Below are 45,604 nucleotides of genomic sequence, written 5' to 3'. Positions count from 1 at the left end.
TTGGTTAGCACATCTATTTTAACCAAGGAGTCGGGTTCATGTCTCCTTTTTTGTTTGGATGTAAATTTATGTTAGTAAATTTGCTCAACTACAGTTATTTATTTAAGACTTCAAGGGTTTGGATAAAATTCAAGGATTGTAAAAATGAATCCAACTTTGATGGATTCATTTTTATGACATTTTGAATGTAAGTATTGTTTTAAAAAGCCTGAAATTCGAGTTTTGCCTCTTTTAGTTCTCTTAATTTGCGAGCTGATAGTGGGGTCTTCATTAATAAATATGGATTTAAATGAAGCTGAAATTATCTGATAAAGTTGGTTTAGTCGGTTTTGTAAGGAATATGTTTAACAAAGTAATGGAATTAAGCTTAATAAAACAACAATCCCAGAAATCAATATGGATAAGTTTCTAACAGGAAAATAAAAATGTAAAACCCCTGAACGTATTTCAGGGGTCACGGGTTCGCCTTCCGCTCCAATGGAGGCGATATACATGTATAAGCTCCATTTGGTCTCATATCGTCACAGACGATAAGGACTATATAAGTAAAGTATGTTCAATATTAATGATACTGTAACATCATTAATTTGTCAATTGTGGCTTTGTTAAAGACTGTAGCTGCTTTTCCAAATCACTAATCCGCTTTTCTAAAGCTTCAATTTGTTCGTTTTTCAATTTTTTGATATATGGAGTTTGACGACTAAAGAGCATTTCTTCAAGTTCTTCCATCAGTTTGGTTCGTGCAATTGAACCAACAATTTTGGTTATCCGATTTTTTGACACGGCTCGGATCTGGTGAGTCAAAATATAAGAATCTTCTTTAATTTCTGGGTAATCCTTTTTCAAAACAGGGATAATGCATTTCTTAATTTCATCGGAAATGTTATTAAGCCCAGAATCCTTCTTTGAGGTCATCGGTACAACAACTACGATACTTGGATAGTCATCAATTACAATTCCAGTATGAACATATGATAATTCTCGTCCTATATTGCTTACTCCAAAATCAATGCTTAATAATTTGCCTCTGCCATATCGTTTTGAGTAATAATCCTTTTCAACAAGATTACCCTCTTTATCCTTCTCCTTAAAAATTCTTGCTTCTTCACGTTTATCGCCAAAAATTCCATATTGATTCCATAAACCATTCCAGAGAATAAATTTAATGGCTTGCTCGATGGTTAACCCCTTTACTAAATCCTCAGTATCCTTTAAATTCTTGGGTAACTCACTATTTATTTTGGGTTCTGTGTGGGCAAGCGATGTTTTAATTTCATCTCTTCTTGTTTTGTCTTGGATAATCTTCAATAACCCCTTAAAATCAAACAATCTGTTATCCTCCTTTTAATAATTGTGTGAAGAATAACAGATTTCGACAAAAAAAACTATATTCCTGCTTTTTACTCATCTGAAAAATCATCATACTCTGACCACAAAAAGATTAAATGCGAATCTGGGTATCTTTCTATAAACAGATTATCGTTTAAAGCAAACATCAAAGGGTCGTTAACGGATTGTTTCCTTTTCTCTCCAAGTTCCTCAAATAGATTGGTTATTTTTCTTAGTTCCTCAATGTTTTGGGTTGAAAACTGCAAAATTCTTTCAAATTCATAAATTGGTGTATCAATGTTTTGGGGAATATAAGTCCAATCTGAAAATTGAACTGATTGCCCCTTCCCTTCGAAGATATTTATTAGCTTTTCATATACTACATTTTCCTTTATTTCGAAAGTTACTTTATGTAAATACCCTAAAATATCCTCAATTGATTTTGTTCTGCTATTAAACATCATCTGCTGGATTATATTGAATCCCGCACGAATTCGTTGAACTTTAATTAAAATAAATTCAATTGTCATTCCAAAATCATCACTATAAGGTTCCATTTCAACTTTTCCGTTTGCTGTAATAAAGTGCGCCATCAATTAGTTTCTCCTTGAAAATTGAGATTTCTGTATTTTAATAAAGCTGTACAGTTATAACACAACCTGTTGTATATCCATTCTTGTGTCTTGATGTAATCTTTGCTCTTTTCTAAAGCAAAAAAGCTCCGAGTTGAATCTGGTCTTTTTTGTGTTCTAGGATTTCATCAATAAGTACATTTTTTCATACAAAATTATTTGTTTACATACCTTCTATTTTTGCTATAAAAAAGCGTCCTCGACCTTCGGCAAGTATTTACTTATTTCCGTAACCGTAAGGTCGTTTTCTAAGAATTCCTTTGCCGATTTAGAATAAATCACTATTTGGGAACTACTTTTCAACTTCAGAGCTGCTTGAATCTCGCTCTTTACCTTTTCTTCATCTTGTCTTATATCTACAACAATGAGAACACGTTCAGGCTTGTGTTCAAGCGATTGCTTAATCAAATTATTAATATATTCATCGCTGAAACTGTAACCAATAACAATGATAATTTTACTTTCCAAGGTGTATTTCCGAAATTCATAAACATAAAAGAGATATGGGTCAATAGATTGAAGCTTGGTATCCGTTCCAAATATCAAGTCAGGCTCTTCTTCTGGATGAACGGAAGATTTCAATATATGTCCTTGGTCTTTATCTCTTTTCCAAGTAATGGACCCGTGTAACTTATACAGATAAATGCCAGCCTCTATATCTTGATTGTTACTGTCAAAACGGAGGCTATTCCAAGTTCTGTTCTCGTCAAAACCTAATTCAAGTTCAGAACCGTGAGGCTTGGCATATTCGAAACAAAGGTCATAATTCAATGTGAAAACTCGAATGGACTTGCCCACTTCTTTTTGAAATTCATAAAAATGGCGGTAATAATCCGCCGCGCGATAATCCTCCAACTTAATCCAGTTAATCAATTGAGTCGTGATTAACTTTTTTAACTTCCGTATACCTTCAAAGTTTGCACCTGCTAAATCAATGAGTCTATTGTTCCAGTTTGCAATAAAGGGATATACCAAATTCTTTTCCTTTTTCTCAAGTTCCGATAGCACATTCATTATTTTCTCGATACCCACAGTGTTATGAAACTTTCCAAAGATACCGTCAGCATACAAGATAGCGCTTTTGATATAGAAATATAAATCCTGCAGTCCTTTCCACTCATCTTTGTTTTTCAAAAGAGAGTTTTCTATATCTTCAACCATTTTATTTACTGTTGGAATGCCAGCATCAAAACTGCAACCAGCTCCCAATAAAAAAACCACATCGTTTTCTTTTATGCTCATATTCTATCTCCTACTCACAAGAACCAAGGTATATAAAAATTCGTCAAATCAACATCGCCTTCTGGCTGAAACTCTCTAAATTCAGAAATAAAGTTGGCAATGATGTTCGGATAATAAATCGAAATTGGAGATAACTTAGCGTTAAATCCCCTCCAATTCGCCCCAGACAAGTTAATGATGTCCTGCAAATACCTTCTCTTCTTCTCTGGATCCAGTTCATCTATCTGCATAAATTCTATATGCACTGGATTTCCAACTTTCTTTTTAACCAACTCTTTACCGTACTGTAAACCTTCAAACCAGACCAAGAACTCATTTGAAGATAGTTGAATGTATGAACTTTCGTAAGGAACCTTAGAGTTGTTCTCTGCGTATCCAAAAAACTTATTATCCGTGTTGATTTTAATGAATTGGAATTCAATATCGCTATACAAATGGGCTATTTCTTGCACACTACTTTTTATATACCTAATTTCATCGTTCTTAATTTTAAACGGTAAATGGATAACGCATTTCTCAATACTTCCATCAAGATTTTCCGAAATAACGCTTTTAATGTTTTCTCTTAATTGTAGAATATAATCTGTTCTTTCCTTTGCATCACCTAAGACGTTAATTTTGCGATAAATGCCACTGGAGTCCATACAAACAGAATAAGCAAAATATTTATTTATGTTCCCAAGCTCATCCTTTTTGTGCGCACAGCCTAATCCAAAAATAATACATTTATCATTACTCGGCTTTACTTTCCACGGAATCCCACCAAGTTTAGCAAAAATTTGTAGTCCAATATTGCCAACAGACCATTTTAATCCATCTCTAGCTGCGATTCTTTCACATCGAACAGTCTGTAAAGGTATTCGTTTTTCGGTGAAAATATATTTGACATAATGATAAGGTGAAAATCCAGTAATTGAGGAAGGAACTTTTTCGTTCATAACAAATATTCCAATTACTTTTTTATCTTGATGGCTCTCTACAATGGTTTGTAGCTCTTGTTCCACTACTTGTAAGCCTTCTTTAGTAAGCGAGGGAATAATAATATGCTTGACATTTTCTTTTGCTAACTTGATTTTATAGACTGATTCCATTCCAGCAAAAATGTTCGTGTAAGTTTTGCCTAATAGCGAACTATACAATTCAAGAGCTTCATTCCTATCTTGAGATTCAAACATAAACACAAACAATGGTTCTTTATCAAGGTTTGCTAACGGTCCGTAAGTCTTTAAACCCTGAACTTGAGAATTGCTTTCTTTTCCGTTACTAAAAATGTATGTTTTCATTTTTAATGGCTCTTCACCACAAGTTGTACTTGATCATTTAAGGTAGGTGTGCATAGAGGGTACAAAAAATGCGAATTTTCCTGTATGGTAAAGGTGACCAAACCGAACCATGGAGGGAAATTCGCATGTACTCTCAGTTTTCTGTGAAAATAATGAATCCATGAGCGGTTATTTTCATGCTTGGGTGGCGAGTAAAAGCTTACTCATGGATGTTTTTTGTTTTTAATTCAAATAAATATTTGAATAATAAAAGAAATGGGGTATAATATATTCAAACGGAAATTTGAATATGAAAGGGGGATAATGAATGAGTAAGAAAGATACATGTGAAATTTATTGTTATGACGAAGAAAAAGTCAATCGAATACAAGGGGAATTGCAAAAAGAAGATATATCCAGTGTTGTCCTGTTGTTTAAAGCACTGGCAGATGAAAATAGGGCAAAAATTGTCTATTCACTTTGCCAAGATAAAGAGTTATGTGTATGTGATATTGCCAATATCATTGGGGCTTCTGTTGCAACCACTTCCCATCATTTACGGACTCTTTATAAACAAGGGATTGTAAAGTATCGAAAAGAAGGAAAGCTAGCATTTTATTCGCTGGATGATGACCATATTAAGCAGTTAATCATGATTGCGTTAGTACATGAGAAAGAGGTGAAAGTCCGTGTCTGAACAACAAGCAAAATTATCTAAATCAGAAGCGAAAACCTACCGTGTTCAAGGATTTACTTGTGCAAACTGTGCGGCAAAGTTTGAAAATAATGTAAAATCATTGCCAGGTGTTCAAGATGCTAAAGTAAACTTTGGAGCATCTAAAATTACCGTTTGGGGTACAACAACCATCGAAGAATTAGAAAAAGCAGGAGCTTTTGAAAACTTAAAGGTTCGGGAAGATAAAGAAAAATCAGTCAAGCGTGAACCTTTTTGGAAGCAAAAAGAGAACATTAAAGTGTATATTTCCGCCGTTTTGCTTGTGATCAGTTGGTTTTTAGGGAAGCAATACGGAGAAGAGCATATCTTTGCGACAATTGGATATGCTGCAGCAATTTTAATCGGTGGATATTCGTTATTTATAAAAGGTTTCAAAAACCTAGTTCGATTGAATTTTGATATGAATACGCTGATGACAGTGGCGATTTTAGGAGCTGCAGCGATTGGTGAATGGGGAGAAGGTGCAACGGTTGTTATTCTATTCGCCATTAGCGAAGCCTTAGAGCGTTATTCCATGGATAAAGCTCGTCAATCCATTGAATCGTTGATGGATATTGCTCCAAAAGAAGCATTAATTCGTCGCGGAAATGAAGAAATGATGGTCCCTGTTGACGATATTCAAGTCGGAGATATTATGATCGTAAAGCCTGGTCAGAAATTAGCGATGGATGGAATCGTCATCAAGGGTACATCTACGCTAAATCAGGCTGCCATTACGGGAGAAAGTGTTCCAGTAACCAAAACAGTCGGTGATGAAGTCTTTGCAGGAACATTGAATGAAGAAGGGTTATTGGAAGTAAAAGTGACAAAACGAGTGGAAGATACAACTCTTTCGAAAATCATCCATTTAGTGGAAGAAGCTCAAGCAGAACGAGCACCTTCTCAAGCGTTTGTAGATCGTTTTGCCAAATACTATACACCAGCCATTATCATTTTTGCTCTTTTACTAGCCGTTATTCCTCCATTATTTATGGGTGCTGATTGGAGCGAATGGATTTATCGAGGTCTAGCTGTATTAGTGGTTGGTTGTCCGTGTGCGTTGGTTATTTCCACGCCTGTTTCGATTGTAACTGCCATTGGAAATGCAGCGAAAAACGGTGTGTTAATTAAAGGTGGTATTTATTTAGAGGAAGCAGGAAACTTAAAAGTGATTGCTTTTGATAAAACAGGAACATTAACAAAAGGTATTCCTTCCGTCACCGATGTAGTCACTTATAATGGCAATGAAAATGAACTAATGACCATTACAGCAGCCATTGAAAAAGGCTCACAACATCCACTTGCTTCCGCCATTATAAGAAAAGCAGAAGAAGATGGATTGAATTTTAATGATGTATCGGTTGAAGAATTCCAATCCATTACAGGTAAAGGGGTCAAAGCCAAAGTAAATAACGCAATGTATTATGTCGGAAGTCCAGGTCTTTTTGAAGAACTTCTTCCAAATGGCATCCAATCAGAAATAAAAGAACAAATTACAACCCTTCAAATACAAGGGAAAACGGTCATGGTATTAGGGACGGAAAAAGAAATTCTGGCGTTAATTGCCGTGGCAGACGAAATAAGAGAATCATCCAAAGAGGTTATTCGAAAACTTCATCAAGTCGGTATTGAAAAAACGGTGATGCTGACGGGAGATAACCAAAGAACAGCCGAAGCCATCGGAAAACAAGTCGGTGTTTCCGATATTAAAGCCGATTTACTTCCAGAAGATAAACTGAATTTCATCAAAGAGCTTCGCGACAAGTATCGAAGTGTTGCGATGGTTGGAGATGGTGTGAACGATGCACCAGCTCTTGCAGCTTCAACCGTTGGTGTGGCAATGGGTGGTGCTGGAACCGATACAGCCCTAGAAACAGCCGATATTGTCTTAATGTCTGATGATTTAAGCAAATTGCCATATACGATTAAATTGAGCCGCAAAGCTTTAGCGATTATTAAGCAAAACATTACTTTCTCTTTAGGGATTAAGGCATTGTCATTACTGTTAATTGTGCCTGGTTGGTTAACGTTATGGTTAGCGATATTTGCGGATATGGGAGCAACATTAATCGTAACATTAAACAGCATGCGATTGCTAAAAGTTAAAGAATAGGCTCTTCACCACAAGTTGTACTTGATCATTTAAGGTAGGTGTGCATAGAGGGTACAAAAAATGCGAATTTTCCTGTATGGTAAAGGTGACCAAACCGAACCATGGAGGGAAATTCGCATGTACTCTCAGTTTATCAAAGAACTCATCGATTGACCAGATGTTTTGATTCAAAAGGTGCGAAAAGAAGGGGAACGTTGGATTTTCGAACTTTCTCTACCCGAACAATGCCCGTTATGTCCTGTCTGCTTGAAGCGCACGATCAAAATGACAGACAAAAAGAAGCAATGGATGCATGGCTATGCTCAGCGAATCGGAATTTTTTGGATCGAACTTCCTGTCGAGCGCAGACGTTGTAGCACGTGTGGCGTGACGTTCAGCACGTCGTATCCAGCCATCTCTCCTCGAAGTGTGGCGACGGATGCTTTTCAGCGATGGGTCGCGCAATCTTGCATCGGAACATCCATTCAGGCGGTGGCTCGTATGCTCAAGCTTCCTTACACGACCGTTGAACGATGGTTTTATACCCATGCCCCTTCCTTCCTATCGAATGACGTCCAACCAAAGGCGGTTTGTGTCGATGAGTTTGCGTTTCGAAAAGGGCATGACTACGGAGTGGCGATCATGGATGCCGAAACGGGGGAAGTGTATGCCATGGAAGCAGGAAAGAACGAGGAAGCCATTGGGCGTGCATTGGCTCATGTGTCTCGTTCCGTTCAGTATGTCGTGAGTGATTTGGCACCAGCGATGAAAAAAGCGATTCAACGGGTTTGCCCAGAGGCGACATCCATGTCATTCAGCTGTTTACCGATGCGTTAGAACGTTGTCGCAAATATTTGGGCAAAGGAGGCAAGAAACACGGAAATGTTCGTTACGTTTGCCGTTTATTGAGCCAATGCCCAGAGAAATTGACGGAGGAAGAACGTCAAATCATACGAGAATGGTGTAAGGAAAGCGATTACTTAAAGTCTGTTTACCAATCGCTCCGACATGTTCGCTATGTGTTCAAAAGCAAAGATGAGTAACAGGCGAAACGACGCTTGAAGGCTTGGATTCATCGGTATTTGTTTTGTCCTTGTTCCGTTGTTCGTGCCATCGCAAAATCACTCGTCAAGCGAACAGACGAAATGATATCGTGCATTTTATCCCATTATTCGAATGGGAAGATGGAGGGAACGAATAACAAGATCAAGCTGATGAAACGTCGGGGATACGGATACCGAAATATCCAGCGTTTTGCACTGCGGGTTCGGCTGGAAACAGCTAACATACTTTCATGACAGGTGCAAGTACATCTTTTGGTGATGAACCTTTTTAATGGATAAGACCGCATTAAATATAGTTCATTTTCAATGTCATAATCCTCATTGTCTAGAGAAAACGGGAAAAGCCGCTGCTTAAATTTCTGCATAAAGAATTTAATTTTGTCGAGCTTGTCACTGTAATAATCGGCGTTGCTCTTACCATATTTATTTAAGCTTAAACTCAATTGCTGCACTCTTATGGAGTAAGGAACATCTTTAGCTTTTTTAAAAGCAAAATCAACTAGAAAACCAAATTTCTTTTCCGCTTTCAAGTAATATGGCTCAATTTGAATGACTTCATTACCTTCACGATGTCTTCCGATAATAACAGCCACTTTGCGTGAAAAGCCATTTCCATAAAGTATGTATTCATCACTACTTAGTGACTTTTGTACTCTATCCAAAAAACTTTCCCACATGATTCTAACGGTCAGTTTCGGATTAGAACTGCCTAAACAATATACACGTTCAAAACCGTCTTTTGGTTGAGTAGTAACCCAGTATTCAGCGTAAGTGTCTGACGAATCATTTATCGGCAATTTAGTTCTATAGTAACCATCTTGTTTTTTTTGACCATTAAAGTCTTGTCTATATATTCTGAATGAAATATTCTGATTTTTTAGAGCGAAAAAGTTTAAGCGGATTGGTATATTGTTCATTTGTTCCACCTTTAAACCTAAATCAATTTTTTTAAAAATGGGATTATGATTTATTTCGACAAATTATCTTATTATTCCTGCTATTATTTATTATTGATGTTAATTAATCTAAGATTTCGGTTGCTAAAACAAAAGCCTTTGAAGAATCGTAAGATCCGTCAAAGACTTGTTTTAAAGAGCTTGAAATTCGAGTTTTGCCTCTTTTAGTTCTCTCAATAACGCAAATTCAACTTCTTCAACTGAATACTGATAAGGAATATAAGCTATACCATTGATATCTGTAGGTAATTCAACATTCGATTTGTACAAACAACATACATTTGAGCGACCCAACTTACCATAAAAGAACCCAAGCTCAAAAATCACATTTTGTCTTGCTCGAAACTGATAGTTCAAGGATTCCAACGGAACATTCTCATATAATGCTCCAATGTCATCTGGCGTTAAAAGTACAATCGCATACTCGACATCAGAATACCGTTCAAATTTCTCTATTAATGTTAAGCCACTATTCGCCATTCTATTCAATACAACGGGTTCTAACCCAACTCTTCTTAATATTCCTTCTACTTCTAATAATGCTGTTCTGTCTCTACCGTGAACGACAAATACTCTCTTACCTTTTTCAGAACGAACTTTTATATCATTATCCCGTTTTTCAAATATAGAAGGCAACATCTCTTCTAAAACACTAATATGTGTTAATAAAGAATTATACCCCACATCATTGATTGTTTTTCGAGTATTTGAATAATGGAAATCTTCGAAATGAAACTCTGGAAGCCCTAACCTTTTTGAGGATTGATTTAGTATAGAAACTAGCCTTTCAAAAACATCTGAGTATCGCCATTCTTTATTGTAATTTTTAATATCCATAATGGCTTTTTTCAAATGAAATACGATTTCGTTCATTGGTTGTGTCCCCCCCCAACTCTACAAACGATTACCAAATTTATTATAATATACTTACATCTACATTTGAACTTTGTCAAAGTTAGTCGTCCTTTTAATAAGAATTACGCTAATGAGTTGGTATTACCTTTGATAAAACAAGCACACAAAAAAGCTCGAGGAAAATTTGTCCTCAAGCTTTTGTGTATATTGTCACTATTAAGCTAACGCATCACTTTTAACACAGCCTTCAGAAAAAAAGAGTTCAGCCTAAATAGCTAAATTCCTCATTTTGTACTAAAAACTATCAATGATTTATGAAAAAGCCTTGACCCAATTCCTTAGTCAATAGCTTTTTCTTCATTAAATATATTCAATTTTCATTATGGCTTCCTTCGGTATAGTTGTACCGTTGGCATCAAAGCAGGTATTACAATGAATAGAAAGTTCCATATTTTGATGTTTATGATACAAAAAATTCAAGACAATTCCTAAATGTCTTATGTTAGATTCCTGAACTTGAAACTTGATAATACACGGATAAGTTGATTGTTTAAACTTGGTCAACAAGTCGTAATTGTATTTTTCTTCAAACGTAAAACAAATGTCTTCCACAATTTCAGGAGCGTCCAAATAATCGTGATTACCGATTTCTTCAGCGGAAAAAGCAACGTCTTTAATTAACATCGCATAAGGACCCCAATGAAATGAATCTGAAACCTTCATACGATAAAGCCACGCATAATGACCAGACGATTGTTTCTCCACATATTTTTTGAAATTTTGCCATTCTTCTTGTGACAAAAAGCCTTTTTGGAGATGAAACAGAAAATCCCATATAAATTGAATGTTTTTACCCAACGGCAGAATTCCATCTTTAAAGTCATTTCCTTTAAACGTTCTTGTCAAGTGGAACCAAGTTGTACAATCAAATTGTAGATTGGTTCTTGCCATTGCTCTTAATTTGTTGAGAAACAAGTCCTCCGCTGGTTCCCAATAATCAGGGTTATCTTCATAATACTTTTCTAAATCAAACTGATTAAAGAAAGATAGTAGTTCAGCTTTCGTAACGCCTGTAATTTGTTCTAATGAAGCATACATTGTTTCTTGTGTTTCGCAGTCCAATATTTTCATATTTATTGATCCTTTCTAAATGAAAATGGACCCTGTACAGGGTCGTAATGATGGTCTTACATAGCAGCTCTACTCGAACTTGAACGAATATCCTTAAGTTCTCTTATGCTGTATTTCTTATGTTCTGGACGATTGAAGTATGTGATGATTTCACTGATTGGCTTGTTACCCAGTCCAAAAGCAAGATGTTTAAATTCCTCTGTAAACTCATTTAACTTCGCAACCATAACCTTATCGGATTTTCTATCCACAATATCAATTTCATTAAACGCTAAGTAATCATATTTACCTTCAAATCTAAGGCTAATATTGAATCTTGATACTTTTTTGTTAAGTTCACGCAAAATGATAAGTCTGGATTCGTTATCGTAAACACGACTTACATAAAATATATTGTATAAATTCAAAGCTCCTTTTTGTTGCTCTCCAAAGAGCTTCCAACCGAATAAGTCTAAATACTTCTCATATTTCAGGGAAAGCTTTATATCTAGATGTTCGAATGGCTTGATAATAAACGACTTTGTATCTTCATCTGTGCCAATAATGGTTGCATTCATAGGCGAGAGGTGTTCATTTATTTCAGGTAACAACGACTGAATAAAATTTTGTTCGAGAATGTTTGGGGCTAGAGGATATGTGACATAGCCTGTTTCTTTTAACTTTTCAAGAATCGCACTTTGATTCGTTCTGTTCAACCAATTGATAATTTTACGGGTGACAACAAATTTTTTGTTTTTATGGATTTCATTGTATTGTTTCATTTCGCTTAGAAATTGCTGTTGTTTTTGGAGATATTCTGCAAATATTTCAATGGGGATTTCTTTACCGTCTAAATAATCGTTATACATTTTACGAACTTCTTCACCAAATTGAACATACGGCTCTTCCATTGATTTTGGGATTAGCACATCAAATTTATGTAATTCGTCCGTCCAACCATTTATTATATCTCCGATACCTGGATATCGCTGGTTTAGGACACTTAATTTTTGTAATCTAATGGCTTCTTTTTTGATTTGTCCTTTGGTCTTTCCGTTCAGCATTGAATCTATCAAGAAGTAATTGATACAGGTGCTTCCTACATTAAGTTTACGCCCACTTATCTTATTGGTAATATAATAAATTTCCTTGTTGGGTGTATTACAAATGGAGCAGGGGATTCGTTGTTTGCCATCTAAAATTTCTAGTGGATACGGTTTAGTTTCATCACTTTTCCATTCATCTTGACAGGTCTTAAAAATATCAGGCATTAAGTGTTCTATCGTATTAATGTCTTCATCAGACAGTTTTTCTCTCATTAACTCTTCAGTGATATCTTCATTTTCCACGATAAATCGATACAAAGTGGGATAAAGTTTTATTGATTCGCTGTGACATAATAAAGAACGTTTCTTTTTTTCTGTCAGAAATTTCGAATTTTTAATTTTTTCCAATAGACATTTCCCCTTTATTCTTATGAATTTCCAAACACACGTTTGGTTAATTTGATTATATTATTTTCATTATTTTGATGTCAAACGTTTCTAGTTTGGTATAAAAGAAAAAATAACCCACACAAAAAGTATGGGTTCTCCGTTATTTATTTCTCAACTCGAAAATAAAAGGTATTTCCAACCTCCGAAGAACAACCACTTAAACGATACTCCACTCCTTTATCGATATCCTTCTTTTCTATTTTAGAGCAAGTTGTACTTTGTTTTCCTTTATCAGAACCAGCAAAAGCATCTTGTGAATTATCGTATGTGTACTGGATTTTTTCACCGTTATAATCTAAATTACGGAAAATTGGATCTCCTTCGTCTGTGTACATTGTGATACGAATTTTATCCTTTTTTCCGCTTTCAACATTGGCTACAAAACGCTCAAACTTATCTAAGTTGCTAATTTTGCCTTGAAGATTGACCACATCTCCGTTTGTTATTGCCTCCTCAGAACGATAAGGTTTCTTCGGATTATCAGTGGCAGGAGTTGATTCTTTTCCATTAGACTTATTACAAGCTGTTAATGTTAATACCAATAAAGCAACAGATATATATGTAACAAATTTTTTCAAACCTAATCACCTTCCTTAATTTTATTAATTAGACGAGGTGTGAAAAACAAATGTTTCATAAACAATTTGATTTTCATATAAGCAGTAAAGAACTTCTCTAAAAAACAATAAAAAATGACCACACCTTTGATTGATGTAGTCACTAGAAATATAATGCATTAATCCTGAAATAATTTACGAAAGACTAGACCAAAATGATATGGTGGCAATTCAACTTGTTTTTCTAATACGAACCCTGTTTCATTAGCCCAATTAATAATCATTTGTGGAGTTGGTCTAATATCCATAGATGGACCTCTGGGTGTATCTTTATTTATCCAATGGATCACTCCAATGCGTCCATTCTTTCCAAGAATACGATGAACTTTACTTAATAATTGAACAGATTCTTCACAATGAAGAATATTAAATAAAGTCACGTAATCAACCTGACCACCGTAATCCGAAAAAACGGATTGTAAGTCTATATCTAAAACATCGCCTTGTATTACTTGTATATTTGAAATAGCTTCTTCATTTATTTTTTTGTTACAGACTTCAACCATTTTAGGATCAATATCAATGCCAATTACTTTTCCGCTAATCAGTTTGGCAATTGGAAATAAAAATGTTCCATATCCACATCCAACGTCAACTACCGTGTTGATATTCCTATCAATACCTAATTTCTGAACGCATTCAGAAGGGTTAAAGAATGTTTTCCATAAATCTTCTGATGGCATTCCTGATTCTCTGAATTTCATTACAACATCCCCTTTCCATTAGGTAATTCGTATTATTAAGCCATTTTCTTTTTAAAACGTAATAATAAATATCCAGCACGAACAAACAAATCAATTAATATGGATAACCACACCCCTGCTATACCCGTTCCCATTTGTATTCCCAAAATATATACTCCAATTACACGAATAACCCACATACCTACAGCAGTTGAATACATTGGGCTTTTCGTATCGCCAGCTCCTTGTAAGGCTCCTGCTAATACAAGACCGATTGCTAATGCTGGTTGGGCAAAGGCATCGATTCGTAAAGCAGTTGTAACCATATCAATTACATTTTTATCTGTTGTAAACCAAGTTACAAACCAAGGGGAAAAGAAATATAAAATAACCCCAATGAAAGACATAAATAAAACGGCTATTCCAGTTGTAAGCATTCCATAAGAATAAGCTTCTTTCTTTTGATTTGCTCCTAAGTTCTGACCAACCAATGTAGTAGCTGCTACTGCCAACCCGTAACCTGGCATATAAGAAAAGATTTCAATGTTTCCAGCAATCGTATGAGCTGCATAAGTGGCGGTTCCAATATGAACAATAAGTCCAAAATAAAGAACTTGACCCAAACGCATTATTAAACGCTCAGCGGCGGCAGGAGTTGATAATTTTATCAATGAACGGGGGCTATCGTTAAAAGAAAAACCATCAAATAATGAAAAATGAAGTTTGGATTTCACAATGTATCTATAAAGAGCAATAGTTCCAAGAATTCTTGCAATCACTGTTGCCCAAGCTGCTCCTGTAATACCTAACCCTCCAAATTTCCAAAACCCAAAAATAAGCAAATAATCAAACACAATATGTACAATATTTATCCAAACACTTACTTTCATTGGAGTTTTGGTATCTCCCGCCGCTCGTAGAATGCTTCCGAAAACAAACATTAATGAAATGAATACTGAAGGAACGGCAACGATTCGAAAGTAAGTGACTGCAACTTCTAAAACATTCGGCTCTGCCCCCATAATTTTTAGTAATGGTTCTGCAAAAAATAAAGAAATAAGACCAAATAACAATCCGATAAGAATAGCTATCCAGGTCGCTTGTTTTGCAATTGATTTTGCTTTTTCAAAATCCTTTGCTCCAACGCTTCTGGCAATAAGCGCAGAAGTTCCAGTTCCTAAAGCCATAAAAATAGCCATATAAACTGCAAGAATGGCATTTGCTATTCCCACTGCGGTAACTTCCACAAGTCCGATTTTGGATACAAAAAGCGTATCTACAAAGCCAACAACGGTTTGTAATATATTTTCTATCATTGCAGGAACAGCAAGGGCTAAAATGACCCGTATTTTTTGTTTATTCGTTGTATTCTGTTCCGTCATAATGTGAGACCCCATAAAAGCACTTCCTTTATTTTAGATAATGGTCTAATGCTTTATTTAGGTTGGCTAATACTTCTTGCTGATTTCCTTTATGAACTGCATCCACAACACAGCCCTCCAAGTGGTCTTTTAATAAGATTTTTGCTGCGTTATCTAGTGCCTTACGCACAGCGGCGATTTGTAAAAGCACTTCCGAACAATCTCTGCCCTCTTTAGTCATTTCCTTAATAGACCTTACGTGTCCTTCAATTCTTGCCAGTCTATTTACAATTTGCTGTCTATGCTTATGACTGTGGTTATGGAAGTGATTATGATGGTTGTCATTCATAAAATAAAACCTCCTTCACATCAAAATTATATCCCCCTAGGGGGATAAAGCAATAATGATAGTAACTACTTGGAACAGCAAAAGAAACCTCAATATCGTTAGATTGATATTGAGGTTTCTTTTCGATTGTTATTTATTATCCAAAAAAAGTTTGGAACAATAGATATGCATTTAGGCTAATGATTACAATAACTACAATCCACGCAAGAACTTTCAACCATAATGGATTTACGAACTCCCCCATTTTCTTTTTATCGCTTGTGAATTGAATGAGAGGAACCACTGCAAAAGATAGCTGTAAAGAAAGAATCACTTGGCTCAAAATAAGTAATTGAGCCGTTCCGCTTTCGCCATAAAGAGCAGTTACAACAACGGCTGGGACAATGGCAATCAATCGAGTGATAAGCCTTCTTAACCAAGCAGGAAGGCGAATGTTTAGAAAACCTTCCATCACAATCTGACCAGCTAAGGTTCCTGTTAATGTTGAGTTTTGACCAGAAGCCAACAAAGCAACTCCAAATAAAATACTTCCAAGTGTTGTTCCAAGCAGTGGAGAGAGCAAGTGATAAGCATCACCAATCTCCGCAACATCCTTCATTCCTGCTTTATGGAATGTAGCAGAAGAAACAATAAGGATCGCTGCATTAATAAATAAAGCGAAGAAAAGTGCAATGGTTGAATCCCAAGTGGCATATTTGATCGCTTGTCGTTTACCTGAGCTGGTTTGTTCGTATTGACGTGTCTGCACAATGGAAGAATGCAGATAAAGATTATGAGGCATTACGGTTGCACCTAAAATACCGATTGCGATATAGAGCATTGCTGGATTGTTAATAATCTCTGTGCTTGGAACAAACCCCTTCAATATGCCACCTACATCTGGCTTAGAAAGAAAGATTTCAGTTGCAAAGCAAGCGCCAATGGTTAGAATTAAAACGATCACCAACGTTTCAATATAACGAAACCCTTTATTCTGCAATAACAATACGACCAATACATCCAGAGCTGTAATGATAACTCCATATATTAACGGAATTCCAAACAACAAATTCAAAGCGATTGCCGAACCGATTACTTCCGCTAGATCACAAGCTGCGATTGCCAACTCGCATAAAACCCATAAGACCATTGCCACTGGCTTACTATAATGATCTCGACAGGCTTGGGCTAAATCCCTTCCCGTTACAATTCCCAACTTGTCAGCCAATGCTTGAAGCAATATTGCCATTAAATTTGAAAGCAAAATAACGGAAAGTAACGTGTATCCGAACTGGGAACCTCCTGCAATATCAGTCGCCCAGTTGCCTGGGTCCATATAACCCACTGCAACTAAGTATCCTGGTCCAGCAAACGCAAGAAATTTTCTAATCCAAGAGCCAGCTTTTGGTATACGCAAACTTCTATATACTTCGGGTAACGTTGGTTGTGTTCGTTTATTTCTCCAACCTTCTTCAACTGCTAACGGCAGTTTTTTTATATTTTCACTCATTGTGATCACCTCGTTATTGGTTTGTACTAAATATTTTGCATAAAGGAAACTTTTAGGGTAAAAAAAAATTGCTCCTACACTTAGAATTAGATATATGTAAGAGCAAAGAAAATGTTGCCTAAATAAATTGTACCTCCGAAAGAATTTTAGTCAAGGGAAACTTTTATTACTTATTAGTTCTTAGGCTCTCTAAAATATTGAACAAGGTACTGACCTTGTTCAAACCATTTAATAATATTTGAAACTTATGTTTGAATGAATACTCTCCCACTTACGTTAAGCTTAGAAGGGCTATAAAAAATTCTAACCACAACATTGCCATCACCTTCAATAGTTTAAAAATCATTTATCAAATACTCTGCATCGGCACCCACTCCTCCAATAAGAGCGGATCCTCTTCGATACTGCCACGGCAATCCTAAGAAATATAATCCTTGTACAGAATCAACCAGCTCCGAAGAGGATTAGATTCTCATTTCCCCGTGATGGATTTGAGAGGTTTCAATTTGAATGGTTGTATGCTGAATTTTAAAGTGTTCCTCAATAAAATGGATCGCTTCTTGTAAAACCTTTTGGCTGTCTTGATGATCTTCAATCAAAATATGGCAACTTAATGAGTCCAACCCTGAAGTAATTGTCCAAATATGAAGGTCGTGAACGTCAATCACTCCTTCAATACTTTCTAAGGCTTTTTTCACTTCATTTTGGTCAATGGTAATAGGCGTTCCTTCCATCAAAATATGAACCGTATGTTTAATAACTCCCCAAGCACCTTTCAAAATTAATAAAGCAACCAAAACTGAAATAATGGGGTCTGCAATATACCAACCAAAGAGCCACATAACGAGTCCTGCAACAATGGCTCCAACAGAACCTAAAGCATCTCCGATAACGTGAAGATAGGCACTACGAAGATTGACATTATTTTTCACATCACCTTTTCTCATTAACGCCCAGGCGCTTAAAAGGTTGGCAAAAAGTCCAATGAATGCAATCAGCATCATAGAACCGCTAGCTACAGTTGGCGGGTTGTAAAAACGCTGAATAGCTTCCCATACGATAAATCCAGCGATAACAAACAAGGTAACTCCATTAAATAAAGCGGCTAAGATTTCAAAACGATAAAAGCCATACGTTTTATTGGGGGAAGCTGGTTTGGTTGCAAACCAAATTGCAACTAAGCTTAGAATAAGTGAACTGGCATCACTAAGCATATGACCAGAGTCAGAAAGAAGGGCTAGGCTGTTTGTGATTAAACCTCCGAAAAACTCTAACAACATAATTCCAGAGGTGATGAGAAGGGCAATCGTAAGCCCCTTTTTATTACCTTCTCTGCCGAAGTCGTGGTGATGATGTCCGTGACCGTGATGATGGTGATGACCGTGGTGATCGTGAGAATGATGGTGATGATGATTATGCATTGTAAAACGCCTCCTTAATGATGTTCAGAATGGTCAATGGCTTGTTTTAATAATGAAATAACGTGTTCGTCATCGCAGGAGTAAAATAGTGTTTTTCCTTCACGGCGATACTTAACCAGTCTCAGATTTCGTAACATACTAAGTTGGTGGGAAACAGCTGATTGAGACATTTCCAACACTTCTGCAATGTGATTTACATTGCACTCTTCTTGCGATAACAAATAAAGAATTTTGATTCTTGTTGGATCGGCTAATACCTTAAATATTTGCGATACATTTTCAATGGTTTCAGATTTTAAGAAAGAATGGTCTTCGGTTTTCATTATGATTTCCCTCACTTTATTTATTATATATGAGCATATGTTCATATGTATGTAATAATATTTTAAATTCAGTTTTTTGTCAAGTTTAGGAAATGTTTTTTAATGAAAATGGGTGATTTAGCTCATAATGAATGAGAGGAGGCTGATGATATGGGAGACAATCATAATCATTCCCACGTATCAGATAACAAAAAGGGATTAATGATCGCTCTTCTTATTACTTCGGGGATAACGGTTTTGGAGTTCTTTGGTGGACTGTTTACGAATAGCCTAGCATTACTATCGGACGCAGGGCATATGTTAAGCGATATTGGCTCTCTAGCTTTGAGCTTGTTTGCTATGTGGTTCGCCGCAAGACCCCCTTCTCCACGAAAAACATACGGTTTTTACCGATTTGAAATACTGGCAGCTATGTTGAATGGACTTCTCTTATTCGTCATTGCGGGATTTATTTCTTACGAAGCTTATAAACGTTTTTTTGAACCTCCAACAGTCGCAAGTGGTACAATGATGCTCATTGCTACCATTGGATTGTTGGCAAACATCACCAGCGCATTTATTTTGACAAAAAAAAAGTGATACCAAAGAAAATGTAAATGTGCGAAGTGCCTATTTGCATATCATTTCTGATGCATTAGGTGCGATTGGGGCAATTGTGGCAGGGATTGTAATGTACTTTTTCGGCTGGTATGTGGCTGACCCCATCATCAGTGTTGTCGTGTCGCTATTAATCTTGAGAAGCGCTTGGGGTGTGGTAAGCAACTCCTTTCACATTCTTATGGAAGGAACGCCGATTACAATTGATATGGACAAAGTAAAGCAAACTCTTCAATCCATTGAGGGCGTAAAAGATGTTCACGATTTACACATCTGGACAATCACCTCTGGGTTGGATTCGCTCAGTTGCCATTTGCTCATTGATGATACCAAGGATAGTCAGGACATTTTGAAACAGTCCATCCAACGGATTGAAGAAGAATTTCACATCTTGCATACGACAATTCAAGTGGAAAAATCGGACTTACAACATACCGATTTAAGGGTATAAAAAGGACAGCAGTAAGCTGTCCTTTAAAATATAAGCACATCTATTGTAAATTCTTATTCAAATTCCCGTATGACGTTATCCTCAAGTTTTTTACAGAAAAAATAAGTAAAATGAAACCAATACAAAACCAATTATAGCCATTATAACACAGTATATTTTTGTAGATGTGCGTAAAGCTGTTCCAAAAATTTCTTTTCCCGTCACTGAAAGCATTACCCCCATCGCCAATGCGATAATCATTGCTATTAGCCAAGGAACCCCCATTCCATAATTGCTTCCTATGAAGGCTCCAACTCCTACGGGGGCGGAGGCTATGGTTGCCCCAAGTATGATGCTGAGAATTCCAAACCCAGCCATCAACAAGGGAGTAAAAACAGCAATCCCTTCTGGAATATTGTGAAGCATAATCGTAGTCATCATTGGTTTAGTCAATGAAGCGTGAGTATTAGTTCCAAGTGCAATGCCTGTTGGAAAATTGTGCAGGGCAATACTGAATGTTAAAAATAGACCAGAATGTACGAATACGTCTTTTTTAGCGTCATTTGTAATAATGATCACATTATGAGAAACCTTTTCTAGATGCTTGTAAATAAAATAACCAAAAATCAATCCGACAATAACAATAAACCAACCTCCGATTTCTATACTTTCAGGCAAAATTTCCATTGTGACCAATCCAAATATCATTCCACTACATATTGAAAAAATGGTCGGCATTCCTTTTTGTAAACTTTTAAACAACCAAGCAATCACTCCACCAGATAACATTCCAATAGCAGAAGCAGAAAACCCTAAAAGCCCAAGTGAATTCACCCATCGTCCCCCCTTGTACTAGTTGTCTTTACTTTGTATATCTATCAAAACCATAAAATATGCCTTAAGAAAACAAAAAAAATCCTCCGCCGTGGGAGGATTTTAAAGTTGTTATGAGACTTTGACTACGAAAGGAACGGTAATAACCTTGCCTTCGTGTTGGAACTGACCCCAAATTTTATAGATTCCACTCTTAGGGAACTTAGTCATAAATTTGGCGTCTGGTCCTTTTGCCTTTTCGTCCATTGGATGTACGTGTAAATATTCGTCAGTGTTTTCACTAATGATTACAACGTGTCCAACAGCGCCTAAGTATGGCTGTAAATTAGTAATCGGTTGACCTGTCTTTTGGTCTTTAATGTTAAAGTTCAATGTAACATCTGTTCCAGCTTTGAGTTCATCAAAAGATAATGTAATTTCCTTGCCTTCCACAATTTTCGTTAAATTTTCGTCTGGTTTTAGTGGCGTGGTTTGTACTTTTTCTCCCTCAACCGTAACAGTGTGATTTTTTACAACTTTTGATGCCCCTTTTGGAACATAATCCGCATATAATTTATATTCTCCTCCAGCAGGAAAGTTTAAGGCAATCGTAAATAGTCCGTCACCTTTGTATTCAGGGTGTAAATGGTCAAAATAAGATAAATCTTTACTTACCACAATCAGATGCATTAGCTTTTCGTGCTGAATATCAAAGTCTTTAACAGGTTTTCCATCTTTATCGTTAATTTGAATTGTTAAATCAACCATTTCATTGCTTTTTGGAATTTCTTTTGAAAACTTCCAAACAGCCTGAGTAGTAACCTCTTGGGACTGGTTCGTTTCGTGATTCATTTCTTCGTGATTTTCACCTTGTTGCATATTTTCGTGATTCATATGTTGGTTTTTATTGGTGTTTTCGGACTTGCCACATCCACTTGCAATCAATAAAACGGAGATTAGAGTTAATAGCATTATTTTTTTCATATTGATACTTCACCCTTTCTAGATTAAGAATTTGTGACAAAAGATTTGACTTTCTAAACATATTGCAAAAATGAATACATTGATAAATAGAAGAGTTACCGAAACTATAAGAGGCTTTTTCTTAACGATGGGTATAGGAATATGTTTTTTAGGTTCTATGATCTGCATAATTCGATAATTCATCGCCACATCAGCTAAATGCACCGTAACCTCATCAAATGATGTATTTGCTTTCATCTTGGATACCTTCAACAATACTGAACCAAGTGGATTGCTGCTCTTCATCCTTTTGAAGGCATACTGATCAGCGAGCAATTCTCTCCAAATGTTGTAATATTGAACCAGACTCTTTAACATTGGAATATAAGATAATCCTTCGGAGACAATCTTTATAAACATTAGTCTAAATGGGTCTCGATGTATGGAGTGAAATTGTTCGTGAAGCAGTATAGCTCGAAGCTCTTCTTCCGAAAAATGATCCATTACAAAAGTCGATATAACGATTTTTGGTTTTATAAACCCAGTGGTTAAAGCGACAAACTGGTGATTTTCTATGACCAAGATTTGATTTTTAAACTCTGGGTATTGAGCATTTATATACTTAGTTTTGAACACATCTTGGGTAAGCAAAAATTTTGTATACCACTTGTTAGAAAGTTTAAGTTGCTGTATGATCTTCCAAGTTATTCTTACAAATACAAAAATAAAAAATAGGCTAATCGCTATTCCAAGTATAGAATATCCTTCACTCATCGCCATTAAATGTTGAGACATTAACCAATGTTGCAGACTTCTACCGAAGTGGTGGTATAAGAACATCACCATTTCTAAAAGCGTGAATCCCCCAAATAAGAGGATCATTACAAAAACCAATTCAGATTTCATCCTTGAAATCATTGTTCATTCCTTCTTTTCGCTTCATTTAATTTTTCCTCTAGCTTTTTAAGCAAGGAGGGATTCACATCCCGAATGGCATCAACCATATGAGTCACAGCTAATCCTCCAAACTCCTCAATAAGTCCATAGGTTACGGATTTGGTTTGCTCGGATAAAAATTGCTCTTTGGTTTGAACGGCTTTAAAGTAAGCGATTCGTCCTCTCGTTTCTTTGTGTAGATGTCCTTTATCAACAAGTCTATTCATTACAGTCATAACAGCATTAAAAGAAATTGGTTTTTCATTGTTGATATGCTGCTGAACTTCCTTTACGGTGACTTCCCCTGATGACCAGATATAATTCATTATTTTTGCTTCCAAGGCTCCAAAGAAACGATTCAAGCCCTCTTCATTGATTTTGAAGTTACTGATTTTCAACTGCTTCTCATCCTCTTCACACATAACTACACATTGTAGTTTTTACTACATATTGTAGTTTAAAAATAAAAAAAGTCAAATTTGATATTTCTGGAAGTTCAACATAAAGAAAAGTTTGTTAAGTTATAGTGGATAAGTGATTGCGATATGGAGAAAATACTGTGTAATTTAAAAAATTAGAAATTGGTAAGCAATAAATCCATAAAATTAATCAAATAAAAATGCAGACTTAGATGTTCGCACTAAGTCTGCATTTTAAATTCACAGAGGTACTGAATATGGGCTACGGGAGAATTGAGCGGAACAATGATTGCAATAATGGGCTTATGTGTCGGCACTGGTTTAACAATCGGATTTTCTTGGTTGGTAGAACCTTTTTACTTAATTTAGCAATTTATTAGCGTTATTCCACATTCTCTGTTCTTAGAGATTTCACGTACGCCTTTACATTGCCCAAACAACAGGATCCTTGTGGGTTATTAACTTCACAACCACAACGGTTTTCTTTCATATGAGCAGAGATGCTATTTATCACCTTATTGTCATTATCAGTATCAAAAGCCTCATTAAGTTTTCTTCTCGTCCAATCAAAACAATAACATACTGGTGTGTCCAAATTCTTATCTTTTTGGAATACTGGCACTTTTAAATCGTGTTGTTGGAATATTAGTCCATCTTCATTAAAGTAAACCGCATTACAAGAAGGGGTTGAACAAAAATAATAAGTTGTTCCTTCATCTAATTTGACTAGAGCATTTGGTAAAAGCAGACTCTTTAAAGTAATCAAATGTATCCTTTTCCCTTTATGGTTACAAGACGGGCATAACACGTTCTCAAAATGATTTGTAGGTTTGCAACAATCAGACATTTGTATTTCCTCCTACTTTAACCTCAACAGCCTCATACTGTTTAAAATAACCAATAAAGCGGCTCCAGTATCACTCAATACAGCAATCCACAAAGTAAGCCAACCTGGAAAAATCAATGCTAACGCAACAAATTTTATAATTAAGGAAAACCATATATTTTGTTTAATGATTGTAAGGGCTTTTCGGCTTAATTTAATGGTGTAAGGCAGTTTTTCTAAGTTATCTGCCATAAGAACAATATCGGCTGTTTCCATAGCCGTGTCCGTTCCCGCGCCACCCATTGCAATACCCAAATTGGCAGTAGCTAAGGCAGGAGCATCATTAATACCGTCACCAACCATTGCGACCCGTTTCCCTTCGTCTTGTAACTGTTTAATGGCTTTTACCTTGTCTTCTGGCAATAGTTCGGCAAAATAACGATTGACACCCGTTTGAGAAGCCACTTTTTCGGCAGTTCCTTTATTATCACCCGTGAGCATTACTATTTGATCTACACCCACATTTTTAAGCCCCTGTAACGCTTTTACCGTTGTCTCACGGATAGTATCAGCAACAGCGATAATGCCAAGTATCTGCTCTTTTGTCCCAACAATGACAAGCGTATTTCCTTCGTTTTGAAGGGCTTTAATTTGGGACTCATACTCATCAATAGGAGTATTCAGTTCTTGGAACAGTTTCAGGTTTCCTGCAAAGTATTCCATACCTTCAATCGTTGTTTGAACACCCTTACCGACAATGCTCTTAAATAATTCCCCATTTCGAGAAGGAATTTCTTTTTCTTTTGCATAATTAACCACAGCCAATGCAATTGGGTGAGTAGAATATTCCTCTAAAGTACGAGCAATCGATAACAAATCTGTTTCAGTCGTATTGATCGGTATTACTTGTGATACTTTTGGCTTACCTTCGGTTAAAGTACCCGTCTTATCGAACGCAATCGCATTAATGGATCCAGCTGTCTCTAAGAAAGCGCCTCCTTTAATCAGAACACCGTTCTTGGCGGCATTTCCGATTGCTGAAACAATGGCTACAGGTGTAGAGATAACTAATGCACAAGGACAAGCGACAACTAATAGTTCTAACCCTCTATAAAACCAATCTCCCCAAGTTCCAAAGTCAAGTAGAGGAGGAAAAATCATTACCGCTAATGCTAGTGCAAAGACAATAGGTGTATAAATTTGTGCAAATTTATCAACAAATGCTTGTGTTGGTGCTTTCTTTTCTTGTGCTTCTTCCACTAAATGAATGATTTTCGAAATGGTCGTATCTTCAACAAGCTTCGTAACTTTGATTTCTAAGGAGCCGTGTTCGTTAATGGTTCCTGCATAAACCGTATCGCCAATTTGCTTGTCAACTGGTATAGACTCACCTGTAATCGGTGCTTGATTTACGCTTGATTCGCCTTGAACAACTTCACCGTCTAATGGAATTTTGTCACCTGGTTTAACAACAATGATATCTCCAATAGCTACTTCTTCTACAGGTTTTTTAATTAAGTCCTGACCTTGTTTTACCCACGCTTCGGGTGGCGCTAAATCAAGCAAACTGCGAATGGAGTTTCTAGTCTTTTCAATGGATTTAATTTGTAAAGCATTCCCCAATGCGAACAGCCAAACTACGGTAGCCCCTTCAAGCCATTCACCGATTATAGCAGCTCCAATCACCGCAGCGGTCATCAATACGTTCATATCTAAGGAACGACTTTTTATAGCGTAATAAGCACTTTTAGCTGGCTTATATCCACCAATCAATATGGATAAAGCATATAGAACATTCACAACAAAAGGAGACATATCAGTTAGAGAACCAAGAAAACCAAATAATAAAAAGAACCCTGATAATAAAAGAAGATTGTTACTTGATTGTGTTGTTGGCATATCCGTTTTGGCTCGTCTATTTGAAACGAGAGAGGCTTTATAACCAGCTTTCTCAACCTCTTTAATGATTTCTTCAACAGAATTGTCGTGTTCAATCTGCATTTTTCCCGTGGAAAAATTAACGCTGACACTTTTTACAGAAGGATGCTGTTTTAAGTGATTTTCAAGCGTTAAGGCACAGGAACTGCAATCCATTCCTTCAATGGTATAAATTCGTACATTCCCTTTTTGTTCAATGGGTTCCAATGTATAACCAAGCTTCTTAATCTCCGCTGGCAATTTTTCTAACACTGACGAATTTTCAGCTTCAACTTGCATTTTACCCGTGCTGTAATTGACGCTGACGTTCTTAATGTTTTCGAGTTGTCTAATTCTTTTCTCAATGGTTAACGCACAAGCAGGGCAATCCATTCCGTGAACTCGGAACTCAGACTTGTGACCTGTGACTTCGGATAAATTAGATTCGTCACTTTGGAGCTTGGTTTCTGCAGAACAACAATCATCTTGGCAGGACGCTTTTGATGCTGTAGCAGAATTTATTTGAATCAAATTCAATTCTGTATTAAATTTTGGTTTTTGAGATTCTTTGCAGTTATCACCATTACAGCAAGTATTTTTTTGTTCCTTGTCGGACATTATAATCACCTTCTTAATATAAATGGCTATCGCATTGAGCGATTTCCGTTTGCACTTGATTTAATACTTCGTCAAACAGTTCAAGCATTTCCCTAATCTTTTCGTTACGTAAAGAATAATAAATATATTTTCCTTCTTGTCTCCCCACAATAATTCCACAGCCCTTTAAACAAGCCAAGTGTTGTGAAATATTAGACTGATTGCCTTGAAGCTCTTCAACGATTTGGGATACCGTTTTTTCCTCATTCTTAATGCATTCCAATATTTGAAGTCTAGTTTTATCAGAAAAACCACGAATAAATTTAGCTTTTACGTCTAAATAATTTTGTTCCATTTATTTCATCTCCATTTCATATCAGTATTCACTAATATGATTATCTGTGTTCATATTAGCACTTTCTAATACATTGGTCAAATAGGCAAAATGAAAACCTCACCTTTCGTTTTCGGAAAAGTGAGGTTTGTTTATTATAAAGGCATTGGGGTTTTCGTTGGTTTTGCGTAACCTTCTTTGTACTTTTCATCAATGTAATGGCGAATTTCCTTTATAGATTTGCCTTCTTGTTTCATTTTAATGGATTCCGCTGCGATTTGTAAGCAAACGCCGCAACGAGTACCGTGGTCATCCCAGACAACAGAACCATCTTTATTGATTTTTTTGACAAAGCAATTCATATTACTCTTATGTCCCGCACTCTCGGCACAACCGCAATAACAAGGAATCCATTGTAACAACTCTGTTGATTTGCCAGCAGCTTGATATACCAAGCGGACCTCTTCACTTTGACCTTTCAAAAAGGTCGGTAAAACATCAGCAGAAGCAGTTTTTTCTTGCAAATCTCCATTGGAAGAATGCTCTTGATGTGATTGTTCTTTATTGGAACTGCAAGCCGAAATGATCAAAGTGAGTATAAGTAAAACAATAATTCCCTTATATTTCATCCTTATCACCTCTTATAATATTAGATATGACTAATATATCATAAGAGGTAGACATATTTTTAGCGTAATAATAAATTTATTGTCGATTTATAAATTTCAATCAACATATTAGTCAGCTATAATATAACTTGATAAGTTAAAGAAAGGATGGAATGAAATGTTAAAAAGAATCATTTTATTTGCTTGTTTGTTGGTGTTGTTGCCAACAACTGCATTAGCCCACACAGAGCTAAAAAGTTCAATGCCAAGCGATAAAGAAACAGTAACAAAACCTTTAACAGAAATTGTTTTGGAATTTAATACGCCAATTGAAAATCTCAGTACATTTACCCTTTTAGATAAGAAAGGACAAAAGGTAAAGGTCGATAATATATCGGTTGAAGACAAAGTATTAAAAGGAACTTTTAAGAAACCATTACCGAATGGAGAATATACGGTTAACTGGAAAATTGTTGGGGAAGATGGACATATCATAGAACGAAGTTTCATATTTACGGTAAATGCACCTGAAGAAAAGAAACTTACGCCAACTGAAACAACCGAGAAAACCCCAGCCCCAAAAGATAATAAACAAGAAACGAAGCCAAATAAACCTGAGTCTACTAACAATGATAAAAATAATTTTATGATGTACTTGTTCATCGGAGCTTCGTTGGTTGTTCTGCTTATTATTACTACGTTGCTATTGAGGAGAGGAAAATGATTTATCTATCTGAACTTTTACTGTATGTTTGCTTTTGTATTGTGGTTGGAAATCAACTACTAGCGTTTGTTCCAGCCGATAAACGTCCAATGGTTGCTGTTCCTAATTGGTTAATCAATCTTTGTATTATTGGAATAGCTTTATTATCATTTTCGCCAGTATTAACGGTTACACTCACCTTTGCAAAAGAGTATAATGAGGGTTTTTGGACCATTTTTAAAGGCATATTAATGGATTTCAATATTGGACACGCTTGGTTAGTTACTTGGTTTTTATGTCTTATTTTATTGCTTTTGCGCATTTTGAATAAAATAGCGAATGACCCAATCTTTGAATATATGGGAGCCTTTTTGACTTTTACTTTAATATTGGCTTTTGGTTGGGCAAGTCATTGTATGGCAAGCTATGGATTAAAAGGCTTTATCCCTCACGCGATCCATTTTCTATCTGTAACCGTCTGGATTGGGATATTGATTGTTGTTGGGTGGTTTTCAAAAAACAGAGATAATTGGCTGAAATTCTTGAAATGGTTTAGTCCGATTGCTTTTATATGTGTAGTCGCATCCATCAGCGCTGGCTTCTTCTTAATGAATCTCTTAGTGCCTGATTATGTGAATTCTTGGATAGTTCCGTACGGACAAGCCCTGCTTATTAAACATCTGCTTATTATTCCGCTACTGACTTTTGCATTTATAAATGGTGTATTGGTGAGAAGAACGTTAAAAATAAATCCAAATTTTAATCCGATTCCGTGGGCAAGGGCTGAAAGTATGGTTGCTTTGCTTGTTTTTACAGCAATGGCAGTAATGGGACAACAAAGCACTCCTGAAAATATTGCAGCCATTATAAAATTTGAGAAACCGTCCTGGTTATTTGAATCCTTTTATCAAGGAAACGTTGAACTCAATACGTCCATTGCTGTTGGAATAAATGCCACAAGTGTCGCATTAATGATTGCAGCTATAATCTTCTTATTGGGTATGGTTATATTATTCCGTAAAAAAGCAAACAGCGTAGTAGTAACGGTTTGTGGACTTTTATTCGTAGTCGTATCTTATGTCGCAATTATGAAAAGCATATTATAAGTAACGAACCCACGCCTCAAAAGCGTGGGTTTATCATTATTCTTCGGTTATACCTGGAATATTGTGATACTCCAAAATCACATAGTTCCCGTCTTTAAACACCATTGAGTAGGTAGATTTTTTGTCTTGTTCCTGAAAGACAATCGAAAATATGTAATCTTCTTTATCCTTTATAGCTTTCTTTTCAAACTTTACGGTCAATTTGTTTTCCTCTCGGTTATCTGATATTTTTCTCTGGTGATGTTGATAATAGCATTGGTCAATATGTCGCATTCAAATTCGATCTGTATTCGCTTAATTTAAATCCTCATATACAATAGGTATGAATTTCTATAATATAAAAAGTAAATGATTTATTTTTGTATGAATTCATATAGGGAAATTGTGGAAAAGACAGGTGGATAACGTGAGTGATACATTAAAATACATAGGAAACCAAATTAGATTTTTCCGAAACAAAAAAGAGCTAACATTGGAGGAATTATCTAATCAAAGTAATTTGACGAAAACATATCTAGCGCAAATTGAACGTGGCGAAGTCAATGTAAGCATTAGGAAGCTAGAATCGATATGTAATGCGCTACATATTTCACTAGGAGATATTTTTCCTACTAACGATTCCATTCAAACAAAAATAAACTCCTCAATCAATAAGGAGTTTATTATAGAACTTATTGAAATATGCATAGAACTAGATAAGCGTGATTTACAGCTACTTAAATCACTTGGAAACGAAATGAGGAATCTCAAGAAACCTTAAGTTTCCTTCTTTTTATTTCAGAAAGTAATATCTGAATAAAGCCTTTGTTTAATTTTAACTTTACAGCCGTTTTATAACTTTCTATTAATAATTTATCGTTTATATAATGCATCAGTTCTCTCTCCTTAATCCATTATATATTAGGTAATTTTTTTAAAGTTATTTGCAAGTGATTCCATTAATCGAAGTCTATTGATAGAAAGTTGGCTATCTGAATGATAGATATGACTATAAAGAATAAAAAAATACTCAAACACTAACGATGCTCTTTCTTTGAGGTCAAATTTTAAGAAAGTATGTAGGGTCTGCGGTGCAATTTGAAGATAGTCTGTAGCAGGCACGGATGATAAGTAAGTCAAGTTTTTTTCGGAGTATAAATCCAGCAAAGCTTTTGTTTCAAACAAAAAAATACGATAAAAATAATACTGTGCATCAAGAAAGTCTGTCTTCGTATTGAGGGAGAAAAAATCATTTTCTAAAACTATTTTTTTAAGAGCAATTAAGACCTTTACATTGATGATGGCTATGGTTTTATTGCTCATTGATAGAAACATTCTAGGACATTGATGACAGTTGTATAAAAAGTGTAATTTTTCTTTATCGTTCCACCTCATATTCTTAAAAAAGACATTCATTTCATTGATTAAGCTATCATTGTTAAGGCTATCTAGTAGAATAGATGATTTCCTTTCAAAGTAGTTTTTGTAAGCAATCACTTTTCCACTTTTCGTATTGGAATATAAATAAGCAAAAACAATATCAGACCAACCCATTTGCTTGATGAAATGATTAATTAGTTGGTAATCCTCTTCTAACTTATTTTGTTCTTGCAATGATTTGATATCCATTACATCCCTCCTTCAAAAATATATTTGTCATTAAATTTATTTTGTGTAAATATATTTATACTTTACCATATACCTATTTATAGCGCAAGCATAAACCAAAAAATATAATGATTTAAATAAGCCTGAAACAAATAAAAAAGTATCAAGCACCTCTTTATATCGCAAAGGAGGTGTTGATACTTTGACACAAGATGTTGATTCGGAAGTAATGAACTGTCGTTTAGAAAACGATAAATGTCTTAGAAAGGTGAATCATTAAAAACCTTATTAATCACTTCATTCAGCGTATTACAAGAGATTACCTCTATCTTTTTAAATACCGACGGATTACGAAGGGCATTACGAGCCACAAATACCTTTTTAAAGCCCATACGCTCTAATTCTTTAATTCTCATTTCTAAGGTTGGAACCTTCTTTAGTTCGCCTGTCAAACCAATATCAGCTACAAAAACGGTATCATTGGGTATGCCTTTATTTTTGTAGGAAGAAACGATGCTCATCAAGACCGCAAGATTGGAAGATGGCTCTTTTAATTTTATTCCTCCTGTTGTCTTAATTACCACATTCTGATTAAAGAGCGGCAACTCTGCTCTCTGTTCAAGAATAGATATCAAGGTATTTAAATGGTCTCTTTTTAGACACTCACCAATTCTAGACGGATAAGGTGTAAAAGTTGGAGAAACTAAACTCTCTATCTCTACAATGATAGGACGTGTTCCTTCTTTGACGACAGTTAAAGCACTTCCACTTACGATTTCCCCTTCTTTTCTTTGAGTCATAAAATACTCTGAAGGGTTATCTATGGCTCTTAGCCCGTCCTCTTCCATTGAAAAAAATCCAATCTCCCCTGTGCTACCATAGCGATTTTTCGTTGCTGATAATTGCTTCAATTCTTCTCCATTCTCGCCATCTAAAACAAGAACGGTATCTACTAAATGTTCAAGCGCACGTAAACCAGCTAATTCATTCTCTTTAGTCATTTGTCCAACCATAATAACAGCTCTTGGACGTTCAGGGTTTTTTGCCACTTTTAACATTGCCGTAGCACACTCCATTGTTTGGGTTGGGCTGCCTGGTCGTGATGGAAACTCTTCTAACACAAAAGTTTGAATACTGTCAATAATAACGACATCAGGATCAATCTGTTCGATAGCACCTAGTACATTGTTCATACTTGTATCGCTATAAATCCAAATGTTCGAGTCAATGTTAGGTAGAACTCGTTCTGCTCGGTTTTTTATCTGACTTTCACTTTCTTCCCCACTGGCATATAACACTTTAAAGCCTTGTGAGGCAATATCTTGTGATACTTGGAGTAATAAAGTTGATTTCCCAGCTCCTGGTACAGCTGTAATGATTGATAAGGAATCCTTTACAATTCCCCCACCCATTACACGATTAAACTCGCTAATAGAAGTGATGATTCTATCACTTTTGGAGGATGCTGTTTCAGTTAACCGTTTTACTGAAACATTTCTTTTTGTTGCTTGTACTAGGGGTTGTTTTGACTGACTTCCCCCTATTTCTGTTTCTTCAAGGGTACTCCACTCTTGGCAATAATTACATCGTCCTTGCCATTTAGGATGATGATGCCCGCAATTACTACATATATAAACTGTTTTTCTCTTCATTCTAATCACACTTCCTAATCAAAAATATCTTCGAATTGTTCTAGTAATTTTTCTAAGTTCTTACCATTCGTATCATCTAATCGTTCAATATTTTCATTATGTTTCTTGTCTAATGTATCTTCGTTTTCTTTTTGGACTAGATACAATCCAGTTGAGTTTAACGCTTCGATTAACTGACCTTCCTCTTTTATTTCCAATACTTCCTTATAAGCCTTTATTTCTTGTTTCATTAATTCCGATTCCTTTTTAAGTTCCTTATATTTAGCCTTGTAGTCTTCTTTTTGGGAATATACATCAGCAAGCTTCTTCTCTAACTCTCTGACCTTTAACTCGGCATTAACCGTTCTATCATAAAGTTTTTTATGCATTTCTTGTATGTTCATTAAAAGTTTTATAAGCCTATCAGGGTTGTTAATATTGCATTTCACAAACTCTTTTACATTTAGATTGGCGAAATAGCTATTATCCGCTGTGTATTGGACGATATCCTCTTTTAAAGTCTTTTTAAATTCTTTTATTCTGTTATTGATTTCTTTATTACGAGAAAAATGATAGTATTCAATTCCTTGAATATGCAATTCCTCTTTCGCATAACGGGCAATGTTACTAAAACTCACCTTTTTTATGTTCTTATTCTTGTTATCTTGGAAAAACTTATGAAGAATATCATATAACTCTTCCGTGGTAAATTTCTTTTCTTTACTCATTCATATCACCTACTGAAAATACCTACTTAACATTTGTGCGTTTTGAGTGGCTATGGTTTTGATTTTGTTTATTTTCAATCCATACTCTTCCATAAAATTTTGCGCTTTGTCATATTGCTTCACAAGCTCTTTTAAAGCTAGCACCTCAGTTGAAATGTTCTTTTGATTTTCAAGCACTAATGCTTTAATATTCTTTTGCGTATCAGTCTCAGTTGGATGATAGAATTCACATATTTCACATACATTATCAACTTTCTTACAATCTTCAAATCCTTTCTGTTTGGAAGAACACTTTCCACCTTCCACTTCTCTATATTGTTTCCATTCTTCTTCATAGTTTGGGTCGAAAACTTTCTTAAAAGCTAAATCCCACTGATTTGATTTTCTTACATCAATGACATACTCGCTGCCCTTTTCGGCTTGCTTTTTTCTTGCTATTTTTTTCGCCATATTATAGGTGGCGCATTTTACAAATTTATCGATGTGACTGTAATAATGATAGCTACTTTTAATGGAAGAATGCCCTGAAATTTGCTTAATAATTAAAGGTTCTAAATCATTTAAAACCATATTGATAAAAGCAAAATGGCGAGTATCCATTAAATTGACATATTCCAATTGATAAGGGAGTAAATCTACATCTTGGTCCCTCTTTTGAACTAGCTGATACTTAAATAAATCAACGATAACCCTTTTATAGAATTGTTTCAGTAAGTAATTAAGGTTGAATACATTAAAGAATTCAGGAATACTTGAATTCTTGCCTGTTACACCCTTAAATCGCAAATGCTTAAAGTACGCCCTTTGTGAAAATAAATACTTTCTTCTTCCAACGTGCTGATAACCCTCAGAAAAAAAGTTAGGAATCCAATCATACTCATCCACTAAATCCCGATAATCTCCGATAAGGCGGTACAACTTTTCACTAATGCGTACTTTTTGTAAAGTATAATCTTCATCTACCCTGTGTTTCACAATGGCTGTGTTTCCTTTTAACTTGGTTCTTCTTACAGTTAGGTAGTAATATCCATTCTCCTTTGTCAAACAATCATAAGGGGTTAGGACTAACTCAGACACACGAAGGGGAATTGTGGTAGTGATTTCCCACCAAAGTTTAATCGGATAAAATTCTTCTTTTTCGCTTTTACTACAACATTCCCAAAAATCATCTAATGCATCCCCCAATTTAAAGACACTCTCAAAATTACCAATTTCTCTTTGATTGAGTCCTTGATGATCTTCTCTATATTTCGAATATGCTTCGGCTTGATGATAAAGCAAGTTCAAATACTCATCATTATCATTTATAGGAAAATACTCAAGGAATTCAATAAGAGTATGAGTATGCTTAAAATAATTGGTATCTTTCTTTAATTTCTTGGCAACTAGCTCTTTTTTCTTTTCCAGTGCAAAGTAGTCTGTTTCCTCAATGATCTTTTTTAGGAATCTAAGGTCTTCTGAAACAATTTCAATAGGATGTACTTGAATTTTATAAAGTACATAACCTTTCAAGGCATTAATAATATCAACATAAGCAAAGATATCCCTGTTCTTTTTAGCTTTGTTATATTTTATCTCATCCAAATGAAAAAGGACTCTTCTTTTCAACTTTTCGTTATATAAATACCAAATATTCTCCTCAAAGGAATAGGCTTGAATAATTTGTTTTTGTTGAAATTCCTTAAATATCTCTTCCAATTCATTCAAAGGGACAGAAAAATAGTCCTTAAACTGAACAATGGAGATATTGGAATCTTTGACTTTTCGCTCAACTAACATTATTCCTTCACCCAATACTTAATTGATGATTTTTCTGAAGTTCGATTATATCTTGTTTTGAAATTTTTACAAACGCTCTTACTCTTTCCTTACCAAAGTAAATTATAGCCTCTTGTAAGATTGGTAAATAAACATTAAATAAAGTATACGTGTATCGTTGTTTATCAAACTCATATTTGGCGTTGCGGATGTTATTCAACAACTGGGTTAAACGTTGATTAAATTCAATCAGAAAATACATTTCATTCATCGCATACTCACAACCGATACAATGGTCTCGACTAGGATAGATACAAGCAGATCTGTCGATGGTTTTAAGCAAGCATTGAGAATGCTCCATTTTAGAAGGTGTTTCACCCATTGAGATTTTCTGTAAAATTTCTTTCATTTGCCCCTTATGACTTGTGATCAACTCTCTAAATACTTCGGAAATTCGACTTCGATATTCGTTAATACCCTTGACCATAAGTTCTATATGAATAGGTTTTAAACCGAACAACTCTTGTATCTCTTTGTTTTGCTCCGCCATATCGAGAAGGGCATACTGGTTATGATCTTCTTCGTCCTTAATGACCTTTAAGAGAAGGTGAGACATAAAACCAAAACTTCCTCTCTCTGTTAAGGCTTGGGTAATTTTATCAATATCATTGCTTTTATTTATATGCTCCAAATAAACTTGCGTGGTTTTAGCGATACCTTGTTTATCTTTTATATGTCCACGAATGATAGCGCTTAAATCATATCCCATCCCCCATTTTTGTTGTTGGCTTTCCACTTGGGCAAAATTCATATAGGTTTTATTCGCACGATTGTTTAAAAAGGTTTCTTGTCCAAAGATTTCATTGTACTTTTCCCCAAATAACGCAATGTGTGTTTCTCGTTTCGTTACTCTATTTGTTAAAATGGTTGAAGTATTGAACCAACGATTTGATGACTTTTCTATTTTCTTGCGATGAGCTTCACACAACGCGATGAGCATTCCAATGGTATACACATAGGAATCACTCACGACCAACTTTAATCGCTGTTTATTTTTCTTTTTGTTCTTTTTTGGTTGAATATGAAACATTTTTACTTGAAACATCACATTATTGACTACACGTTGCGCCATTTCTAAGGTAAATTGTCTGGATTTGATACACTTCAATACTTCCTCTTCATTCATTCCTAAAACTTCTTCTAAGTTTGGATACGGCATTCTTAATAAGTCATCCGCTCTCCACGCACAAACATAATGCATTGCACAATAAAGCCAAACCATTGCATTGATTCGATTATCAATAGATTTAGCCAACAGCTCTTCGTGTTGTGTAAAGAGAAGTAGGGCGAATTGATACCATCGCTCAAAGGTATAGCCTGACCTTTCATTTAAAGTATTGGTTTCTATTTTGAAACGATCTTTGTATTTGGTTAAATAGCGTTTCTTACAGTATTGAAGGAAAAAGGAGAATTCACGTTTTGCCACTAGTTGGGGTATAGCTTCCATTAACTCAATAAGTTCCTCTGTGTTATAGTTCATAATTTCTTTTTCAAGCTTAGGAATAATGACACTATAGACATTGACTAAGTTTGTATAAACGTATTTAGTTTGATTATCCTTAAAGCGTTGAATAATAAATTTATCGAATGCGTCCAACGTTTTTGGAATCTTGGCAGTAGGTTGAATATGTTTTGTCTCTAACTGGAATCTATCATAGTCAGTAGAGGCATTTTCTAATTGATGGATTTCATTTAAATAATTTTCAATTTTTGGGACATCTTCCTTATAAACAAGCATTGCATTTATGAGTGGATATGTGTTTTTAGGAATATACTTTATCCCAAGTTTCTTCATCAAATTTTTAAGGGATTTGCTGGAAATATTATATTTCTCCATTAATTCCGAATTTGTAATCGTGTTCTCTTGAACATATTTCAGTTCATCTATTTTCTTTTTATCGAAGTACAGTTTATTTTTCACTTTAAACGCATTTGCATATTCGGCAATCCTATCGGTATTCATAATTCCGAACATTTCTTTTACTTCTGTATTTGTGTAATACTGTTCGGGGTCAAAATTTTTTACTTTATCGTAATACGCCTTATACTTCTCAAAATCTGCCTTGGCAATATAAACATTATTAAGACTTCTATTCGTAAACCACTTGACCCCTTGCTCATTACAGACCATCAAAATATGTTGTAATGTGCGTTTGTTATCCCCTAATTGATAAAGAGCATTTCTCTTCGAATAATCCTTCAAAAAGTGAAAATCATAGTAATCATCAATAACATCAGATTCTATATAATTGACTTCTACTATGAATGGTTTAAGCACTTCTTTTAGAACATCTTTTTCACTTCTAGGCTCTTTATAGTTTTTATTTATGAGTTCAATGAGCTTAGGCTTGTCCTTCTTATACAATCGGAAATCTTTGCCGTTTAAAGGGTTTAAGATTAACCCAAAATGCTTCTCTATATAGTTTTTTATGGTAGTTTGGGTTATGTTGTCGTGGTTTGATTCATTTCTAACAATAGCAACGATTTCTTGATAACTGTAAGTGTCCTGTAATAATGCCTGAATGTTATCGACTTCTTCTTTATCAAAAAACGTTTTTCGTTCAATTCTATACGATTTTAAACGTTGTTCCGATGCAAGCTTATATAAGTGCTTCTCAGTGCAACTTAGCTTTTGACTGGCTTCTTCTATGGTATAAAGGTTTAGTGTATTTAATTCTTCACTCAATCCCCTCACCCCCTAAAACACAATCTTATCAAATACCTTTTCTTGTATCTTTTTGATTTTCTCATCTATCACTGGATGTTGTGCGAAATAGGCAATCGCACTATCTAATGACCCATCCCCTCTCCAATACGCTACCTCAATAGGGCTACGAGTCGTCTCTAACTCTGCAATAAACTGGGTAAAAAAGTGGCGTAAGATATGCGTTCCCACTCTACCAGACATTAAAAGCTTTGCTTCACTTGCGCTTTTAAAATCTCCTCTTTTACATAATTTTTCTAGTACTAGGTCAACAATATTTTTGAAAAATGTTTCATAACTGCTATCCAACATTGCTTCTCCATCACGATTAAGAAAAATTGCACCGTAAGGATTATCAATATGTGCAATTAATTTCATATGTTGGTCATAAACCTCTTGGAATAATTTCAAAAATACAGGATGTATAGGTTGAATTCTTCTTTTCTTGATTCCTCCCACGTCCTTGCCATCTGTTCTAAGTTGAACTTTTTCCCTTAAATCGATTGTGAACCACCCTAAATCTTTTCCAAACATACGATAACTTATATTGTTTCGTGATACATTACATACTTCTCCTCTTCTTAACCCACCAAATGCTTGTAGGCATAAAGCCAATTTCAAATGAGGATAATGAATATCACATATGTTCAACATTTCTTGAAAAACATAGGAAGGAATATGTTTCACTCGTTGTGGAGGGGTGTAGTTCGGTGGGATAACAGTAAACAAGGATTCTACACGTTCCACTACCTTTTTTCTTTTCTTCCACTGTCCTCTGTGGTAGTAAGTTGAACTATGCTTTGTGAAGAAATCTTTTTCACTTATATATTTCATATCCTCTAATTCATTAAAAAGATATTTATAAAATCGATTGAGGACTTGTTCTGCCTTTTGTACTGTCATTTCAGTTTTCTTTTTCTTTCCTACATACCCTTGTGCATAATCCCTCAAAAAGTGATTTCCATACTCTATCTTTAACTCAGTAATATCTTTCATTTGATACTCATCATATTTATCGAAAAAAATGTAGTTCAGGAATCGAGTAATGATTTTAGCGTGATACTCCAATGTCTCTAACCTTGCTGAATTAAGTTCTTTTATAAAGTAATTGCTGTATCCTGTCACTTTCATTTTCTTGTTAAATTCATTTCTTAGTACAATGAACATAAAGTCACGCACTAAGCCATCCTCTTCTATAATCGTCAATTTTTGCTTACAGAAACGTAGGTTTCTTGTTCTATGTTTCCAATCGTCATCTTTAACTAATCTTAAATTTGGTTTTTCTGTCGTTTCTGACATCGACTTCTTTGTTGTTCTCACCGTTCTCCCCCTCCAATCGTCTAAAAACTATAAGTATATGTATCTTAGCTTGTTAATTAAACGTTTAATTGTTTAAATTTTATTAAATATTAGACGATTGAATTATATGCGAAAAATCCTTATTTGTCAAAGTTTATAGAATTTTTATATCAATCGACATATCGTTCATTTAATTGTTTAATAACATTTGGTTACTGACTGCCCGTAAAATTCGATACGTATGATGCCGTTCTCCTTCAAAATATAGAACCGTATCCACCATATGCTCTAAAATTCTCGGGCCAGCAATCGCTCCCTCTTTTGTAACATGCCCGACAATGAAAATGGCAATTCCCTTTGTTTTCGCAATTCTCATTAACTCTCCTGTGCATTCTCTCACTTGAGAAACGCTGCCTGGAGCGGAAGCAATCTCCGCACGATAGATCGTTTGAATCGAATCAATGACCACAAAATCAGGCTGCACTTCTTCGATCGCTTGATGAATATATTCTAAATCCGTTTCTGCTAATACGTATAATTCATGAGAAGAGATGTGAAGACGGTCAGCGCGCAACTTTGTTTGCTTCACCGATTCCTCTCCAGAAATATATAGCACCTTATATTGTCTCAATGCTAGTTGAGAAGACACTTGTAAAAGAAGCGTTGATTTGCCGATTCCAGGGTCACCGCCAATTAATACGAGAGAGCCTTTCACGATCCCACTGCCTAACACGCGATTAAACTCCGAAAGATCTGTTACGATTCTCGGTTCTTGTGATGTTGCGATTGTTGTAATCGGTACCGGCTTAGAGATCGTGTTCGAAGAGGAATGAACAAATACTCCCCTAGTTGCGGGTTTTGCTCGTTCCATTTCTTCCACCATAGAGTTCCACGTTTGGCATCCGGGGCATTTCCCCATCCATTTTGCTGATTCATATCCGCATTCTTGGCAAACAAATTTCGTTTTTTTCTTCATACCACTAATTCCTCTCTTTAAAACAAATGCAAAAAGAAGGTATGCGCCAAATGATTGCCGCATACCTTATAACCTCGTTTTACTGAACCGTTTGCTCGGATAAAACAACAAATTCCCCGTCTTTTACATCTACAATGACTTTTTGTCCTTTTCCAATCGTGCCTTTCAGCAATTCCTCGGATAAGCGGTCTTCAATATGTTTTTGCAATGCCCGGCGCAATGGGCGCGCACCGTATTCCGGATCATATCCTTCTTCGGAAATTTTTTCGATCGCTGCTTGTGTCAATTCTAAATCGATATCTTGTTCTTTTAAGCGTTTCACAAGCTGTTCAGCCATTAAATTTACGATTTGCGCTAAATGTTGTTTTTCTAGTGAATGGAATACAATAATTTCGTCAATACGATTTAAAAATTCCGGACGGAATGCTTTTTTCAATTCATCCATCACTTTACTTTTCATATCTTTATATTTCTGATTTTCATCTTGAACGTTAAAGCCTACATATTTATTCCGTTTAAGCGCGTCAGCTCCGACGTTTGAAGTCATAATCACAATCGTATTGCGAAAATCAACCGTTCTTCCTTTCGAATCCGTTAAGCGTCCATCTTCTAATACTTGTAAAAGAATGTTAAATACGTCTGGATGCGCTTTTTCCATCTCATCTAACAAAACAACTGAATACGGTTTGCGGCGCACTTTCTCTGTTAATTGGCCGCCTTCTTCATATCCAACATACCCAGGAGGAGATCCGACAAGGCGAGAAGTAGAATGCTTCTCCATATATTCTGACATATCAATTCGAATTAATGCATCTTCGTCACCAAACATCGCTTCAGCTAATGCCCGTGCCAACTCCGTTTTTCCGACTCCTGTTGGACCTAGGAAAATAAATGAACCAATCGGACGCTTCGGATCTTTCAATCCTGCACGAGCACGACGTACCGCCTTTGCAATCGCTTTGACCGCCTCTTCCTGTCCGATGACGCGCGAATGTAAAATTTCTTCTAACTTCAATAGTCGTTCGGTTTCTGTTTGCGCCAGCTTTGACACTGGAATCCCTGTCCAGCTGGATACAACCATCGCAATATCCTCGACAGTCACCTCGGAATTCTCTTGTCCTTGTTTTTCTTTCCAAGCTCGTTTCGTTTCTTCTAACTGCTCGCGCAATCGTTGTTCTGTATCGCGCAACGAAGCAGCTTTTTCAAACTCTTGACTTTGCACAGCCGCGTCTTTTTCTTTACGAACTTCCTCTAATTTTTGTTCCAATTCTTTTAAATTTGGCGGAGCCGTAAAGGAACGAAGACGAACTTTCGAACAAGCTTCATCAATTAAATCAATCGCTTTATCTGGAAGGAAGCGGTCCGTAATGTAACGGTCTGATAATTTAACGGCTTGAATAATGGCTTCATCGGAAATCGATACGCGATGATGAGCTTCATAACGGTCACGCAATCCTTTTAAAATTTGAATCGATTCTTCGACCGTTGGCTCATCAACATAAATCGGTTGGAAACGGCGTTCTAACGCGGCGTCTTTTTCGATATATTTCCGATATTCATCTAACGTAGTCGCCCCGATACATTGCAACTCCCCACGAGCGAGGGAAGGTTTTAAAATGTTCGACGCATCGATCGCCCCTTCTGCACCGCCTGCTCCAATCAATGTATGAAGTTCGTCAATGAATAAAATGATGTTCCCTGCTTGCCGAATTTCATCCATCACTTTTTTCAAACGATCTTCAAATTCACCGCGATATTTTGTTCCGGCTACCACCGTTCCCATATCAAGCGTCATCACTCGTTTATCGCGGAGCGTCTCCGGAACTTCGTTATTGACGATTTGCTGCGCCAATCCTTCAGCGATCGCTGTTTTCCCGACGCCAGGCTCCCCGATTAAAACCGGGTTGTTTTTCGTGCGCCGGCTTAATACTTCTATGACGCGCTGAATTTCTTTGCTTCTACCGATAACTGGATCTAAACTTCCTTCACGGGCAATCGCCGTTAAATCACGAGCAAGACTATCTAAAGTTGGCGTGCTGACATGAGAAGAACTACCTTGATGTCCCGAAACCGATTCATTACTTCCTAATAATTGCAAAACTTGTTGACGTGCTTTATTAAGGCTCACTCCTAAATTATTGAGAACGCGAGCTGCCACTCCTTCTCCTTCGCGAATCAAACCAAGTAAAATATGCTCTGTACCTACATACGAATGTCCTAGCTTTCTCGCCTCATCCATCGAAAGCTCGATTACTTTTTTCGCACGAGGCGTATAATGGATTGTCTGTGAAGATTCATGACCACGGCCAATTAACGCTTCCACTTCCTTCTGAATTTTCTCCGGACCTAATCCTAGAGCCATTAGCGCTTTCGCAGCAATCCCTTCTCCTTCGCGAATCAAACCAAGTAAAATATGCTCTGTGCCAATATTATTGTGGCCAAGACGCACTGCTTCTTCTTGAGCTAACGCTAACACTTTTTGCGCCCGTTCTGTAAATCTACCGAACATCATCATTCATCACCCTCCATCGCTTTTTTTTCTTCCATCTTTAAACGCTCCCGAATCAGCTTGGCTCGAAGAACATCCCGTTCATTTGGTCTTAATGCTCCGCCAGCATATTGCTGTAAAAAGCCGGGTTGCGTTAAAATCATCAATTCATTTAAAATATTGCGCGAAATATTTTTAATATACCTTAAGTCGATTCCTAACCGAACATCCGATAAACATTGTGCTGCTTCTTTTGATTCGATCACACGGCTATTCGCCAATATCCCATAGGAGCGAAAGACTCTGTCTTCTAATTGTATGTTTAAAGTTTTGACTAATGCCTCTCTTGCCATTCTTTCCTGAGCAATTAATTGCTGCACAACGCTCTTTAAATCTTCTACAATGTCTTCTTCTGACTTACCGAGTGTAATTTGATTTGATATTTGGAATATGTTTCCTAACGCCTCACTTCCTTCTCCGTACGTTCCACGTACTACTAGTCCAAGCTGATTAATGGCAGGAATAATCCGATTCATTTGTTGTGTTAAAACGAGAGCTGGAAGATGCATCATGACAGACGCCCGCAATCCTGTTCCAACATTCGTCGGACAACTTGTTAAATACCCCCTTTTTTCATCGAATGCATAATTGATATGCATCTCAATCCAATCATCTAACTCATTAGCCATCTCTAGAGCTTCTGTTAACTGAAGACCAGGGAATAAACACTGAATGCGAATATGATCTTCTTCGTTGATCATAATGCTTACTTCTTCATTTTCTGAAAGCAAACATGCCCCGAATGGACAATCTTCCGCTAAATGAGGGCTAATGAGATGTTTTTCCACTAATACCCTTTTTTCAATCGATTGAAGTTCGTTCATTTTCAAAAGCTCAAACCGACCGAGCGAACGATATGATTGTTGAGCAAAATGTTGTTCAAATAATTCTACAATTTGTTGCGCTTCTTCATTGCTAAATACAGTCGGAAACTCGTAATCCACAATATTTCTCGCCAGCCTAATTCTACTGCTTAACACAATATCAGAATCCGGACCTTCTTGATTCATCCAAGAGCTCACCGCTGTATTCAAAAATTTTTCGAGAGACATGAGATTAGTCCTCCTCTCTATGTTCGCTTAACTTCGTTTCCAGCAAACGAATTTGGTCGCGAACTTCGGCCGCTTTTTCAAATTCTTCCCTCACAATAAGCTCTTGGAGTTTTTGTTTTAACTGCTCAATTTGTTTGCGAACATGAATCGTTCCACCAATTCGTTTCGGAATTTTTCCAGCATGGGTAGTATTGCCGCTATGAAGCCTTTTCAATATCGGCTGTAACTGTTTTGCAAATGTATGATAGCAATGTGAACACCCGAATCTACCAATTTTTGCGAATTGATGATATGTCATATTACAACGTTCACATTGTAAAAGCTCGATGCCTTGAAATGCATTGGGCTTTGTTTCTTTTATAGGGGATTCAAAGTTCAATAAACCGGACAATAAATTATGAATCGAAAATCCTGCATTTTCAGGAAACATAAAAACATCCCCATGCTCTTGAGCACAATGCTCACAAAGATGAAACTCCGTTTTTTCACCATTGATAATTTTGGTGAAATGCATAGTGGCAGGCTTTTGTTTACATTCTTGACATATCAAGCGATTCACCTCTTCCTCATTTATATTTCAGCGAGGTCAACATGGCTTTCAACATTCGGGCTCTTAGCTCGTCTCGCTGCGGTAAGTCAATATATAAAACAGAACGATCAATTACACTCAACATAATATTGGCTTCACGTTGAGAAATCACTTTTTCTTCAACCAAGCGGTGAATAACCCCTTCCGCATTTGATTGACTAATACGATGGTCAACGAGGGTTAATAGTTGATCAATTAACTGCGCTTCATTTTTGGCTTTTACTTTCATAATTCGAATATATCCGCCACCGCCGCGCTTACTTTCCACAATATATCCTCGTTCTAACGTAAAACGAGTGTTAATCACATAATTAATTTGTGAAGGAACACATTGAAATTTATGAGCGATTTCGCTTCGTTTAATTTCAACAATCTCTTGATCGCTCATATTCAATACTTGCTTCAAGTATTGTTCTATGATATCTGAAATGTTTCGCACCCTACCTCCTCCTTGCATAGGTAGTTGACTTTGACTATATTTGACCTTAATTTTACTATATAGCAAATACGAAAAAAATGCAACAAACTGAACTTTAAAACTAACTATTATCATTGCCTTTTTTCTAAAATTGAAACAAGAAAAGTATGCGTTGATATCCATTTCGACAGCACCGCTGAAAAATCCTTTTATATAAATGCAATTTGGAACTTTAACGTTTTCGCCTTTTATGGAGTAATCGGTATGTTTCGACTGTCGGGTGACCGAACAACACCGCTTCCAGACAAATGCATTTGTCTGTGAAGCGGTTGGTTGTTCGGTCCTCTGTCACGCGAAGGCGTGACGAAGGCAAGTTACAGACTTGCCTCCGACAGTCGAAAAAATAGGGAGTCTACTTTTTCGTCCGCCATAAGTTAAACTTCCCAGTTGTATTTATATAGTTTTATGAGAAATCATTAAGATGAGAGAGTCTGGCATACAATTTTCCAAAAAATTTCAGTTCATTTACTCTAAACAGCATATTCATTTTGTGCATAAGATGAGAAAAGATTTTGCTGCCTTCGCAAGGAATAGAAGCTCGTTTCTTTTTCGAGAGTAAGAAAAGCGGAAAACGCCCCCAATTCGCCTAAAGGCAGCCCGCGTCCTGCGGAGAACGGCGAAATGTCGCGATCCTTGGCTCCACGAAGAGCACACAAGCACCGCCGAAGAGGCTCAGACCAAGCAAAGCTTGGTGTTGCGTAGGTTATTTCAAAGGAGCTAACTCAACGTATCGCCGCCGATAGACAAGGCAAAGCGCATCACACCGATGGCGCATGGAGCTAGACAGCGATCAACATTTTACACTTTCTAACTTATAAAAAAAGCATGCCTCATTATGAGACATGCTTTTTTTATTTGCCTAGCAACGTCCTACTCTTGCAGGGGCGCTGGCCCCAACTACCATCGGCGCTGGAGAGCTTAACTTCCGTGTTCGGGATGGGAACGGGTG

39 protein-coding genes, 1 rRNA gene and 4 pseudogenes are annotated in these 45,604 nt (G+C 36.1%); 7 read left to right on the top strand and 37 right to left on the bottom strand.

Annotated features, from left to right (window positions below):
* Positions 1–582: 582 nt before the first annotated feature.
* The 4 genes from HNQ34_RS14850 to HNQ34_RS14835 form a co-directional block, all read right to left on the bottom strand.
* Entirely contained in the window at positions 583–1,329 is a 747-nt protein-coding gene (locus tag HNQ34_RS14850; protein WP_009361469.1) for a type II toxin-antitoxin system PemK/MazF family toxin, read from the bottom strand.
* A gap of 71 nt (positions 1,330–1,400) precedes the next feature.
* A complete protein-coding gene (locus HNQ34_RS14845) occupies positions 1,401–1,922 on the bottom strand; it encodes a hypothetical protein (RefSeq protein WP_183255951.1) in 522 nt (173 codons plus the stop codon).
* A gap of 222 nt (positions 1,923–2,144) precedes the next feature.
* Positions 2,145–3,203 carry an SIR2 family protein gene (locus HNQ34_RS14840; protein ID WP_009361467.1) on the bottom strand — a complete coding sequence of 353 codons (1,059 nt, stop codon included), beginning with the start codon at positions 3,201–3,203 and terminating at the stop codon, positions 2,145–2,147.
* Positions 3,204–3,217: 14 nt separating this feature from the next.
* Positions 3,218–4,486, bottom strand: coding sequence for a Piwi domain-containing protein (locus HNQ34_RS14835; protein WP_063193540.1), 1,269 nt, complete (start codon positions 4,484–4,486; stop codon positions 3,218–3,220).
* A gap of 307 nt (positions 4,487–4,793) precedes the next feature.
* Between HNQ34_RS14835 and HNQ34_RS14830 the strand changes: the two genes are divergently transcribed.
* The 3 genes and pseudogenes from HNQ34_RS14830 to HNQ34_RS14820 all read left to right on the top strand — a co-directional run bounded on the left by HNQ34_RS14830 (position 4,794) and on the right by HNQ34_RS14820 (position 8,570).
* On the top strand, positions 4,794–5,162 hold the full coding sequence (locus tag HNQ34_RS14830) for an ArsR/SmtB family transcription factor (protein ID WP_011229855.1): 369 nt from the start codon (positions 4,794–4,796) through the stop codon (positions 5,160–5,162).
* Positions 5,155–7,293 carry a heavy metal translocating P-type ATPase gene (locus HNQ34_RS14825; RefSeq protein ID WP_183255949.1) on the top strand — a complete coding sequence of 713 codons (2,139 nt, stop codon included), beginning with the start codon at positions 5,155–5,157 and terminating at the stop codon, positions 7,291–7,293. The genes HNQ34_RS14830 and HNQ34_RS14825 overlap by 8 nt, the downstream gene beginning before the upstream one ends.
* 162 nt (positions 7,294–7,455) lie before the next feature.
* Positions 7,456–8,570: pseudogene (locus HNQ34_RS14820) on the top strand (ISL3 family transposase).
* Positions 8,571–9,424: 854 nt separating this feature from the next.
* On the opposite strand, the gene HNQ34_RS14815 reads toward HNQ34_RS14820, so the two are convergent.
* The 11 genes and pseudogenes from HNQ34_RS14815 to HNQ34_RS14765 form a co-directional block, all read right to left on the bottom strand.
* Positions 9,425–10,165: a TIR domain-containing protein gene (locus tag HNQ34_RS14815; protein ID WP_009361465.1), complete on the bottom strand. Its 741-nt coding sequence runs from the start codon at positions 10,163–10,165 to the stop codon at positions 9,425–9,427.
* A 342-nt stretch (positions 10,166–10,507) separates the two neighbouring features.
* Positions 10,508–11,278, bottom strand: a complete 771-nt coding sequence (locus HNQ34_RS14810; protein ID WP_009361464.1) for a hypothetical protein — start codon at positions 11,276–11,278, stop codon at positions 10,508–10,510.
* A 56-nt stretch (positions 11,279–11,334) separates the two neighbouring features.
* Positions 11,335–12,711, bottom strand: coding sequence for a hypothetical protein (locus HNQ34_RS14805; protein WP_183255947.1), 1,377 nt, complete (start codon positions 12,709–12,711; stop codon positions 11,335–11,337).
* A gap of 146 nt (positions 12,712–12,857) precedes the next feature.
* Positions 12,858–13,331 carry a DUF4362 domain-containing protein gene (locus tag HNQ34_RS14800; protein ID WP_009361462.1) on the bottom strand — a complete coding sequence of 158 codons (474 nt, stop codon included), beginning with the start codon at positions 13,329–13,331 and terminating at the stop codon, positions 12,858–12,860.
* A 158-nt stretch (positions 13,332–13,489) separates the two neighbouring features.
* Positions 13,490–14,074: a class I SAM-dependent methyltransferase gene (locus HNQ34_RS14795; protein ID WP_183255945.1), complete on the bottom strand. Its 585-nt coding sequence runs from the start codon at positions 14,072–14,074 to the stop codon at positions 13,490–13,492.
* A 35-nt stretch (positions 14,075–14,109) separates the two neighbouring features.
* A complete protein-coding gene (locus tag HNQ34_RS14790; RefSeq protein WP_239639235.1) occupies positions 14,110–15,435 on the bottom strand; it encodes an MATE family efflux transporter in 1,326 nt (441 codons plus the stop codon).
* A 28-nt stretch (positions 15,436–15,463) separates the two neighbouring features.
* Entirely contained in the window at positions 15,464–15,763 is a 300-nt protein-coding gene (locus tag HNQ34_RS14785) for a metal-sensing transcriptional repressor (RefSeq protein ID WP_009361458.1), read from the bottom strand.
* A 136-nt stretch (positions 15,764–15,899) separates the two neighbouring features.
* Positions 15,900–17,252, bottom strand: a complete 1,353-nt coding sequence (locus tag HNQ34_RS14780) for an Nramp family divalent metal transporter (RefSeq protein WP_183255943.1) — start codon at positions 17,250–17,252, stop codon at positions 15,900–15,902.
* 335 nt (positions 17,253–17,587) lie between these two features.
* Positions 17,588–17,701, bottom strand: a pseudogene (locus tag HNQ34_RS14775) (oxidoreductase); the annotation flags it as partial.
* A 15-nt stretch (positions 17,702–17,716) separates the two neighbouring features.
* Positions 17,717–18,673, bottom strand: a complete 957-nt coding sequence (locus tag HNQ34_RS14770) for a cation diffusion facilitator family transporter (RefSeq protein WP_004891650.1) — start codon at positions 18,671–18,673, stop codon at positions 17,717–17,719.
* Positions 18,674–18,687: 14 nt separating this feature from the next.
* Complete coding sequence (locus HNQ34_RS14765; RefSeq protein WP_009361456.1) at positions 18,688–18,996, bottom strand: ArsR/SmtB family transcription factor; 309 nt, start codon at positions 18,994–18,996, stop codon at positions 18,688–18,690.
* 150 nt (positions 18,997–19,146) lie between these two features.
* Here HNQ34_RS14765 and HNQ34_RS14760 point away from each other — a divergent pair.
* Positions 19,147–20,044 (top strand): annotated as a pseudogene (locus HNQ34_RS14760) (cation diffusion facilitator family transporter).
* A 90-nt stretch (positions 20,045–20,134) separates the two neighbouring features.
* Here the strand turns inward: HNQ34_RS14760 and HNQ34_RS14755 are convergent.
* The 8 genes from HNQ34_RS14755 to HNQ34_RS14720 form a co-directional block, all read right to left on the bottom strand.
* Positions 20,135–20,857 carry a ZIP family metal transporter gene (locus HNQ34_RS14755; RefSeq protein WP_183255941.1) on the bottom strand — a complete coding sequence of 241 codons (723 nt, stop codon included), beginning with the start codon at positions 20,855–20,857 and terminating at the stop codon, positions 20,135–20,137.
* Positions 20,858–20,968: 111 nt separating this feature from the next.
* Entirely contained in the window at positions 20,969–21,820 is an 852-nt protein-coding gene (locus tag HNQ34_RS14750; RefSeq protein ID WP_183255939.1) for a hypothetical protein, read from the bottom strand.
* A gap of 18 nt (positions 21,821–21,838) precedes the next feature.
* A complete protein-coding gene (locus HNQ34_RS14745) occupies positions 21,839–22,717 on the bottom strand; it encodes a M56 family metallopeptidase (protein WP_009361452.1) in 879 nt (292 codons plus the stop codon).
* Positions 22,714–23,133, bottom strand: a complete 420-nt coding sequence (locus HNQ34_RS14740; RefSeq protein ID WP_009361451.1) for a BlaI/MecI/CopY family transcriptional regulator — start codon at positions 23,131–23,133, stop codon at positions 22,714–22,716. Before HNQ34_RS14740 ends, HNQ34_RS14745 begins: the two co-directional genes overlap by 4 nt.
* 403 nt (positions 23,134–23,536) lie before the next feature.
* Complete coding sequence (locus HNQ34_RS14735) at positions 23,537–24,001, bottom strand: putative iron-sulfur cluster-binding metallochaperone (RefSeq protein ID WP_009361450.1); 465 nt, start codon at positions 23,999–24,001, stop codon at positions 23,537–23,539.
* A gap of 12 nt (positions 24,002–24,013) precedes the next feature.
* On the bottom strand, positions 24,014–26,515 hold the full coding sequence (locus tag HNQ34_RS14730) for a heavy metal translocating P-type ATPase (RefSeq protein ID WP_009361449.1): 2,502 nt from the start codon (positions 26,513–26,515) through the stop codon (positions 24,014–24,016).
* Between the two features lie 13 nt (positions 26,516–26,528).
* Positions 26,529–26,849, bottom strand: coding sequence for an ArsR/SmtB family transcription factor (locus HNQ34_RS14725; RefSeq protein ID WP_009361448.1), 321 nt, complete (start codon positions 26,847–26,849; stop codon positions 26,529–26,531).
* Between the two features lie 134 nt (positions 26,850–26,983).
* Positions 26,984–27,457, bottom strand: a complete 474-nt coding sequence (locus tag HNQ34_RS14720; protein ID WP_009361447.1) for a PCYCGC domain-containing protein — start codon at positions 27,455–27,457, stop codon at positions 26,984–26,986.
* Between the two features lie 157 nt (positions 27,458–27,614).
* Between HNQ34_RS14720 and HNQ34_RS14715 the strand changes: the two genes are divergently transcribed.
* A complete protein-coding gene (locus HNQ34_RS14715; RefSeq protein ID WP_009361446.1) occupies positions 27,615–28,160 on the top strand; it encodes a copper resistance CopC family protein in 546 nt (181 codons plus the stop codon).
* Positions 28,157–29,245 carry a copper resistance D family protein gene (locus tag HNQ34_RS14710; RefSeq protein WP_009361445.1) on the top strand — a complete coding sequence of 363 codons (1,089 nt, stop codon included), beginning with the start codon at positions 28,157–28,159 and terminating at the stop codon, positions 29,243–29,245. Before HNQ34_RS14715 ends, HNQ34_RS14710 begins: the two co-directional genes overlap by 4 nt.
* Positions 29,246–29,281: 36 nt before the next feature.
* On the opposite strand, the gene HNQ34_RS14705 is transcribed toward HNQ34_RS14710, so the two are convergent.
* A complete protein-coding gene (locus HNQ34_RS14705; RefSeq protein ID WP_164834625.1) occupies positions 29,282–29,446 on the bottom strand; it encodes a hypothetical protein in 165 nt (54 codons plus the stop codon).
* A 205-nt stretch (positions 29,447–29,651) separates the two neighbouring features.
* Here HNQ34_RS14705 and HNQ34_RS14700 point away from each other — a divergent pair, with 205 nt between their 5' ends.
* Complete coding sequence (locus HNQ34_RS14700; protein ID WP_009361444.1) at positions 29,652–30,005, top strand: helix-turn-helix domain-containing protein; 354 nt, start codon at positions 29,652–29,654, stop codon at positions 30,003–30,005.
* Here HNQ34_RS14700 and sda read toward each other — a convergent pair.
* From sda to rrf, 13 genes and pseudogenes are all read right to left on the bottom strand, one after another.
* Positions 29,992–30,117 (bottom strand): sporulation histidine kinase inhibitor Sda, encoded by a 126-nt coding sequence (gene sda, locus HNQ34_RS14695; RefSeq protein WP_009361443.1) that lies wholly within the window; start codon positions 30,115–30,117, stop codon positions 29,992–29,994. The two genes, HNQ34_RS14700 and sda, sit on opposite strands and share 14 nt — an antisense overlap.
* A gap of 28 nt (positions 30,118–30,145) precedes the next feature.
* Entirely contained in the window at positions 30,146–30,853 is a 708-nt protein-coding gene (locus HNQ34_RS14690) for a hypothetical protein (RefSeq protein WP_063193532.1), read from the bottom strand.
* Between the two features lie 239 nt (positions 30,854–31,092).
* Positions 31,093–32,484 carry a DNA repair protein RadA gene (radA, locus tag HNQ34_RS14685; RefSeq protein WP_009361441.1) on the bottom strand — a complete coding sequence of 464 codons (1,392 nt, stop codon included), beginning with the start codon at positions 32,482–32,484 and terminating at the stop codon, positions 31,093–31,095.
* Positions 32,485–32,498: 14 nt separating this feature from the next.
* The gene (locus HNQ34_RS14680) at positions 32,499–33,191 is read right to left on the bottom strand and encodes a hypothetical protein (protein WP_009361440.1); all 693 of its coding nucleotides are present in this window, start codon (positions 33,189–33,191) and stop codon (positions 32,499–32,501) included.
* Between the two features lie 9 nt (positions 33,192–33,200).
* Complete coding sequence (locus HNQ34_RS14675; protein WP_009361439.1) at positions 33,201–34,970, bottom strand: hypothetical protein; 1,770 nt, start codon at positions 34,968–34,970, stop codon at positions 33,201–33,203.
* 7 nt (positions 34,971–34,977) lie between these two features.
* The gene (locus tag HNQ34_RS14670; protein WP_183255937.1) at positions 34,978–37,695 is read right to left on the bottom strand and encodes a helix-turn-helix domain-containing protein; all 2,718 of its coding nucleotides are present in this window, start codon (positions 37,693–37,695) and stop codon (positions 34,978–34,980) included.
* Between the two features lie 12 nt (positions 37,696–37,707).
* Entirely contained in the window at positions 37,708–39,033 is a 1,326-nt protein-coding gene (locus tag HNQ34_RS14665) for a site-specific integrase (RefSeq protein WP_009361437.1), read from the bottom strand.
* 187 nt (positions 39,034–39,220) lie between these two features.
* Positions 39,221–39,988, bottom strand: a pseudogene (locus HNQ34_RS14660) (AAA family ATPase); the annotation flags it as partial.
* A 79-nt stretch (positions 39,989–40,067) separates the two neighbouring features.
* Entirely contained in the window at positions 40,068–42,500 is a 2,433-nt protein-coding gene (gene clpC, locus HNQ34_RS14655) for an ATP-dependent protease ATP-binding subunit ClpC (RefSeq protein WP_183255955.1), read from the bottom strand.
* On the bottom strand, positions 42,500–43,588 hold the full coding sequence (locus HNQ34_RS14650) for a protein arginine kinase (protein WP_183255936.1): 1,089 nt from the start codon (positions 43,586–43,588) through the stop codon (positions 42,500–42,502). The genes clpC and HNQ34_RS14650 overlap by 1 nt, the downstream gene beginning before the upstream one ends.
* A 4-nt stretch (positions 43,589–43,592) precedes the next feature.
* Positions 43,593–44,138, bottom strand: a complete 546-nt coding sequence (locus HNQ34_RS14645; RefSeq protein WP_183255953.1) for a UvrB/UvrC motif-containing protein — start codon at positions 44,136–44,138, stop codon at positions 43,593–43,595.
* 16 nt (positions 44,139–44,154) lie between these two features.
* Complete coding sequence (locus tag HNQ34_RS14640; protein ID WP_183255935.1) at positions 44,155–44,616, bottom strand: CtsR family transcriptional regulator; 462 nt, start codon at positions 44,614–44,616, stop codon at positions 44,155–44,157.
* 896 nt (positions 44,617–45,512) lie between these two features.
* Positions 45,513–45,604: ribosomal RNA gene (gene rrf / locus HNQ34_RS14635) — 5S ribosomal RNA — on the bottom strand; the annotation flags it as partial.

This window comes from Anoxybacteroides tepidamans (genome assembly GCF_014201465.1).
GTDB classification, from domain to species: domain Bacteria; phylum Bacillota; class Bacilli; order Bacillales; family Anoxybacillaceae; genus Anoxybacteroides; species Anoxybacteroides tepidamans.
This window is presented reverse-complemented; position numbering and strand designations above follow the sequence as displayed.

What these genes read in the sequence shown, in the direction of transcription:
- HNQ34_RS14750 (WP_183255939.1), bottom strand. Translation starts at nt 21,820, where the DNA reads ATGAAAAAAATAATGCTATTAACTCTAATCTCCGTTTTATTGATTGCA.
- HNQ34_RS14770 (WP_004891650.1), bottom strand. Translation starts at nt 18,673, where the DNA reads ATGCATAATCATCATCACCATCATTCTCACGATCACCACGGTCATCAC.
- HNQ34_RS14745 (WP_009361452.1), bottom strand. Translation starts at nt 22,717, where the DNA reads ATGATTTCAAGGATGAAATCTGAATTGGTTTTTGTAATGATCCTCTTA.
- HNQ34_RS14650 (WP_183255936.1), bottom strand. Translation starts at nt 43,588, where the DNA reads ATGTCTCTCGAAAAATTTTTGAATACAGCGGTGAGCTCTTGGATGAAT.
- HNQ34_RS14730 (WP_009361449.1), bottom strand. Translation starts at nt 26,515, where the DNA reads ATGTCCGACAAGGAACAAAAAAATACTTGCTGTAATGGTGATAACTGC.
- HNQ34_RS14815 (WP_009361465.1), bottom strand. Translation starts at nt 10,165, where the DNA reads ATGAACGAAATCGTATTTCATTTGAAAAAAGCCATTATGGATATTAAA.
- HNQ34_RS14830 (WP_011229855.1), top strand. Translation starts at nt 4,794, where the DNA reads ATGAGTAAGAAAGATACATGTGAAATTTATTGTTATGACGAAGAAAAA.
- HNQ34_RS14765 (WP_009361456.1), bottom strand. Translation starts at nt 18,996, where the DNA reads ATGAAAACCGAAGACCATTCTTTCTTAAAATCTGAAACCATTGAAAAT.
- HNQ34_RS14720 (WP_009361447.1), bottom strand. Translation starts at nt 27,457, where the DNA reads ATGAAATATAAGGGAATTATTGTTTTACTTATACTCACTTTGATCATT.
- HNQ34_RS14835 (WP_063193540.1), bottom strand. Translation starts at nt 4,486, where the DNA reads ATGAAAACATACATTTTTAGTAACGGAAAAGAAAGCAATTCTCAAGTT.
- HNQ34_RS14725 (WP_009361448.1), bottom strand. Translation starts at nt 26,849, where the DNA reads ATGGAACAAAATTATTTAGACGTAAAAGCTAAATTTATTCGTGGTTTT.
- HNQ34_RS14710 (WP_009361445.1), top strand. Translation starts at nt 28,157, where the DNA reads ATGATTTATCTATCTGAACTTTTACTGTATGTTTGCTTTTGTATTGTG.
- HNQ34_RS14795 (WP_183255945.1), bottom strand. Translation starts at nt 14,074, where the DNA reads ATGAAATTCAGAGAATCAGGAATGCCATCAGAAGATTTATGGAAAACA.
- HNQ34_RS14790 (WP_239639235.1), bottom strand. Translation starts at nt 15,435, where the DNA reads ATGACGGAACAGAATACAACGAATAAACAAAAAATACGGGTCATTTTA.
- HNQ34_RS14845 (WP_183255951.1), bottom strand. Translation starts at nt 1,922, where the DNA reads ATGGCGCACTTTATTACAGCAAACGGAAAAGTTGAAATGGAACCTTAT.
- HNQ34_RS14785 (WP_009361458.1), bottom strand. Translation starts at nt 15,763, where the DNA reads ATGAATGACAACCATCATAATCACTTCCATAACCACAGTCATAAGCAT.
- HNQ34_RS14680 (WP_009361440.1), bottom strand. Translation starts at nt 33,191, where the DNA reads ATGAGTAAAGAAAAGAAATTTACCACGGAAGAGTTATATGATATTCTT.
- HNQ34_RS14810 (WP_009361464.1), bottom strand. Translation starts at nt 11,278, where the DNA reads ATGAAAATATTGGACTGCGAAACACAAGAAACAATGTATGCTTCATTA.
- radA (WP_009361441.1), bottom strand. Translation starts at nt 32,484, where the DNA reads ATGAAGAGAAAAACAGTTTATATATGTAGTAATTGCGGGCATCATCAT.
- HNQ34_RS14840 (WP_009361467.1), bottom strand. Translation starts at nt 3,203, where the DNA reads ATGAGCATAAAAGAAAACGATGTGGTTTTTTTATTGGGAGCTGGTTGC.
- sda (WP_009361443.1), bottom strand. Translation starts at nt 30,117, where the DNA reads ATGCATTATATAAACGATAAATTATTAATAGAAAGTTATAAAACGGCT.
- HNQ34_RS14735 (WP_009361450.1), bottom strand. Translation starts at nt 24,001, where the DNA reads ATGTCTGATTGTTGCAAACCTACAAATCATTTTGAGAACGTGTTATGC.
- HNQ34_RS14715 (WP_009361446.1), top strand. Translation starts at nt 27,615, where the DNA reads ATGTTAAAAAGAATCATTTTATTTGCTTGTTTGTTGGTGTTGTTGCCA.
- HNQ34_RS14780 (WP_183255943.1), bottom strand. Translation starts at nt 17,252, where the DNA reads ATGAGTGAAAATATAAAAAAACTGCCGTTAGCAGTTGAAGAAGGTTGG.
- clpC (WP_183255955.1), bottom strand. Translation starts at nt 42,500, where the DNA reads ATGATGTTCGGTAGATTTACAGAACGGGCGCAAAAAGTGTTAGCGTTA.
- HNQ34_RS14675 (WP_009361439.1), bottom strand. Translation starts at nt 34,970, where the DNA reads ATGTTAGTTGAGCGAAAAGTCAAAGATTCCAATATCTCCATTGTTCAG.
- HNQ34_RS14690 (WP_063193532.1), bottom strand. Translation starts at nt 30,853, where the DNA reads ATGGATATCAAATCATTGCAAGAACAAAATAAGTTAGAAGAGGATTAC.